Below are 57,671 nucleotides of genomic sequence, written 5' to 3' on the forward strand. Positions count from 1 at the left end.
TGGTGAGGTTATTATATAATAATATTAGTGGCTTTTTGTCACTTTCCAGAACGTTCCCCGTTTCCTTTATAGTCTTCCAAAGGCTACGGTCAACGCAAGAACTATAAAAAAGATATTTACGCCGAGCTCCCGGTACTCTTTACGCCGAATATGAAACAGCATTCCAAGCAGTGTAACAACAGCCAAAGCGATTGCGGCGATCGGCGTAAGCACCGGAGTGATGTTCAGCGCCCAAGGCAAAACAAGGCCCAGCGCTCCGAGTAGCTCCGCGATTCCGATCAAAATAACTAGACTTTTTGGCACATCATTGACCCAGGCCCAGGTCTTTTTTGACGACTCGATACGAATGGTTTTCATCCATCCTGAATATACGAAACCTAGCGCCAATATAAGTTGTACGATCCATAACGTTACATTCATCTTTTCTTATCCCCTCACTTGCTCGATTTCAATATCTGCCTCTATACTAAAGTGAGAAGGCCCAATCTGGAAGTAGGCACTTAAACCTAACCAGGTAACCAAAAGTATACCCGGGTATGGTCAGAAAGTGAGGAATAAGAATGACGGTATATTGCAAATTCGGAACGGCCTTGGATATTCTTACGGGTAAATGGAAATCTTTGATTCTTCTACGACTGCTGAGCAACGGTACAATGCGGTTCAGCGAATTACAAAAAGCCATTCCAGATATTTCGAAAAAAATGCTGACCCAGCAGTTAAAAGAACTGGAGTATCACGATATTGTGCATCGCGAAGTATATGCTCAAATTCCGCCTAAGGTCGAATACTCGATTACGGAGTACGGACAGCTCATGAAACCTGTGCTCCAGACAATGAGCGACTGGGGAGCCGGCCATATGCAGCATATGGAGAAGCTGTACAGCGAAGAAGACGAAAAAGGAGCACACCCATCCGAACCTCGGAAAATCGATTCCTTGGGGTGATAGGGTGACAAGGGAGAGTTAGTTTTGAATAAACAAAAAATTGTGATTATTGGTGCAGGGATTGTTGGGGCGTGTATGGCCTATCATCTAGCCAAACGAAATCAAGATGTAACTGTTATTGAGCGGCACTCAGCCGCGGCGCGTGAAGTCACAGAAAAATCATTTGCCTGGATACATACGACGCATAGAGTGGCTCCTGAATACTGGCATTTGTACGATGCAGCTGTGGAAGAATATCACACACTTCAGCAAGAGTTGTCCGAACTGAAAATTCATTGGCATGGCGCGCTAACTTGGGACACTCCGCCTCTAAGGGAGCAACACTTTCAAAAATTAAACCGGGAGCAGCTTGAGGCATTGGAGCCCAATCTGAAGGAATATCCGGATGAAGCCATGTTTGTCAGCGAAGAAGGTGCGGTGGACCCTATAGCGGTAACGGAGCTGTTGTTGAGCAAAGCGCAAGAGTACGGAGCAAAGATTCAGTTCGACACCAACGTTACACAGCTGAAGCAAGAGGGTTCCCATCTGGTTGGTGTTCATACATCCAAGGGTTTTGTGGAGTCGGATGTTGTGGTATTGGCTGCAGGAACAGGTACACCCGAACTTTGTAACCCGTTAGGTTGTCACGTGCCGGTAACTTCGTCACCTTCGATTCTGATTCGGATGAAAACTGCTAATAAACGGATACACACATTAATCTCCAATGCGCAATTTGAAGCGCGTCAACTGACAGATTATACGCTACTGGCTGCGGAAGATTATATCGACGAGTCGGAGGCAAATGGACCACAGGCGGTCGGTAAGCGAGCTTACGACACATTGCGTCGCAGTCTCAAGCACGGTAATCAACTGGAACTGGAGAGCATAAAAGTTGGATGGAGACCCATGCCTGAAGACGGTTATCCGATTGTTGGCTTCCATGATCACATGAATGGACTTTATCTGACGCTAATGCATTCTGCAATTACGCTGGCGCCACTGATTGCGCATCTGGCTGCAAGTGAAATTATTGATGGTAAATCAAGAAATGAATTAGACCCTTGCCGCCTCTCACGGTTTTAGATTCACCACACAACGAAAAGGACATCGCTCAAGTGGCAATGTCCTTTTCGTTGTGTATATTTGTTGGAGTCTTCTACATTTCCCCAGTAGCCACCGGATTATCCTCATAACTGTATTCGCAGCTGCTGGGGATTGGCAATTCCATGCTAGCTATTCCTCTACCTGTGAATCTCGCTAGCGGATTTGGCACCTTGACTTTCAAGCCACGGGATCAGTTCAGCTGAAAAATTGCGTTTTGCTGTGTCCAGTGGAGTCATTTCATCCCAGCTGGCTATCCAGTTCAGTTCGGCGCCTTGGTCAAGCAGGTATTCGGCTGCTTCTCTTTGACCTCCATGGCAAGCACACCAGAAGGCAACGGTTACTGCAACGGGCGGAGAAGGGGAGGTGCTTGTTCCCCAAGGATAACGTTCCGGGAGTTTGGCTCCTTTAAAATGTTCTTGTATGGCGTGAATATCTCCAAGGGCGGCGGCATGCCAAAGGGCAAAGATCGCACCGCGCTCAACCAAGCGCCGTGCTGCATTCCATTGTGCAAAAGCAATAGCATCGTCCAGCGGCGTGCCACCGGCGATCACCGCGCCAGGCGCTTCAATGTTTGCTCCAGCATCAAGAAGGGCATCAAGTACTTGAACGTCATTGGAGCTTGCAGCCCAATGCAAAGGTGTTTCAATATTTGGACCGACAAAAGGAGCGTTCACTTCCGCACCAAACTTGGTCAATACTCGCACGGTATCCGCTCCATTAGGGAAGTGCCCCGGCCAATCCGTCACCACATGTAGCAGCGTTCGATAGATACTAGAGCCTGAATCTATGTTGTCAGGCTTTCTTTCCAATATTCTTATGTTTGCCAATCCCGGATTCTCTGCCAGCTGCTGCTCTAACGTTGGAATATCTCCAGTGTGAATGGCTTGAATAACGCTCACTGCAAGTTTTTCATCTTCGTAAATAAATTCCATGCGCCAATCTCCTTCCAGGCTTATATCCATATTCATGAAAGCATTTGAACTGCACATCTGGCATGATACTCTGCAAGCCCTTTAGCGAATTGCTGATCGGGGAATTGTCTGTGAAGCAGTTTCAGTCCTCCTGATATCAAGGACAAATGATGGCAAAATCGATAAAATGTCATCCGCTCCGGGTCGAGATCGTTATTTTTTAAGTAATGATAGAAGTCTCCAAATCGAAACTCCAGAAAGCTATGCTCATGTTCGAGATCGAAGAATCCTGCGCCCTCAATATCAATAAGGCATGGTTGCATAGCATGATCTATCCATATATGATCTGGACCTAACTCTCCATGAATGAAACTATAGAGATCTCTGGGTTGAATTGCTGCTTCCAATTCGCAAAGTTTCTCAAGCAACCTTTCGTCATTTTTCCTTATATCTGTCATGTGTTTGGATGCATAGGATAAGGCTGTTTCGGCATCCAACCGTTGAACTTGGTAGCAAGGCCCAGCTTTTTTACTGTTATCGTTGGCGTTTCCATAAACGTTTCTTTGGATGTTATGCATATTAGACAACATATCCCTGATCCGTTGAAACAACTCATCCCGATCTTTGTCATTTTTATGCTGGAAATACGCTTCGGCTTTCTGTCCATCCACATACTCAACAAGAGCAAAATCATAAGAGTGCCGGTCTCTATCGTTATTTAGATCATACAAGATTGGTGTTCGAATTCCATGTTGAGCGAGAAAGCGAGTATTCAAAGAGAAAAGTTCGCTGCCATAGGAACTGTGGAAAGTGGGTTCATTCAAGATCTCTTCCTGAAAATAGTTGCTGGAAATATCCCAAACGTACAGCATACAAGTGAAACCATTCGTGCAGTCAATTTTGTAAATGACTTTTTGTGCGCCTCCATGAATTCTTGCGCTCTGCGTTATATGGTAACCGGCACCAAATACATTGTGCAGATAATCCTGTAATTCTTCACGAGTAAGATGGTTGTTGGAAGTCATTGATCTATGCTCCGTTTCATCTGTATTTTGCCGGCCAGCAACCTAAATATATAGAATATTTTCCCAAAAATATAGACTGTTTCTTTTCGATCTGTTAAAGTGTTGATTAAGGTCTGTATATTCATACGTATATCAAAGCAAGGGGTCGGGTACTCACGTTAGTGGGTGATCCGGCCCCTATTTTGCATGCAAGTTGACTCTCTGTTGACTATATATGACCAATGATTTTAAGGAGCTGGGAAGCCATCTTACATTTCAATGAACATCTTTTATTATGGAACAAGGCATCTATTAAAATAATGGATATTCGCCATATAACTATGCAAAGGAAGGAGGGGCTTCACTCCTACCGATTCCCTGCGAACTGTTTCTTATACACGGTGCGTGGCAATGCTGTTATCCAGTTGGATAGAAAAGATCATCAGGTCTCGCGATTCCATGTTTTGCATGGTGGGAAGGGCTGTTGTCTGAACATTTTGCCTGTTGAAGAGGTCCTTGAATATTATATGATTTATTACAAAGCCATCATCCCGCTACCTGAGCGTCAGGATATTTTGGCTTTGATGGAGCACCGTAATCCCTTCAAGCTTCAATACGGCTTTGTACCTGATCAGCCTGTTTCCTTGTTGAGCAAAGTACAATACATGATGACAGCTTGGGAAGAGCATGAGGCACTGGAACAGTTCCATGTTAAGTCATTATTTTATCAATTTGTATACGAGTTGTTATGGCAAATCCACAATGGGCGCGTGCCAACAATAAAGCCAGACCTGGTAGCACAAATGAAATACTATATGCAGGAACACTATGCTGAATCCATTACAATGGACTTGTTAGCAGAGCTTATGGACAGCAGTCCACGTCATTTATCAAGGCTATTCAAACGCCAGACTGGTTATAGTCCGATTGATTTTGTCATTCAAATCCGAATGAACAAAGCGAAGGAACTGCTGCTTGCTACAGATGCTACTTTACAGGAAATTGCCAAGGCTGTTGGTTATCCGGATGGTTATTATCTTGCTAAAATATTTAAAAAATATATGGGGATTGCACCTATTCGTTATCGTAAGCAGCATGAAAGTCCTAATGTACCATCGACTGTGGCACGATTAGGCATTGTACAGGATCTAACTTCCTTATATATTGATAATGATTATCATAATCACCATATATTTGAGGAGGAATTATTGATGTACAGAAGTAGAAAGACACCCTTAGCTATCACATTATTACTTTGTTTAACCCTATTGCTTAGTGCTTGTTCAACTGGTGGGGCAGGAAGTCCTGCAGCCAATGAAGGTTCTCAGAAGCCAACGAATCAGGTATCGGCCAACAACGCTAACAATACAGATACACAATCTCAAATGAAGACCGTAACCACCATAAAAGGTGATATTGAAGTACCGGTTAATCCACAACGAGTGGTTGTCCTGTATCTAATGGGTGATTTGCTTGCTTTAGGCGTAAATCCTGTGGGGATTTCTTCTATAGAAGAAGGAGCGGCTTTTGCGAGCGAACTGGAAGGTGCCACTTCATTAGGAGCATTTAAGCCGGACCCGGAAGCAGTAACTGCGCTTAATCCCGATCTCATTATTGTTACCAATGAAGAAATATATGAAGGACTTAAAATGATTGCCCCTACAGTATATATTCCTTATGACCTGCCAGTAGAAGAACGTATGAATTTGCTTGGAGAAATTCTGGGTAAAGAGGGACAAGCTCAGGAAATGTTAGATAACCTTCACAAAAAGGTTGAGCAAAGCAAGGAAAAACTTGAACAAGCAGGTATCTTGGATAAAACCGTCACAATTATGGAAAGTAACAAAGGTTCCATGGCTGTAATGACAGGCTTGGGTTATGGCCGGGGGTCGCAGATTATTTATCAGTATTTAGGGATGAAAGCACCTGAAGTCTTGCAACGTGAAATTGAAAATGCAAGAAACGATGCAACAAGCAAAGACGTTTCTTATGAAGTATTACCTGAATATGTGGGTGATTATATATTCCGTTCTTCCTTTGAAGGAATGGTTGATCTGTCAGACAATTCAATTTGGAATAACATCCCCGCAGTCAAAGAAGGACGTCTGATTGATATGAGCTTTGGTTTATTTTTCTACAATGATATTTATTCGTTAGACAAACAGCTTGATTTTATTGTGGATAACTTGCTTAAAACCGCGGAGTAATTGGAGGGGCCGCTTAACCTGTATAATTGATTGAAAGGCACTTTATTTGGAAAGGAGACATCATTCTTTGAACTATTATTTTCTGGAATCTCAATATCCACGTAGAGGGTTTATTAGTGGCGGAACAACCTTCACTCCCCAATTAGATATGAATTATTTGGCGATAGACAATCCGTTGCCCGAGGGGACAACAGCAGAGGTTGAGCTACTGTCTACGGTACGCAACCTGAACGTAGATTATTTTGAGACGATCACAGGAACGAGACACGTATCAGATCGTTTTAAAACGCTGTTGGAGGAAACGAAAACAAATACACAGTTTATTCCGACAACGGTGTGTTACCACGACGGTCGTGTGGTTGAAAAAACCTATTGGACTGCACATCAGCTCGATCGTTTGGATGTTTTTGATTATGAACGTTCGGAATATGGGCGCAAAGCGGTCATTGCTGCATCTGTACAACAGCCTCCACGTAAGATCGTCAAAGTTGTATCTCAAATCTGCCTTCATGAAGAGCGAATTGGCGAGCATGAATTTTTTATGCTGGATTATATAAATATCTTCAAACCCATTGTTTCAAAAGATTTTTACGAAGTATGCCGAAAACATAGGCTGAATCTGAACGTTACAGAGGTCGGAAATGTAAGCATCTAAAATGCTACATGGATATAATGGAAGCACAAAGAAGCCCACGCAAAACGTGGGCTCTTAGTCTTTATTTTTCCCCAGTAGCCACCGGACTTTCTTGTGTATTTTGCTTGGCGCGGGTCAGCTGACTTAGCTCCCTGATCTATGCATCAAGTTTTCCTTTAACGTATAATCCAATTGATATAGTCTTGTATCATTTCTTTGCTTCGTGTTCTATTTATCTTATCCGGCTCTAGATACAAATTGAGAGCCATCCCATTCATAAAGGCATACAGTTTTTCTTGTTCCTTCTCTTCATCGGTTGTACGCAGAAGACCTTCATTTTTCAAGTACATGATGCAGTTCTTGATTGCGTTTTGCAGGTCCTCATAATTGGCGTCGAACCCTTTTTGCGTTTTTCCATAGCTTACAAATGCAAACCAAACCTCCATTTCCAATAATGTTTGTTCATCCGTCGGGACTAGTTCGAGCAAGTATTCAACAATTCTTTCTTGAGGCGCCAGTTCTCTTGCATTCAGATTTTTTATTCGAGTAAGTACCTTTTCCTTAACTAACTCCATTGTAAACGCTAATAGACTCTCTTGTTTTGAAAAGTAATGTCTTAAAGCGCCTTGTGATAATCCGGCCTCCTTCGCAATCGTTCTTGACGTTGCATGATGAATGCCTTTCTCACTAATGATTTTCCAAGTAGCTTCAGCGATAATATTCTTCATCTTCTCATGGTCCACGATTTTTGGCATACACACAGAATATCATATTATTTAACTCAACTGAAATAAATAGACGATGAAGAAGGGATGTGCTAGAATTTATTTAACTCAACTGAATTAAAAAAGAATGGGGCAAACGCAACATGCCACTCAAAGGAGTGCAATTGGAATGAATCAGCAATTCAAAGTAATGCTTCCAGCATGGGGAAAGGCAATCGGCTTATTATGTATGATCATTATATTTGCTGCTGTATTGTGGTTAGTGTGGACCGGAAATTTGAATATAAGGTACACGGCTGATCATGAGGAAGTGATTCCAATATGGCATAGTATGTTACCGGCATTCCTTGGTATTTTTCTAATCCATATGATTCCTTATCAAAGTCATGATTCCTCAATTTTCCAACAAATGGAGAAACAGCACTTGGTCGTTCAATCGATTGTATTATTGCTGTCAGGCGTTTTATTTACGGTTTCTCTGATAACGATAGACCAGCAAGGATTACATTTCCAGCTATATTATTTGGCGTTCAAGTTAACGACATTAATGTTCACTCCGTTGATTTTATTTCTGATTTATCGCAAAATGGCTGGCGGGCATCAAGACATTATATCGGCAAAGCCTCGCTCTCGCGGACACGTCATCGTACCACTAATCGTTATTTTGGTCTGGGGTTATCTAAAGTTCTATTCCCCAATTGCACAACCAGAAGGAGCAATCGTAGCAACCGATATGACAGAATTACTTCTCTTGATGTTGATCGGTTTTATGATCAATAGCGTATTGGAGGAAGTTTTTTATCGGGTATGGCTACAAACCCGATTGGAGGCATTGCTTGGAAGATGGCCCGCCATACTACTAGTTTCAATACTATGGTCCATTTGGCATGTCGCCATTCAAGGAAATGGTCAGTGGGATATTGATGTGGCAACAGTAATTGCAAATCATGGGGTTACAGGTCTGTTTCTTGGTTATTTATGGGCCCGCTATCGTAAAATATGGGTGATTATCTTGATACATGGACTCATGAATGCTTCTCCTCATTTTCTTTTGCAGATCCTGTTTCATTGAGCGAGAAAGGATTTGGTTGGATCAGTCTTCCCATGAAACATGCCTCTATCTCGCCCATATTCCCGAGTGACGCTCAGGCACTAGAAAATACACCGCCCCAGGCATCAGCCTGCATGGCGGTGTATTTGTCTTTGAGATACTGTAGACCGGTGCTCCGTACCTACTCTTCCCCGGTAGCCACCGGATTTTCCTCATAACTAATTCAGTCAATACAGCTTCCGGAATACAACTTCACGTTTGAGCATCCCGCTTCTTCCAGCGCAATCACGTGCAGACAGGTGATTATGCCTGAACCGGAGTGTAGTAGTATTCCAGCGGCGGTATCGGATACATTAAAGATATACATAATTTCCATGTAACTTAATTTCGTTTGTTCAAATCTCTGAAGGAGAATCCTCAAGTTACTAGAAGTATTTTAGTTTTACATGTCTTTCATATGACAAGTATGTTGACGTATTATTTGTTTTTATAAGTTTATTCTTGATACTTATCTCTATTGTGTTATGTTTGTTTACAAAAAAATATTGTTGTAAATGTATTTATATGTTAGTGTTTATTTGTGTTAGAAAATATTACATAGTATAGAGGGGGAGCGTAATGTTTATTAACCGAACGATTAGGAGATTTGGAGTTTCAGTAGGGATTATAGGTATGTTTACATTTGCTCTACCTTCAGTGGGTTTTAGTATGCCGCTGCAACCAACAACCATCGATAAGGTAGAAGGTGATTATTATGTAACGTCTGCGATTAAGAACATTCGCTGGGGATCACTGCCTAATCGAGACAGCTCTCCGATTCTTACTGTACCATCAGGAAGTGCTGTAACATTTGATACGGTATCGCATGAGGGAATGATAGAGGATCAAGGGAGAAATCCAGTGGAGTACTTCGGCAAATTCGGTATCTCACCCGATGGAGTGTTGGATGATGCGAAGGCAATTGCGGCTTCTGCGATTAAGCATGATTATGTAAAAGACGGACCTCATATTATCACTGGGCCAGTAGCGGTTGAGGGAGCAGAGCCAGGAGATGTTCTTAAAGTAGAAGTCCTTTCGTTGCAGACTCGAGTTCCATATGGTGTCATTTCTAACCGCCATGGTAAAGGTGCCCTTCCTAACGAATTTCCAGAAAATACAGGCCCGCAAGAGGGAGCTAGCGCAACAAAACCGGAACTATATAATAATGTATCTATATTTACGCCTATTGAAGAAATCAACGGCAATTGGTATGGGGTATTACCAACAAAAGCTGGCAAAAATGTACGTTTCCCAATTAACCCGTTTCTAGGTGTTATGGGGGTTGCACCAAATACCAGTGAAGTTGTAAGTTCTATCCCACCTATTGAAACAGGAGGGAATATGGATATTAATGAGTTGGGTGTTGGTGCAACTATTTATTATCCGATTCAAGTTAAAGGCGGGTTATTCTATACTGGAGATCCACACTTTGCTCAAGGAGATGGGGAAGTAGCGTTAACTGCATTGGAAGCTTCCTTAAGGGGGACAGTTCGTTTAACGGTGTTAAAGAAAGGTGATCCATCACTACCACACAGTGGAGAATTTACGCAACCCTTTGCTGAAACAGAAGATTATTGGATTCCAATTGGACTGGATCCTGATTTGGATGAAGCAATGAAAGAATCAGTACGTGAATCGATTCAATTCTTATCTGATAAGCTTGATATGGATAGAAGTGTAGCATATGCGTACCTATCGGCCGCAACGGATTATGAAGTATCTCAGGTCGTAGACCGAACTAAAGGGGTTCATGGACTCATTCGAAAAACCGATTTCCTTGAACATGTTGACGTTGCAATGAACGTAGGTGGTACGTTAATCAAACCGGTTGTCCATAACAATGAGTTCTACGTACCGATTCGAACAATTTCGGAGCTATTGGGCGGTACAGTAGTGTGGGATAATAAGACGCGTACAACGCAAATCAAATTAGGTGCGAAAAATATAAGTGCGCAAATTGGTTCAGATGTGTATTCAATTAACGATAAACTAGTGTTCAATAGTAACGTACCAAAGCTTTTAAATGGCGAAACCGTAGTTCCGGTTTCTGTTATTAATGAAATACTAGGTGCTTATGTCAACTGGACGACGATCGACAAGACGTTAACAGCTAATGTATCGTTAAGTAAAAAGCAATAATAGATTTCATTATTCAACCGTGGTGGACAGATATCCATCACGGTTTTTTCCGTTATCATGAATCAAAAAAAGCTACCACTTGATGTCTACTTCTGTGTGCTTTTAAATACTTAAAGGGTTGTATTGTTGACTCGATGTTGACTCCGAACATAGAAAAATACATCGCCGGGGCAGATAAGCCACCTAGCGATGTATTCAACATCGATACACTGCTATACGTCTTTGTGCGCTTCCTCATCGCCTATAGCCACCGGATTTTCCTCATAACTGATCCAGTCACTCCAGCTTCCGGAATACAACTTCACATTTGTATATCCCGCTTCTTCCAGTGCAATCACGTTAGGGCAGGCCGAGACGCCAGAACCGCAATACACGATAATCGCACCATCCTTGTCCAGCTTACTGAAACGCTCTTCTAACACCACAGTATCTGTCCAACGTCCATCCCAATCCAACACATCTTTCCAAAAATAATTCACCGCACCCGGAATATGTCCGGCCTTTGCATCAATCGTTCCTCCAGATCCGCATAACGGCGAGCATCACGGGAGTCAATTAGCACGGCACTGCCACTTGCCGAAGCCTGCTGAACATCCTGGGCACTTGCCAGCAAGGCTGGCTGCACATTCACCTCAAAGGAAGATGGGATCTGAACCGGTACATCCGTAGTCACCGGGAATTTGGCGTTTTTCCCAGCAGAGAAACCTTCGTCCATGATATACACTTGTTCATGACCGATATAGCGAAGCGGCCACCATAGCCGTGAAGCGTTCATGCCACCTTGATCATCGTAGGCAATAATGCGTGCATTCGAGCCGATGCTGGCTTTGGAGAGGCGACTTGCCAGTGCAGTCGGATCTGGAAGTGGATGACGTCCTCCGTGCGCAGATGCGGGAACGGACAGATCTTTTTCCAGATCAAGATAAACGGCACCTGGAATATGTCCAGCCTCGTAAGCTTGCCGTCCGGCATCCGGTTCATACATTCTGGCGAGCTGCCAGCGCATGGATACAATATTTTTCATGATAACATATCGCCTTATATGTAATGGGTTAAGCTTAACATCCACTTTTCCAGCAGATAAAACATCAATAATTTAAGTAATATTCCTTAAATTATATATTTCGACATTAGATTCATAATAATGAAATTAATTATAGTAAATAACTACTATTCCTTTTATTTTTATTAAATGGTATAAATATCTAAGGGAAAATTTCCCTTAATTATTTACATATAAAGAGGTGAGATGACTATGAAAATCAACGTGAAGAAAGTAGAAGTATTAGTACCACTGATCAACCACCACAACTAATTTAATTAGCAGTAAAGAGTGGGAGGTGAATGACTATGAAAATCAACGTGAAGAAAGTAGAAGTATTGGTACCATTGATCAACCACCATAACTAATAAGTAATGTATTACTAATAACAGGGCCGCTGCATTGCAGCGGCCCTGTTGATAAAGGAGAAATAATTTTATGCGTCCAAAATTTAAAAATGTAATGAATCCAATAGTAAGATCAGGCGATAATATTAGATTAGGATTTGAGAGAGAAGTATTTGAAATTGAAGATAAGGATGGAGTTATTCTCCGATTTATAATGATGTTAAATGGAGAAAATACTCTAGAAGATCTGATATCAAAATGTGATCTTTCAACAAGAGAGATAATGGATGGGCTTGAAGCGCTTGATAGTATTGGAGTTATTGAGGATTTTGATGCCAGTGTAGAAGGACTAACATTATCTGAATTAGACAGATACAGAGCTAATTTAACTTTTTTTTCTAACTTCAGTGATTTAAAACAAGGGAAATATAGATACCAATCTAAGTTGAAACAATCAAAAGTAGTAGTTTTAGGATTAGGGGGTGCAAGTCTCACCGCTGCTTCATTAGTCGGTTTAGGTGTTGGCCAAGTAATAGGGGTAGATTATGATACAGTAGAACTAAGTAATTTAAACCGGCAATTTCTTTACACGGAGGACAGTGTAGGAAGTTTCAAATCCCTTGAAACAGAGAAGAGGCTTAAACAAATAAATAAAGATATTATAGTAAATGTTCACAACTTAAAGGTAACCTCTCCAGATGATATATTAGATATTATTAGCGGGAGTGATTTGGTTATAAACGGAATAGATTCACCGGGGATTGTTGCAAGTAGGTGGGTAAATGCAGCATGTGTTTATCATAAAGTACCGATTGTTCAAGGCGGAATAAGTAATACAAAAATTATTTGGGAAACTATATTACCCGATTGTGGGTGCTACGATTGTTTTTTAATAAGAAGTTTGAGGGTAGACAAGCACTTTGAACATCAATTGAGGGCTCTGTACGAAACTAGATATGAAGAAACTAACTCTGCAGTAGCACCTCATGTTGCCTTACTATCGGGTTTTTTGTCGGCTGAGGTATTAAAATTGCTAACAAATTATACAAAAAGTATGCTTCCGTCGACAACTCATGTGTACGATACAGCTATAATGGATATCCTAAAATCCGAAAGTTGGTCAAAACTTGATGAATGTCCAACCTGTGGTATTGATGGAAAATGTACGGATCCGATTAGTCTTGAAAGATTGATTGATATTGCAAACAGTGAGGTACATATATGATTTCTGTCAATTTAACATCGAAGGTCTCTGCTAATCATTTGACGGTACAAAAAGACGGAGAGGAGTATACAATTGGTGACCCTGAACAAAGTATTTATATTCGAATTCCCATCGAAGGTGTTCTAACTATAGAACTAATGGATGGGATAAATACACTGGATGAAATATCGGATTTATTAAAAAAGAATCACGATGTTGAGGTAGATATTATTGATTTTGTGGAAACTTTATTAGAGTTAAACCTGATTCATAAATTTAATGATGAAGTCTTGGTTGCTCTTAAGGCAAGTAACAATGAAGGCGGAATTAGAGAAAAGGTTGGTAGATTCTTCTTTAACAAATTTGCAGTTCTCATTTATTTAACTTCTTTTATTGCATCTGTAATTATTTTTACGTACAACCCTGAATTTCTTCCGTCTTATCAAGATTATTTTATTTTTAATGAGTCAGTTGGTTTGAGTTTGCTTATTCTATTTTTAATATCATGGAGTTTAACGATTTTGCATGAATCTGCCCATTATTTTGCAGCAGTATCACTCGGGGTACCAGTCAATTTTAAAATAAGTATAAGATGGTTTTGGATGGTTATTGAAGCCAACATGAACTCTTTGTGGTCGATTGAAAGGAAAAAAAGATATTTACCATTTCTAGCGGGTATGGCATGGGACTCAGTGATTCTTTTGCTTGCACTCGTGTTCCAGTACATCTATCAACAGGATTTAATAATTGTAGGATACATGAGACTGATAGTCCTCATACAAATATATAAGTTTTTATGGCATCTTCTCATTTTCTTCAGAACTGATCTTTATTATGTTTTAATCACTATTACAAATTCTTCGAATCTGTTGGGACAAGCAGTTCTTTATTTGAAAAAAATTTATAGTAAAAGTGCTCGTATAGAATGGAGTAAATTAAAACAGAATGAACAAGCTATCTCAAGAGTATTTTCATTTATTTATTTAGTAGGGATATTTTCGGCAATATTGCTCTTTTCATTCTTTTCTATTCCAGGTTTTTTGATAGCGGTATCTAAAGCTATTACTAATCTAGCAAATAATTCTTGGCAGTCCTTATATTTTTGGGATGGGACAATTGTGATAGTTTTGGCTTTCTTCAATCTGGCTCTATGGATTGTAGGTGCTTACAACCGTTCTAAAGAGTTAAAAAGAGCAACTTGAACTAAAAATACATGAAAGCAGGTGTAAACATTAATACTCATGTCTTAATCTACGACGGGTTTGTAAATTTTGAAATAATGCTAGCAACTTATTTAATGAAAACTCAGGGGGAAATTATAACTGTGGGTTTAAATTCCGAAATGGTCAATTCTTATGAGGGCTTTATTGTTAAACCCCATAAAGATATAAAAGAAATTGATTGTGACGAAGTAGAAATACTGCTTATTCCAGGAGGAGATATTGGCGCAATAGAAGGGAATCATAAGCTAACATCACTTATCAAGAGACTAGACATTAACGGGAAATATATTGGTGCCATTTGCTCAGGAGTTGAACTTGTTAAACAAGCAGGGGTTTTAGAAGGAAAGGGATTTACTGGAAATGGAATAAACAATGACGAAACGTATACAGTTAGTCAGAACATAATAACTGCAAAAGCTAACGGATATGTAGATTTTGCGATCGAGCTAGGCAAAATGTTAAATATTTATTCCGACGAAGATGATTATAATGAAACAATCAGATTTTTTAAATATTTTGAGAATAATTAGTTATATGAAATGAGTTCAATCATTGTTATCTATGTAATGACCACCCTGAACTCTCAACTCAGTTATTAATGGAGTTTCACCATGTACATTTAATTGCAGTGGGTCTGCACGATAGTCAAGAAGTACACCTACTTCATCAATCTTATCAAGTTGCCAACAAAGGTGTAGCAGACTGATCCCTTCAAAGTCGCACAAATTTCGATTCAGACCGTTGTTTAACATCAATAAAAGTGTCTGTACATCTCCAAGAGCCACGCATTTTTTAGAGTATCATTGTTTTGGCAGGCTTCAAGAAAACTTTGTTGTATTAACAACTGAATCAGTCCTTTTATTTCCATTGAAAATCGGACGAGATATCAGTGTCAATTATTTAACTGTGCTAAGAGAAATATTGTACTTTCTGATCAAGCCCTATATCCTTTTGGTCTTGTTAATTCATTGCCATGAATACTCTTATTCGCCGGTGTAATCACTTTCCTTGAACGAATGTTGATCTCTTGTTGACTTTTAAGAACCAATACACCGCCCCAGGCATCAGCCTGCATGGCGGTGTATTTGTCCTTTGAGATCCTGTAGACTTGTACTCCGAACCTACTCTTCCCCGGTAGCGACCGGATTCCCCTCATAACTAATCCAGTCGCTCCAACTTCCGGAATACAATTTCACATTCGAGAATCCCGCTTCTTCCAGCGCAATCACGTTAGGGCAGGCCGAGACGCCAGAGCCGCAATACACGATAATCGCACCATCCTTGTCCAGCTTACTGAAACGCTCTTCTAACACCCCAGTATCTGTCCAACGTCCATCCCAATCCAACACATCTTTCCAAAAATAATTCACCGCACCCGGAATATGTCCGGCCTTGGCATCAATCGGTTCCTCCAGACCCGCATAGCGGCGAGCATCACGGGAGTCAATTAGCAAGGCACTGCCATTTGCAGAGGCTTGTTGCACATCCTCAACACTTGCCAGCATAGCTGGCTGCACATTCACCTCAAAGGAAGATGGGATCTGAACCGGCACATCCGTAGTCACCGGATATTTGGCGTTTTTCCAAGCGGAGAAACCTTCGTCCATGATATAGACCTGTTCATGACCGATGTAGCGCAGCAGCCACCAAAGACGAGATGCATTCATCCCGCCTTGATCGTCATAAGCAACAATACGACTATTGGAGCCGATGCCAGCTTTGGAGAGACGACTTGCGAGCACAGCTGGATCAGGAAGCGGATGACGTCCTCCGTGCGCAGACACAGGAGAAGACAGATCTTTTTCCAAATCGAGATAGACAGCTCCTGGAATATGTCCAGCTTCATAGGCTTGTCTTCCAGCCTCTGGCTGACCGAGCAAGAATCGGCAATCTGCAATAACTACATCCGGTTCATACATTCTGGCGAGCAGCCAGCGCATGGATACAATATTTTTCATCAAAATACACCGCCTTATGAGAGTGGTAGAGTCGTTTATAACTATGCATTACGAATGAATACGTTATACCGTAGTAGGCTCAACAGGCCCTTTTCCCGCAACAGAGGCTTCTGCTGAAGCAATCTGAGGTTTGGTTTTGCCATATCGAATGAAGATCCATACCCCGAATATAATGACCACCCCGGCAGACATTTGTAAAGCACTGAGGGATTCGCCGAGCAGCATCCAGGCTAGTAATGAAGAGAATACGGGTTCCCCAAGTACGCCCATGGATACCGTCGTGGCATTCATATATTGAAGCAGCCAGTTGAAGAGATAATGTCCGAAGATCGTTGGCACAATGGCGAGCAACAGGAAGATTCCCCACTCTGACGCAGCGTAACCTCCGAACGGATGGCCCATGATCAGATTATATACCGCCAGCGTGCAAGCAGCTACGAAGAACACCCAGAAGTTATACGAAAATGCACTAAGTCCCGCTCGCAAAAATTGACCCAGCAGCATATGAACGGCGACTGCGATTGTGCCAAGTAAAGACAGGACATCACCTTGCAGGGCAGTACCTGCCAACTGGAAATCTCCTGCGCCAATGACGATTGATCCAAGCAGGGCGATGCCCATGCCGATGATCATCATGCGGTTAATTTTGGCTTTGAACAGCCATACCGAACCGGCAAGAATCAGTATTGGCTCCAGCGCGAGAATAACTGTGGAACTAGCAACACTGGTGAGCCGCAGCGAACCCATCCAGAGCAGAAAATGAAGGGCCAGCATCACACCGGATGCAAGCAGCAAGCCCCACTGCTGTAAGCTCAGACGCATCATCTCATGTCTGTATTTCCAGACAAAAGGCAACATTAGCAGATTGGTCAGAAATAGACGGTACATGGCAATGACCGCAACATCTGCGGTAGACCAGCGTACAAAGATCGAAGAGAAAGAAATGGCGATAATGCCGACAAAGAATAACAGATAGATGGATCTGCCGGCACGGTTCAAGCTTGTCATGGGTGTAGCTCCTTCTTGAAGTCTGATAGCGTAAATCACTTCATTATACAGGAGAAGACAACCGCAGGAAAGATAAAGAGAACGAAGAGATAAGTAGATTGTAACCGGGCTTGTAACTATTCTGTCATTCTCCCGATCCATTTTTCTATTAATCTTCTATATAGAGACATGAAACGAGATAATATACCAATAATCGGGAAAAAATGAAAGTAAGGAAGTGGCATGACAGTGAGAGTTCAACAAGAGAGAGCGGGAGAGCGTGGCAGTATTCCGCCTAGCACAAGTCGCACGAAAACACATAAGCGAAGAAAAATCCGGTATGGAAGGGTAATCATAGCTCTAATGCTCTTGGTACTGTTCGTTACCGGTATTACATATGTATTCTTTGGCATGACGCATTGGATCAAAAGCGTTGTGGCGCCGCCTCCGATTACTGTAATCGAACAGCCGGCCAAGCTCGGCATGATACAAGTTACTCCGGATGCGAAGGAGGAGCCGGCACGGTTCCAGGGCCAGGTTCGCAAATTGGCATACATAACGTTTGATGATGGGCCAACTGAATATACAGAACAACTGCTGGATATATTGAAGCAGCATGAGGCGAAGGCTACCTTTTTCATGATCGGACGTCAGTTGAATCAGCATCCAGAAGCAGTGAAACGGCTGTTGAAAGAAGGCAGTTATCCTGGACTCCACAGCATGACGCATAACTATAAAAAGCTGTATAAGAGCGGCAGTTCTGCAAATTTTGTGAAAGAATTCAAGAAGGAGCAGAAGATGGTGCAAGACCTGATTGGTTTTACGCCTCATCTGATTCGTGCACCTTATGGCAGCAGTCCACAGATCGGTGAAAAGTTCAGAGGGGACATTGCTGCGGCCGGGTTCAAACTGTGGGACTGGACGACAGATTCACTCGATTGGAATCTTCCCGGTCAGCCGGACAAGATTGTGGCCCGGGTGAGCAAAAGTGTACATCGGGATAAGGAAGTGATTCTGATGCATGAGCGGGAGCAGACGGTTCAGGCTTTACCACGCATTCTGAAGTTACTCGAAGATCGGGGTTACGAGTTCGAAGTATACGATCCGGATGCACACTGGGTAGCCAATTTTAGCGGAGATACCCGCTTGTAATATAACAACAAGATGATGAAAGAGAGGAAGGACTTGGGTGCTAACGAGTAAAAAAGTGGCGCTTGCGGCAGTTAGTGTATTGCTAATTCTGCTGGTGAGTGGTTGTGGAGATCCGCAGGAGCCTGCGGCAAATCAGATAAACCAATTGGTGCTCAGCGGTCAGGAGATCGATCAGAGTTTGAAGACGCTGACCAGTCATGAGCAGGAAGATATGAAGTTATACAAGTCTATTTTAGACAAAGGCAAGAACAAAAACAGTGATCTCGAAGCACTGCTGGATCAGGCAGCAGACCATATCCATGAACGAAGAACGTTGTTGAAACAGGCGGAAGAGGCCATGAAACAGACCAACGAGAAGACGGTGGCCTTGCGCAGTTCCCTTAAGGATCTATCATTTGAAAAAGAAGAAACGTTGGCACAGGCTGAAAAGGTGCTGGATCAATATGAAGCTAGAGCACGTGCGTTGGAAAATTTTGTTGCTTCGTATCAGTTGAGTCTGAGTGCCGATGAGCAGTTGTATGATCTGATGAGAGAAAGTACAGAACCTAATCTGGTTAAGATTAAGCGAGCTATTCGGGTACGGAATAGCGAATATGCGAAGCTTGCTGAATTCCGAAAGCAATTTAACCTCCAGACCAAAGCGTTTAACGGAGCCAATGCCAAACTGGTACAGATGGATCAGGCCAGCTGAGTAGAGGATCTGAGCAACGATTCAGATATTTTGCATGATTGAGCTGCCTGTCTCCCGTGTAAGTACTAGTATACAGCCAAGCCAATGGATGAGAAGCAACATGGACAAGCATCATTGCGTATAAGCTAACGGAGGTGTTCATATGCGAAAAGGAAATACAATGAAAGTCAGTGCATCACTCCTGGTTTTACTTATGGGATTCTCGCTTGTGGCTTGTGGGAACAGTAATCCTGCTGCACAGCCGACAGTGAATAATACGGAAGAACAGTCACCAGCACCGGAGCAACAACCAAATGAAAGTGCTGCAATAGAAGCAGAAGGTATTCTGACTGGATGGGCTGATCCGCATACCGTTGAGATTCGAGTGAATGAGAAGCCGATGTCATTCCAGGTGAGTGAAGATCTGCAGAAGTCTCTGGATGATATCGATGACGAAGATTCCGTTCGTTTCAAATATGTAGAGAAAACGATTGATGCAACAACGAAACAGTTGGTACTTACAGAGATTGCAAAGATTGAATCGAGTGATGACAATAACGGTTCCAATGCAGGCGGTACAGTAACGTCCGATCGTCCGAAGACATCAGAGCTGGAAGTGACGGTAGAAGGAATGACCGAGAAACGTCCAGTGACATTGGCACAAGCGAAAGGTTATTCACTTTATGTGTTTGAACCGATGGCTTTTGACGCCGAAGACCATGAATTAACAATGAAGATTGATCCGGATTATGAGGTAGAGATTGAGAAGCTGCCGGCGAATTACAATCTGGATGCGCTGAAGATGGATGCCAAGGAAGAGTTGTCCGAGACCGGAGAAGTGAAGCAGTTAACGGCTGAACAACTCAGCAACGGCCCGATGAAGGATGCAAGATTATACATGATGTCCCAGAATGATAAGAAAACAGAGTACTTTATTGTCAAAGAACTGGACGGCAATGGTTTCATTTTCCACATCCAAGCACCTATTGGTGAACCTTCGGAAGGTTTCCTGCCCATGGCATATGCATCCCTCAATTCCATTATGAATGAGTAGAAAAGGGATGAGCTACAAGGCTGAGCCAAACGATGTATTAAATTAAAAAGATTCCCCAAACAGCGTGTTTCCTTGAGAGAGGAGATGCGCTGTTTTATTAACGTTACTACAATATAGATAGAATGTACCGTGCCGTGCCACGCCGTGCATAGACAAATAGCCGGAAGGAGCGATGCTACTGCATAGGTTCCTCCCGGCTTCTTGGCCGTGCTTCTATTCAGTTTGCAGGATCGAACCCATGCCCTGATCCGTTAATCAGGTTAGTATAGTCGATTCCTTGCGCCCTCTGAGTTCTTGATAACGGGCGATTACATTCTGATGAACGGGATGTTCGTCGGGAATTCCCATGTGTTCACGGATGAAGGCGGAGACGCCATCTTCGCGAATCATGTGTTGTAGCTTCATGGCTTCCTCGTCGCGTTTGTCATTAAACAGCATTGCGGCCGCCATAGCAGAAGTTAAATGAGGAATTTCAATTCCGAATTCACTGGCCTGCATCGCTGGGCGAACAAGCCGATCATGAGGCGAAAGCTTGCGAAGGGGGGAACGTCCGACCCGGGTGACCTGATCCGTCAGGTTGGGATTGGCGAAGCGTTCCAGTATGGTATCGATATATTTGTTATGCTTCTGAGCGTTGAATCCGTGCTTCTGGATAAGCATCTGACCGGTCTCTTCCATAACATGGCGCACTTTGGCCCGCAGGGTGGAATTACTCATCACCTGTCGGATCGTCTTGAATCCTTCGAGATAGCCGAAGTATGCGGCGACACAATGGCCTGTATTGACCGTAAACATTTTACGCTCGATATAAGGTTCAAGCGAATCCACATAGTGGACGCCATCTATTTTCTTAAATCCATCCAGAAGTGCTGGACGATGAACGACCCATTCGTAAAAAGGTTCAACAGTGACCTGCAGCGGGTCTTTGTGGTTTTGAGCCGGAACAATCCGGTCCACAGCTGCATTGGGGAAAGAAACATAACGTTCGGCTTTTTTGCGAGTTTGTTCATCCAAAAATGGATAAATGCGTTTCTTCAGCCTGGTGCTACCACCGATGGCATTTTCGCAAGCGATAATATGCAGTGGAGCCTGATTATTGTTTTTCATGCGAAGTTGAATGCCTTTGGCGATCGGTTCGGCGATATCTCCGAGTGCAGATACCCCCACCGCGGTTGTGATCACATCGGCTGAAGCAATCTCTTCAGCAACCAAATTCTGCTCACTCACATTGATAGCCGTCACGTTGTTGACAATCGTGGTGTCCTGATCTCTATTGGCAAGTGTAATCGGATATTCCTGCCTCTCTTGAAGCATGGAGATTTTCTTCGGGTTACGTGCGACAAAGCAGACTTCGTAGTCGGAAGCGGACAACATATGACCGATAAAACCGCGGCCTATATTGCCCGCACCAAAATGTACAGCTTTCATGTGTGAACTCCCCCTTTAAGGATTGAATCGCGAAATTCGTGCAGACCTTAGACGGTAGTGACGAGTGGCTTCGAAATCAAATCATTAAATGTAAGGTCGGTCAAGCAAGATAACCGTTGGTGAGGCATATCGAATTCCAGTGTTCCTGTGATGGTATTCGAGATGACTACGCAGTGCATACCAGCCGCAGCAGCTGCACGCGCGCCGTTAGGTGAATCCTCAATCGCTACGGCTTCGTCTGCAGTTACTCCAAGGGCTTCAAGCGCTTGAATATAGAGTTCCGGGTCAGGCTTCACATTTGCAACATCATCTGCCGTACGAATGACTTCAAAATAATCTTTCAGTTTCAGTTGTTCCAGATGTTGTTCAACCCACTCCCGTTTGGAGCTGGATGCTACAGCCAGTTTCAGTCCAGCTTCACGTGCTTGTTCAAGATATTCCTGAATACCAGGACGCACCTTTTCTTTGTTCATCAATGCAGCGTGCTGCAACTGAACGGATTCCCTGAACGCTTCCCGATCGATCGGAAGATTCAAATCTGTGATGAGGTACTCATACGGATTAAATGTTTTCAGACTGGTACCGATGCATTGTGAATACATCTCCAGGGTTAAATCTACGCCGTGTTCCTTGTAAGCATCACGAAAAGCAATATACCATGCTGTCTCTGTATCAATAATCGTTCCGTCGAAATCAAACACCAGTGCCTTAATCATAAATTTGTTCCTCCTGTTTCAGAATTAGTTTGGGGATAAAACAAAAAATGAAAATTTTCTGCAAATTCATTCCCTGTATTCATTAACCTGCGGGATATTAGTTGACGCAACAAACCGAAAATGAATATTAATTTGGGAAAAAATATGCGTTTGAAGCTAATAAAACCGTAACATAGGACAAACCGAAGGGTCAAGCGCGTCATGATTGTTTACATTGAAAATTTTCACATGTATGATTTGTTTTCAGAAAATGATGAACGTTGCAAACCGTTAACCCTTTTGCATGTAAGCGGTGTACTGAATAAACTGTTTTTACAGCTCGAAAAAATAAAACTTTTTTTATGAAAATTGGATAGTCTGGCCGTTCAACAGCTCTCGACACTTTTATAATAGAAGAAATGGAGCTGAATTTATTGGATTTTATTAGCTTTACGCCAGATCAGGCCCTGTGGGAGAATGGAAGAAAGATTCTGAAAGTATATGGAGTAAGGGAGGAAGACAAGCATGTTGCAAAAGGACCGTTTCAATGGTTGCTTCATCGGGCTTGCAGCGGGTGATGCGTTGGGAACTACCGTGGAATTCAGCAGCCCGGGCACATTTGAACCCGTAACGGATATCGTGGGTGGAGGTGTATTTGGGCTGGAGGCAGGGCAGTGGACAGATGATACATCCATGGCTCTGTGTCTGGCAGAAAGTTTGGTACGTAAAGCAGACTTTGATCCTGCGGATCAGATGCGCAGATACACCAATTGGTACAAGGTCGGGTATATGAGCAGCACAGGCGATTGCTTCGATATCGGCGGGGCCACACGAAGTGCCTTGGAGAGGTTTGAGATAACTGGAGAAGCCTACAGCGGATCAACTGACCCGATGACGGCGGGCAATGGCTCTATCATGAGGCTCGCACCTGTCGCGATGGCTTATGCTAATCGACCAAACGAGGCGGTTCGTTATGCCGGGCTGAGCTCCCGGACAACACATGCTGCAACAGAAAGCGTGGAAGCATGTGAAGTGCTAGCCGCCATAATTGTTGCCGGTCTGCGCGGAGCGGACAAGAGCGTCATGCTGATGCCGGAGACATGCAGACAGTGGAGGGAAGAACCTACTTTTTCGCCTGCAATTGAAGAGGTTGTGATGGGTTCCTATCAGAGCAAAGAACCGCCGGAAATTAAGGGCAGTGGTTATGTGGTTCGTTCACTTGAAGCAGCACTATGGGCGTTTCATAAGTCGTCAAGCTTTGAAGAAGGCGCGTTGTTAGCTGTTAATCTGGGTGATGATGCGGACACTACAGGTGCGGTGTATGGGCAGATCGCAGGTGCTTATTATGGATTGAGTGGTATTCCGGCACACTGGCGGGACAAGCTGGCTATGCGTGAAACGTTCGAACAACTAACAGATGCCTTGTGGTTGAAGGCGACAGAAAATCGTTGATTAGAGACAGGAGAAGAGAACATCTATGAGCACCACAGGACACACAACAGAACCACAGGCTTCGCAGTCAGGTAAACGAGGGGCGTTTCCATTATCCCTGTTATGCCTGACGATAGGGGCTTTTGCGATTGGTATGACTGAATTTATTATTATGGGCCTGCTGCCCAATGTGGCAACAGATCTGAATGTAAGTATTCCGCAGGCGGGACAACTCATTACGGGATATGCGCTTGGTGTAGCGGTAGGTGCGCCGATATTGACCGTATTTACACACAAGATTCCGCAGAAAAAACTGCTGGTACTGCTGATGTGCATTTTCATTATCGGGAACGCATTGTCCGTTATTGCTCCCACCTATGGGTTGTTAATCTCAGCACGGATATTAACGGCATTTGCCCATGGCACGTTCCTCGGTGTAGGTTCAATCATGGCGACGCGGCTTGTTGCGCCCGAGAGAAGGGCAGGAGCGGTATCGGTTGTTCTCGCGGGGCTAACGATTGCCAACATTATTGGCGTTCCGTTTGGTACGTTTATCGGGCAACAGCTTGGATGGCGGTCATCTTTCGGGGCGATTACGATCTTGGGCATCATTTCGTTGATTGGTATCATTCGTTTCATTCCCGTCCTCCCGCAAGGAGCACCAGCAAACCTCGGACAGCAATTTCGGAATCTGGTTCGTCCACAAGTGTTGCTGGTTCTGCTTATTGGGGCGTTGGGGTGCGGAAGTTTGTTTACAGTCTTCACCTATATTACGCCGATGCTTGTGGATATTAGCGGCTTTGCAGAGCAAAGTGTGACCTGGATTCTGGTGTTGTTTGGCTTCGGTGTAACCTTGGGCAATTTGGTTGGCGGCCGTCTGGCAGACTGGAAGCTGATGCCTTCGTTAATCGTCAACTTTGGGATCTTAGCTGTTCTGTTAGCTGCACTTACGATTACACTAGAGAATCCTTATCTCGCGGTAATCACCATATTCTTCTGGGGTGTAGCCGCGTTTGGTATTATGCCGGGACTTCAGATTCGGATTATGAATATGACCCGCGAAGCGCCGCTGCTGGCGACAACCTCAAGTCATTCGGCATTTAACCTGGGAAATGCCGCTGGTGCCTATATGGGTGGGTATGCAATTACACATACAGGACTTATCTCAGTGCCTTTGTATGCTGCAGTAATTGCTGCACTGGGTTTGCTGGGTTTGTTCATCAGTCTGTTGATGAAAGACAGACTGGCTTCACCCGAGGGTGCAGAGGTAGTTAATCCAGTATCCGTACACTAAACAGATGTCAAGAAAGCCTCAGCCATCCTGTGTAACCAAGGGCTGAGGCTTTTTGGGTATGCTGTTTTAATAGATTTCAAGCTCATTGATTCGCACATAGGTTGGCTGATGGGAAGGACCTTTACTCGCTACGACACGGATCTTGGAGGTACTGACTGCTGAAAATGTGTGTGAACGCGTTAACTCTTGATTGCCTGTAATCTGTACAAGATTCACCCAATTTGAGCCATTCCAGTATTGCAGATCATAATTGGCAAGCGGGTATCCCTGGGTGGTGTACAGATCAATTCGCTGGATTGAACTCGATGCCGGCAAATCAATGACGACATATTGGGGAAGTGAGGAATTACGGTTATTGGCCCAGCTATAACTTTCCCCCAAGGCCGTGTTACGATCTCCGTCATTGATTCGGGCTGCTGAATACCCGGGATAGGTGGAAGTTACCGTTATGGCAGCATTTCGTGCCAGGTTCTGTCCGGTTCCCGGATTGGTAGGGGTTTTCACCAGATTCACCAAATTCCAGCGCAGCTCGAAGAGTTTGAAGGACTTATTAAATACAGCTCCTTCTCCTTTGACGAGAGCATCAATCTTTAGAGACATGGTACTGGGTACATTATTGCTGCTTGTCCATTTCCCTGTGCCTTCAATGCCGGCAAAAACACTTACCTCAAGTATTTTTTTGCCGGCAATTTTCAGACCGACTTCCGCTTTGGCTCCTGCCCAAGCAGTGATCTGTCCTTCAATTTTATGGGTTACCGTAAGATATCTGTTCACACTGCTGTAAGGCTGGATCTTCACGGGAATAAAGACACGTGTTTTCCCTTTGACTCCCGCGGTAACCGTGTATCCCTGATCGACCTGAAATTCAAAGGTGACGTTGCCGTCAATACCAATGACCAGAAAAACGCCGACAGATACGGCTCCAAGATTGCCAGCACCAATGTTGAAGCCCATGATTGGAACTTTGACTTCTTTTTTGAACTTGGCATCACCTTTGATATAGATGTTGGCTTTTTCACCAGCGGTAAATTTCAGATCATATTTTCCCCAAAATCCGTATTTCCCCGTAACTTTGGGTGCAATCAAGGTGAGCTTGCCACCTGCTTCAACGAACACTTTGTTACCGTTTGCATTTTGTTGATTTACAAGTACCTTCTTGAAATCACAGACAAACTCATTGCCGGATTTTTTGCAATTGGCAAAATCACCTGCTCCAGCAGCACGAATCACATCATTCAGATCCGTTGAATTAATATCAGTTAATTCCGTGGAGTTTATTTCATTCAGATCCATATCATTTGTATCATTCATGTCCATGGAGTTCACATCATTCAGATCCATGGGTGCGATATCCGTGGAAGCGATATCCATTGTTTCTGCATCCGCAACAGTGTCCATATTTGCATCTAAATCATTTTGAATCGTGTTGTCGATGTTGAACTGTCGCATTTCAGCATCGTCAGTTATATCGGTCTCTAACAAGGAAGGGGTTTCCTGAACAAGCCATTCCTTGCTATCCAATACCATCTCAGGATCAGGCATGACGATATTACGCTCTTCGAACGAGACCTCCTGCTCGGGAATATCATAGTAATCGAACAATTCCTCCACACCCGGAGTGGTGTAATCTACCCGCATACCACCAGAGCTTCTATTGACGCTTGTAACTTTGATAGCCCGGGCAGAGGACTGATCGAGAAAGATCTGACCAGGAGCTAGGTTATTACCGATCTGGGCAGCCTCTTGGGTGCTAAGTTCTATAGAACCTTTCTCTTCCACCGTTTCAAAGACGGCATTTACCACGGGAAGTCTCTTCACCATGGAAGCAGGCATGGGTTGGGTTGGTTTTAACTGATAATCGACTTGCTCGAATTGACCTGAAGAAGAAATGGGGTTGCTAACAGCCAGTCCATCTTCGGAGACGTTAAATGAGATTCGAAAATATGCTTCTGAAACTGGAGCATTCACATTGGTCTTGCCTGCCCAGATCCAGCGTGCACTGGTCTCCTCAGGCATGCCACTAATCTGTTTCCAAGGATCACTGCCATACCGTCCGAAGTCAGTAGCACGTGACCATGACGAATCATCGAATTTGGGTTGCTCCCAACCTTCGATATATCGTTCAGATACTTTCCAGTTGAAATCCGTAACCAGATTCTCATCTCCGTAGCTAAGGTCTGCCAGCAGTCCCGCATAGAGGCCTATATCCTTCGCTTGAACTGCAATCACATTGATGCCAGATTGAATGGGCACAGGGAACGTATAGGCTTTGGCCCAGTCGGTGCCTTTTCCCGTCTGTCTGCCGTTTATAAAAAGTGTGAACTCATCATCTGCGGTTATAGATATTTTTCCTTCATTGTTAGATGCAGCATAGACATTGGATGGCCATAATCCTACAAGTAAAGGCAGCAATAATGTAATAACCAGGAATGAAGCCCATGCTTTTTTGATCGACAAGCGTACATTGAACATCATCATTTTCCTCCCAGAAAATAAAGTAGTTGCAAAAGATATTGGCGGCCGAAACGTTGAAACTTTTTCGTAAGCATATCTCAGAAGAAAAATATTATGAATCTATTGAAATTGTTCATAGACACCCCCCTATGGAAGCTATAATAAGGTAAAATATTCAATTTAACAACATTATTTTACAATTTTAAATTATGATTCGAGAATAAAGAAGAAAGAAGAAAACTCTGATGCTCTAAGATCATTGAATTGAATCGCTAGAAATGAAAATATTGTTGCAAAAAATGGATAAATAAGTTTAAATATACTATATAAGTAATTCTATGTCGGAAAAACAGAGTGAAATCTACAGGTTCAGTGTTTTCTGAAGGGAAGGGAGGTGATCTAACCTGTTTATTGTAAGGGCTTTCAATTTTGGGTTGAGAGGAAGCTTGCTTCACCGCGTTAGAAAAAAGTTGAACTTCAGCATCAAGCGTAATCCAGTGAAACTTCGAGAAACGCATACTTAAGTTTGACAAAATTGAGAGGAGAAATTGAGATGAAAAAACGTATTACAATCCTTTTAAGTCTTTCGATGATCGTTGCCATGATTGCCCCAACAATGGCTTTTGCTACGGATTCCAGTGAGGTTGGTGCTCAGAACACAGCGTATGAATCTATGAATGTATCCAGCAATGACGCTAACAATGCTCTGGCTAATACTCCGGTGGTGCCGGCACCACCGGGTTTTGATGGCTATCGAAACAATATTCCGCACGGAAATACCAATCTGATATCCTATTACTCCACAACGGTGGGCAATACACGGAAAGCGACGGTGTATACACCGCCAGGATATTCTCCGAATAAAAAGTATAACGTCTTGTATCTCCTGCACGGCATCGGCGGGGATGAGCATGAGTGGGTCAATGCAATGAAACCCAAGAACATTTTGGACAACCTGTATTCGGAAGGCAAGCTGTCCCAGATGATCGTTGTCATGCCGAATGGCCGTGCCATGAAGGACGACCGTCCAGTCGGTGACATTTTTGCTCCGGACAAAGTGGCTGCGTTTGAACGGTTTGAGCAAGACCTGCTCAAGGATCTGATTCCTCATATCGAGGCCAATTATCCGGTATACAAAGACAAGAATAGCCGTGCGTTGGCCGGTCTGTCCATGGGTGGTGGGCAGTCGCTTAACTTCGGATTGAAAAATCTGAATACCTTCGCTTGGGTAGGGGCCTTCTCGGCTGCACCGAATACGCAATCTGTATCACAGCTGGTTTCCAACCCGGGACAAGTAGCCAGCCAACTCAAATTGTTGTGGATCTCCTGTGGATCAAGTGACGGTCTGTTATGGGTCAGCCAGAACTTCAAAAACGGCTTGAGCAGCATGAATATTCCGCATACCTTTTATCTGGATGTAGGTGGACACGAACCATCTGTCTGGAACAGCGGCCTGTATCAGTTCTCACAACGAATCTTCAAATAATTTAATTTGAATTAGCTTCTTGAAGCAATCGACAGGAGAAACAGGAATTCATATCGATATGCAGCCTCAGTTCTGTTCTGCACAGGGCTGGGGCTTTATGTTGGTTAGTGTGCGAATATGACATGATGAATGAGAGAGAATATGTTAGCATGAAGGAAGCAGATCCACATGGAGCGGGTAGTTAATTACATAGGTAGATACATGAAGGAGAGAAATAGGATGTTCTATTACAAAGGTGCATTCCGGGAAACGGACAATGTGATTTATTTCAAAAGCGATGTTTCATTAGCCCAGAATGATGTTGTCCTATTTGGTGAAAAGAAGTATTTTATCGAAAGTGTGGAAAAAGAATTTCTCCTGCTTCAGCGGGTGGGCTCCATAGTTTCTGTGAGTCTGTGAAATCTTCGCAAGATCATCCCCTTTTTCAAGTGTACGTGCACTTCTGGGCCTCTGCCTACATACAATAGATCGACCCTGTTCCCACATGTGCTCAGGCCAGATCGTTGTAAAACTGCAGGAGGTGTCATCTGTGCCCGGATTGTTTACCGCAATTGCTCTATTCATTAAAGAGTTAACGTTACTCGTCTCGTATGTCAAAAATAATGCCTTCCCCCAGCCACTGGCTGAGGGTGATGAAGCCAAACATTTGCGCCTTATGGCTGAAGGCAATGCTCACTCTCGCAATCTGCTCATTGAACACAATCTGCGCCTCGTCGCGCATATCGTCAAGAAGTTCGACAATACGGGTGAAGATCAGGAAGACCTGATTTCCATCGGAACCATTGGTTTGATCAAAGCGATCGAAAGTTTTCAACAAGGCAAAGGTACAAAGCTTGCCACATTTGCGGCGAGGTGTATTGAAAACGAAATTTTGATGCATCTCCGTTCCCTGAAGAAAACACGCAAAGACGTATCCCTGCACGACCCCATTGGTACGGACAAAGAAGGCAATGAAATTACATTAATCGATATCCTTGGCACAGAAGCTGATGATGTTGTAGATCGAGTACAGCTTAAGATTGAAAAAAGCAAAATTTATCGCAATCTAGATATCCTTGATGACCGGGAGAAGGAAGTTGTAATTGGTCGATTTGGCCTGGAAGCAGGCGGGGAGGAACGAACTCAACGCGAAATTGCGAAGGAACTGGGCATCTCACGTTCTTATGTATCAAGGATTGAGAAGCGAGCGTTAATGAAGTTGTACCACGAGTTTTATAAGCAAAAGTAGTTGTTGGATAGACCAGAGGGCGCCTTTATCGGGAGCCCTTTTTACTGTGAAGATACTTAAATTGGATCTAAATAGTATTAATTATTTGGGGTTATGACCTAAATAAAGGAATTTTCATTCCTGATGAAGAATATCTTATACACAGACCAATTTAATATTTAAGGAGTACATCATAATGAAGCAGCTTTTTCGGAAAACTCCACTGTGGTTTTTGTTAATCTGGATCGTAGGATTTATGATGATTGTTTTCAACTCGTTTCAATCGTATTCGAGTGTTATTAACTTTATTGCGTTATTGATGATTAGTGTTGCTAATGCTATTCGAATTTGGCGAACCGAACGTTCATTAGCGATTACCTTTTTAGTCGTTGCTGCTCTATGCTTGGCTTTTATTTTAAAATACTTCTATAGATATGTATTATCAGCATAACGTGGCATGAGAATAACAAAGGAATGTACATAGGCTGATGATAGTATGGATCGGATGCAACTTAAGATTAATAAAAGCCAAGGGCATGAAATAGGAGCATATGAAGTGGTCACCTCTTACAAAGGTGGCCTCTTTGCTGTGCAAAAAAATATATAAAAGAGGATATGTATTCTGGACAGATTATTTTATATGATGAGTAATAATATTTTGCATCGTAGAGAGCATGTACAGAAAGAGAGTAGTGGTTGATCATGCAGCAAGAAACGTTAACAAGGGGATTAAAGAACCGACATGTGCAGTTGTTGGCGATCGGAGGTGCGATCGGTACAGGTCTGTTTCTTGGAGCAGGCAAAACGATCCAACTGACAGGGCCGTCCATCTTGCTGGCCTACATCATTACGGGGGTTGTATTATTCCGTGATCATGCGTGCATTGGGGGAGCTGCTGTTAAGCAACTTGCAGTATCATTCCTTTTTCGATGCTTCTAAGTGTTCCATCTTTGCCTCCAGTGTCCATTCACGTTTCAACGGTTGACCTGAATTGGTTCTGTATATATCCTTCTACGTCTGCTTCATGATACGAGGCAGGCCAACGTTTTCCACAAGAACGGTTACGCTCTGAACTAATTTATTTGACATCTAAACGCTTTTGGGAATTTCATTTGGATCCTAAATATTCCATTTTATTTAAATGCATCGGTGTATGTAACCGGCTAAGCATTGAAGCCTAACATAATCATATTAACCCTAATATTACCATATAGAACTAGTGTATCTCTGGTGTTAGAATGAGGATTATATTTATTTTTAATTTTGTTAAAATGTTGGTTCTAATCGAATAAATGGAATAACCCTTTAAAGGAGTGAATTCGTGAATAAAAAAGAGCTTCCTATACAATATCCATTAGTATCTAATTACCCACAGCATGCCTATTATTTTTCGATAATATCAAATAATGAGAATTGTTTTCCGTGGATTTATAGTAATTATTTAAATATGTGTTTGATGCAATCTGGGGAAGATTGTTTTTTAGACTATTATGCACAATCCCCTGAACATCATTTTCACCCTTGCTTTACACATACTCAACGGATGTTAAGATCGACGGTATTGAAATTCATGCCAAATATAGTTGAATTCTTAAAAGAACAAATCCAACAAGACAATTACATATGGCTTCATGTAAATGAATATTACATTCCAGGTTCGCCAGCGTATCAAAAGTTCTCATTTCCACATGCCATATTTATATATGGATTTGATGATCTTGAGAGACGATTTAATATTTCTGGTTTTTTAGAAAACAGAAAGTATACAACTGCCTTCGTTTCGTATTCAGATCTAGATAAGTCATTTCATGATTTTGGAAAAAAACATATTGATAATGATGTTACTCAACATGTTAACTATATGCACTTGCTAAAATTACATCCGAAACATCATCAAGGATTGCCATATCTATTTGATATGAAATTTGTTGCAGAACAAATCAAAGATTATTATGAATCAAAAAATCTATCCTTAAATTATCAATCCTTTTATAGTCATAAATCATATTCAGAGTGGACTTACGGAATAGACATTTTACCTAAGTTAACAGAATATTATTCTTCACACTTGGAGCACAGCGCTCAGTTCGATGTGAGACCACTGTACACGCTATATGATTATAAAAAACTCATGGTATCAAGAATTAAATATATAGAAGAAAACAAACTTTATGATCTTAACCCTGTGTTCTTGGAGGGATTCATTAAGATTAGGGATAAAAGTCAGAATATACTCAATCTATATATAAAATATGCATTAACACAAGATAAGCAAGTCCCTCCTAAATTGATAAGTCTCTTTAATGAATTGTATCTTAATGAACAAGTGCTTCTAGAACAATTGCTTAATGATTTCTCTAAGAACTCTCTATTGTGAAATTACTTGACCTTTATAAGCTATTCAAATGATTAGCGTGTTTTTGTATCAGCGATATGTTGAAGATATCTCTGTATGGTCCGAATGTTTAACGTCCAATCTTTAATTGGTCATAGCTCTGTTAAGTAGCGAATAAAAAAGTGTTCTATTAAACGGCGACTTTTTCCCGGAATTTAATCGGGGAAAGTCGCTGAGTTTGTCTTGAAAACGTTCCTCGTTATAAAACTAAATATAATTCATAATTTGGATCCTTGCTTGCTCCATATGTTGAGGTTTTTCCGATTAGTACTCCTCGGTTTTTAAATGGTAAAAGAACGATTCAATAAAAGTGTTGTAGAATCAATTTTCACGGCAAGAAAGGCTTCCTGTCATCTTTTTTCTTCAACAGGTTTAGCATAGGGGCGGATGATTACTGAAGTCCCTGATCTAAATGGAGAAAATATGGTCGCTTTTAACGGCTTCACCGAATCCTTCAAGAGTTTCAAGTCATTCTGTTCCGAAAGTGTTCCGAAGACACAATCTCATTGTTATCGTGATACGTACGAAGTCGGGGAATCCTTAGAAGCTTGCTTCCATATCCGCTCGCGCACTGTTCGCTTCTCTCTACAGGCAGTGTTCTTAGCTCGCTTAATCTACAGTGAGATTTCAGTAATTCTACACAGTCATACTACGCGGCCCACGTGCATATTTCTCGTATGGACCGGCACCGGGCTTATAAATCCGGCTTCCCTCTCCGTGCTAGTTCGGATTGAGCTTTTTTTAGATATTCTACCTGTCCTTTTAGATAAACATTTTCTTCTTCGGCACTGCTAAAATTTTTCTTTGTACAAGCGTCCCGGGTAACCCTTAAAACACACACTCCGTTTTAGCTTTTGCGTCCCCATGAGATATCTGGCTGGCATTTTTAAACTTCCCTATGATCCGGCTTTATGCCTAACCTTCCTCACTCGCAGAAGAATAGCCTCTTTCTTCGTTTCTTCAATGTATCGATTAGAAGCCTATCTTTTCTTTGCAAGCATAGCAAATATATCCTCCATTTTTCAGTATTTAGATCATTCCAACATGCTTTTTTCATCCCCTACCTTGAGGCGGTGAGACCAACACCGTTCAATTTCACAAATCTTTTGTTTATCGTAGGGCACTGCTGCAATGGGAGGCGATGTGTACTGAGCTGGTCCGCCGCAGTGTGGTTGTAAGCCAGATCAAGGTCGCGCCCGAAAAGGCAGGGTCATGACTGGCATTGGGATTATGATCGTTGGAACTGTACTTGTGATCCGGGCTCTTATTTTGTCGGACGGCGGGATTATACTCATCCTTCTCTCACAAATAACTTAAGATTATAAAAGCCAAGAGCATGAAATACGGGTGTATCAAGTGGTCGCCTCTTACAAAGGTGGCCTCTTTGCTGTGCAAAAAAATATATAAAAGAGGGATATGTATTCTGGGCAGATTATTATATGATGAGTAATAATATTTTGCATCGTAGAGAGCATTTGCAGAAAGAGAGTGGTGGTTGATCATGCAGCAAGAAACGTTAACAAGGGGATTAAAGAACAGGCATGTACAGTTGATGGCGATCGGAGGTGCGATCGGTACAGGTCTGTTTCTCGGGGCAGGCAAAACGATCCAGCTGACAGGGCCATCCATCTTGCTGGCCTACATCATTACGGGTGTTGTGTTGTTCCTGATCATGCGTGCATTGGGGGAACTGCTGTTAAGCAACTTGCAGTATCATTCCTTTATCGATTTTGTGCGTGATTACCTGGGAAATATGGCGGCATTTATTACAGGCTGGACCTATTGGTTCTGCTGGATATCCATTGCCATGGCTGATATTACGGCCGTTGGTTTGTATACGCAGTTTTGGTTTCCGAATGTACCTCAGTGGATGCCAGGGTTAATTGCGTTAGTCATTTTGCTAATCATGAACTTGGCAACGGTCAAGTTGTTTGGGGAGATGGAATTCTGGTTTGCCCTGATTAAAGTCGTGGCCATTCTGGCACTCATTGTTGTAGGTTTATATATGATATTCAAAGGTTTTACCACGGATCAGGGTCCAGCGAGCTTCACCAATCTGTGGAGTCATGGGGGATGGTTCCCGAATGGACTGCATGGATTCATCATATCGTTCCAGATGGTGGTGTTCGCCTTTGTAGGCATGGAACTGGTGGGACTCACAGCAGGGGAAACGGAGAACCCGGAGAAGGTTATTCCGAGAGCAATTAACCAGATTCCGATCCGGGTACTGCTCTTCTATGTTGGCGCACTGCTGATTATTATGAGTATTTATCCGTGGAACGCCATTGTGCCTACTGAAAGTCCGTTTGTACAAGTGTTTGCCGCTGTGGGTATTGCAGCAGCTGCGGGCATTGTGAACTTTGTGGTACTGACTTCCGCAGCGTCAGCGTGTAACAGTGCCATTTTCAGTACAAGCCGTATGGTGTTCTCCATGGCAAAGGATCACAACGCACCCGAATCGTTTGCACGACTGAATAACAGGAAGGTTCCTTCCAACGCGCTGTTTTTCTCCACGATTGTTATTTTGATCGCGATTCTGCTGAACTATATCATGCCAGAAGGCGTATTTACGCTGATCACGAGTGTGTCGACCGTGTGTTTCATCTTTGTCTGGGCCATCATGGTGATCTGTCATCTCAGATATCGTCGTACTCAGCCGGAACTGGCGAGTCGTAGCCGCTTCAAACTGCCACTATATCCGTTTTCGAACTACTTAATCCTGGCGTTTCTGGCGTTTGTGCTAGTGGTATTGGCATTGGCCGAAGATACGCGTGTTGCACTGTTTGTCACGCCAGTGTGGTTTATTCTTGTTGCGGAGATCTACCTTCTCAAAAAGAAAAATTTGAGTAATAACAGACAGTAGTCTTACCATCGTTGCCAAATAAAGCAGCCCAATGATATTGGGCGGTTATTCGTATTTATATTCTTGCAGCCTCTTTGCCTTCACGAATGCCTGCGTAGACGGCATCACAGATATCGGTGGTATACTGGCCCGACATCCCTTCAAGTGCCGTTTTGGTGAATGCTGCAACACTAAGTTCTTCTTTTGGATCAACAAACCAGGAATGACCGTAAGTTCCACCCATCCGCCACGTACCCGGGGATTCCGGTGTACCGGCTGCGACAGGATCTTTAAGTACGGTAAAACCAAGGCAAAACCCTCTGCCTGGCCAGTATGGCATCACGAGATCACCGATTTGATTGGTAGACATCTCAGCCGCAACGGCTTCTGTAAGGAGAGGCTGTCCTCCTTGTCGCAATGCTTCAAGTAAAGTAAGAAAATCTCCGGTAGTTCCAACCATACCCGCTCCGCCCGACAAGTAAGCAGAAGTACGATTCGCACGATTGGGTGACAGTCGGAAGCCAGCAGTACCCTCAATAAAAGGAATCAGCTCCAACTCCTTATGAAGGAGACGCGGTTCTTCAGAACCATTAGCGTATGCGGCTGTTAATCGTTCCGAATCCACCGCAACAAAGTCAGTGTCGGTCATGTGGAGTGGATGAGTAACCAGCGTCTGAACGGCTTCTCGTAGTGACATCCCAGTTACCTTTTCGATAACGGCACCAAGTACATCAGTCGCAATGGAATATCTCCACATGTTGCCTGGCTCATACAGAAGAGGAGCAGAAGCCAGCCTCTGCAGATTCTCCTCCAGACTCATTTCAGACCAATCCATTCCGTCCGTTACTCCTGCAAGCTCATAGGTTCCCTGATCTTCTTGGAAGAAACGGTATGTCAAGCCTGCGGTGTGTGTCATCAACTGATGTACTGATATTAAAGCGTCCTGACCATTGGCAAGTTTGGGCCGGAATGCAGGAAGCCAGCGTGTCACCGGATCATGTAGACTCAGCTTTCCTTGTGAGATTAATGCCAGAGCTGCTGTCGAGACAATAGGTTTGGTTACGGAAGCAAGTCGAAACAGAGCGTTTTCCGACATGGTGCGTTTTTGCTCCCTGTCTGCGAAACCAGCAGCCCGGCTATATACCAGTTCCCCTCCTAATGCAACCTGTACAACTGTTCCTACGATTCTTTTTTCGCTTAGAGCGCGGTCAATGGCTTCATCCACATAATTATGCAATGTCGTCATGTCTTTTTTTCTCATGCTTATCTTCCTCTCACCAACTGATGTATTTGATTTCTCGTGATAACTGTGTTTTATTATATAAATGATTGATCTTGTATTACATGGTTTGTTAAAGGCATTATAATGAATTGGCGAATATACTTAAGGTAATTTCTGAATATATCTTATGTATTTAAAGGGGTGGATCACATGGACGAAATAGATCAGCATATTCTGTATCACTTGGAGAATCAGGCGAGATTATCCATGACCGAACTAGGCAAATTGGTGGGGTTATCTCAGCCCGCTGTTACTGAACGAGTCAAACGAATGGAAGAAAAGGGAATCATCGAGGAATATCGAACCGTAATCTCCCCATCCAAATTGGGCAAGCAGAGCACAGCCTATGTTCTTTTTCGTACGCGGGATTGTTATCCTTTCCTGGATTTCTGTCGTGCGTCACCTGAAGTTGTGGAATGTTATCGGATAAGCGGAGAGTACAATTACTTGCTGAAAATTCTCGCAGATACCATTCAGGGACTCGAGGAGTTTCAGAACAAGTGTGATCCGTACGGTACTTACATGACTTTAATCACCATGTCTTCTCCAATTGCACATAAGAATCTAGTGGAAGGACCAAATCTGTTGGCACAGGCAGAATAAGATTCTGGTCTTTAAAATGAAAAACAGAAGAGGAGTCCACATCAAGTGAACTCCTCTTTCCTCCTGCATGTAACTCATGCAAAATGCCTTCCTGTTAATTTGCTCTGGTAAATCCATATTTATAAGCACGCATAGCTACAAGCAACGCAGGAATAAGCAAGATAAACAGCGCCCCAGAAAGGTATCCTGCTCCAAATAGCTCAAGAAGGATGCCCCCGATGATGCCTCCTCCGCCAATCGCCAGATTCCATGCTGTAACCAGCATCGATTGGGCGACATCTGTACTTTTGCCTCCGGCTTGAGCAATGGCAGTTTGTAGTAGCGTGGCAGCCCCACCAAACGTAATTCCCCAGATCATGATGCCAAGGATAATAATCATAGGTTGATGAGTACCGATTCCCATCACGACAGACGCGAGAGCGAATGCTGCCAAGCTAATGATTACTAATCTCCTCAAAAATCGGTCAATGAGCATTCCGGTTAACCAAATTCCAACAATGGAAGTAATACCGAAAATGAGCAAAATCAAGTCTACTCTGTTAGCAAATACGGTCTGGGCTAGGTAGGGAGAAATATAGGTGTAAAGGATATTATGGGCAAGCATCCAGGCCAGAACAACAAACAGAATAGGCCTAACTCCCGGAATTAAAAACACCTTATGCAGCGGAAGACGTTCACCAGCTGGCTCTCCGGCAAAATCCGGCATTTTCCAGAGAACCCATACGATTAAAGCTACGGTTAGAAGAGATACCATCCCGAAGATGAGGCGCCAGCCGACATAAGAACTGAGAAAACTACCGATTGGGACACCCAGGGCTAATGCTACCGGAGTGCCGACCATAGCCACAGCCATGGCTTTACCTTTTAACGAATCCGGAACCATCCGACGAGCATAACCTGCTGTCATTCCCCATAACACACCCGCAGAGACTCCCGCCATGAAACGAGCAGCAAGTGTAAGGATATAATCTGACGATAAGGCGGTAACGGTGTTAAAGACAAGAAAGCCGCTAATGCATACTAATAGTAGAGGTCGGCGTCTCCATCCGCGTGTAGCAGTAGTCAAGGGAATGGCAGCAACAAGTGATCCAATGGCATAAAGAGTCACCAACTGTCCGGTGAGGGCCTCTGTGATCCCCAAGTCTTTTGCAATCTGCGGCAACAGTCCCGCAGGCAGGCTTTCAGTGAGGATGCAAATAAATCCCGCCATGGCTAATGCAAGAAGCCCAGCCCACGGAAGGCGTTTTGAAGATATGGAAGGAATCTCCCCTTGGTTTGAGAGGGATGTGTGAGCGGTCATGAATAAAACCTCATTTCTTATATTTTAATCCTATCCAGAACTATGCATATAAGCTTATCTAAAAAAAATAAACTTTTGCATACAGGATTAAAGGTAAGAAGGGGGTCTTAACATGGTATTTATTTATTTTGTGAGTTTTTCCGTTAATTCAAAGGGGAGATGTCTGTTCACCCATCCAAGGATGATATCGACAGTTTCCATGTACCGTTGGCCTACCAGCAAACCCGTATGGGTTGTATCCCACAGTCCGGCATATTCAGCATCCAGCTGTTTGGCAGTTAACTTGCCTCTCTGATCTTCGTCTTCACATGAAACAGCCTTAATCACCAAGCTGGGGCAATGGATCAGGTCGCCATTAATGGATATTCCATCAGCTCCACAAAGAACTGAAAAGGTAGCAAATGCCTTCGCGGACTCCGTTTGCAGATATTTACGCTGAAAAGCAATGTCTTCTGCCGTCTCATCTATACTGGTTAGTTCATCACGGACAGGTGCAGGCATGATAATTCCAGGTGTGATACGATTGCTTTCCGGGTAGGGAATTAGCTCATGCACTTCCTTGCTCAGACTGGCGTCGATCACAACCAGGCCTGCCAGAGTAACGGTTTCTGCAATCTTTTGACTGAGAATCCCACCCATGCTAAAGCCAATGAGGACGGGAGGCTCGTTGAACTTGACTAACACTTCACGAATATCCTCTAAATAATCGTCAAACGTAATCATCGTCATATCCATGACCCGACTCTTGTAGTGACTTCTCAGGTTCATGACATAACAGGTCCAACCGTGCTGGACAAAGTGGGGGATATATTTGCTCCACATCCAGCTGCCTGTGTATGCACCGTGAACGAACAGTAGTGGGGGCTTCTTGGTCGTTGTTTTTTCGTCAAGAGGCGGGGTTCCTGCGAATATCTCCAAGTGTAAATCATGTTCTCCGATCTTCTTTACCTCATGTTCCGGTAACAATTGAGTGTAGTCCATCATACCAAAAACCTCCTCTAAACTATTAGTTTGATATCAAACTATTTCTCCAAAAAAAATTAGAAGTTGCTATGGATTTTCATTAAAATTCGCAGCAGTTCTTTTTTCTCCGCTTCCGTAACGTCCGCATAGAACACGTCCAGCATGCGCTGCGATATCTCTTCGAACACAGGCTTTAATTGTTCGCCTTTGGCAGTCAAAGCCACATGAACAACTCGTGAATCTGTTGCATCACGCTCCTTGAGGACGTATCCTGTTCGCACCAATTTGTCCACAAGTGCAGTCACCGTGGATTTATCCTTGCCAATTTTTTTGGCGATTTCAGCCATGGTCATCCTGTGATTGTTGTACAGGGCATAGATGATATCCCCATGGGACGTGGCGAGATCCTGGATTCCCTGCTCAGCCATCTCGGCCAGGATAAAGCGGTTGACCTTCTCTTTAATTTTGGATATGAGTGAAATAGCGTCTCTTGTTTTCATACGTGTAATATAGTTTGTTATCAAACTAATGTCAAGCTTTGATCCATCGTTTATTGCATGCGCGGTATAAAAAAGAGCAGTGAGAATGTCTTCTCCTGCTCATTGGCTCAAGTCATTAATTGATTGGATTAGCTTTCATTTCCTGTCCCATTTTCTCAATGCCATCCAGAATTTGATATCCATAACCCCAGAACTGGCTGAAATCTGTGACATAGATCTGTTTGTTCTTGATTGCGTTCATACTTTGCAGGGCAGGGTTGGCATACAGATTTTGAATCAGTTTATCGATATCCGGTGAACCGGCGTAGGCAGACAAGAGCAGGTAGTCGGGATTCGCTGTGATCAGTTGCTCAACACTTACCTCACCTTGCACTCCATCAAACGTATTTTTCAGCTTCAACAGGCTAAGTGCATCAAGCTGATACGTATCGTTCTGCATGCTGCTTACCGTAATGGTGTCTTCCGTAGCGGGAACGATATAGGCAAAAGTATGATCAGGCTGATCGGCTACACTTGCCTTAATGGCTGCAACACGAGTCTTCAGATTTTCCGTGAATGTTGCGGCATTCTCTTGAACGTCGAAGATCTTTCCAAGTTGTGCAATATCGCTATAGAGGCTTTCGAGTGTGCCTTTGTGATTCGTCGTTTGCAGGAACGTGCGGATATTCAAGTCATTCAATCCATCGACGGTACCCACGCCCCAGTCTGCATCAGCGAACAGGTCGCCCCGTCCGAGAACCAGATCCGGGCTTGCACCTACAACCAGCTCTTTACCTACATAATCCTTGGACAATACCGGGATTTTGGCGAAATCATCAGCCACATCCGGTGTAACGGAACCGTATAGAGCAGCAACACCGACCATTTTATCGGTCAGACCTAATTTGATGAGCATCTCAGCCGCAGACTGGGTATTCGCAACAACACGTTCAGGTGCTTTATCGAATACCTGCACTTTGGGTTTCCACTCGCCACCCTCACCCGAGATCGTGAAATTCTCAATGGTGAGCGGGTACGTCGTTTTATTTGTATTCTCAGCAGGAGCTGAAGTTTCTGTCGTGTTAGTAGGTGAAGTTGTTTCTTCGGCAGGGGAAGAAGTTGAAGCGTTCGAACAGGCTGCAAGTAGCAGTAACAGGAGACTTAGAGCAGCGATGCCAATGGTTCTGGATGTGAATTTCATTAAATGACGAACCCCTTTTCTATGTGTTTTAAATTGACAAAGATAATCATTCTCAATTATAATCCGAGAAAACACATTGTAAATAGCTAAATTTAATTTGTTCTACATTTTACGCGAATTGATGGGGGAAGAGATGGCACAGACGGTTCAGGTTCAGACACAGCGTATGGGGAAAAGAGAGTCTCTGATTCATAGTAAATCCGGGTTTGCTTTACTGATTGCAGCTTTAATCATGATTACGCTTATATCCGTAGGTATTGCAGTTTCCATTGGACAGGTACAAATTCCACTGGCGGAGTCATATCGTATTCTTTTATACAAATTAACGGGATTTCAGTGGGGGACAACACCCATTGAGGCAGGTTCCTTTACCGATATCATTTGGCAGATTCGTTTCCCGCGTGTGCTGATGGCGATGTTTATCGGCGCAGGCTTGGCCTTGTGCGGTGCTGTTATGCAGGCTGCTGTGCAGAATCCACTGGCTGATCCTTACATACTGGGTATATCCTCAGGCGCTTCACTTGGAGCAACCTTTGCAATTCTTATTGGATTCGGTGCGATTGGGTGGCTAGGTCAGACGGGGGTGGCTTTCTGGGCCTTTGCCGGTGCGGTGGGTGCGTCATTACTAGTCCTGACTTTGGCAGGGATTCGGGGGAAAATGACGTCGGTCAAGCTGGTGCTTGCGGGAATGGTGATTAACGCGTTATGCAGCGCTTTTTCGAACTTTATTATTTATTTTGCTAACAATGCTGAAGGCATCAAAACGGTGACATTCTGGACCATGGGTAGCCTAGCGGCTTCCGGATGGAATAAACTTCCACTCGTAGGTATCGTCGTGCTTGTGGCGATTCTATTTTTCCTTTTACAGTCCAGAGTTCTCAATACGATGTTATTGGGGGATGAAGCAGCCGTTACACTGGGCATTAATCTGAGTGTGTACCGCAGGGTGTACATGCTGTTAACCGCTTTGGTGACAGGTGTTATGGTGGCGAGCTGTGGCATGATTGGTTTTGTTGGACTCATTATTCCGCATATTGTCAGAGGTCTCGTGGGTTCCGACCATCGTAAAGTGATGCCTGTATCCGTGCTGTTTGGAGCCATTTTCCTCATCTGGACGGATGTTATTGCACGATCCCTCATATCCAGCGTGGAGTTGCCAATCGGTATTATTACGGCCATGATTGGTGCACCAATGTTTATGTATATGCTGGTCAAAAAAGGCTACGGTTTTGGAGGAAATTAAACATGAAGCTGAACGTAGAAAATGTATCCATCTCTGTGCTGAACACGGACATCATCAAGGATATTTCATTACAGGTGAACGGTAAACAGTTCGTTGGACTGATCGGACCCAATGGTTGTGGCAAGTCAACGCTGCTCAAGAGCATCTATAAAGTGATCAAACCGCAGCAAGGTAAGGTTTTTCTGGATAATACCGATATTCTCAAATCCAGTCCAAAGCTTGTTTCCAGACACATGGGCGTTGTTGGCCAGTTTAATGAATTGAGTTTTGATTTTACAGTACGTGAGATGGTCATGATGGGCCGTACCCCGCACAAAAAAATGCTGGAGACGGATAATGAACGGGATCACGAAATCGTGGAGCAGGCTCTGGAAAAAGTACATCTGACTGGACATGCAGACCGCAATTACGTGTCTCTGTCTGGTGGGGAGAAACAGCGTGTCGTATTGGCGCGTGTCTTGGCACAGCAACCCCAATTCCTGATCCTGGACGAGCCAACGAACCATTTGGACATCAAATACCAACTTCAGATTCTAAATATTGTCCGTGGACTCGGCATTGGCATATTGGCAGCGCTGCATGATCTCGAACTCGCCGCAGCATATTGCGATTATCTCTATGTGGTGAAAAAGGGTCAGATTGTGGTCCATGGTAAACCGGCTGATATTCTGACTCGCGAGATGATTGGTGAGGTGTTCGATGTCGATTGTGAAATCTATACAAATCCGGTTACGGGCGGCTTAGGCATTGCTTACCTGAGTACACGTTGATTGGGACTATATCTTCGTTTGGAGACCTGGAGCAATCTTTCGAAATAATCAATTGAAATGAACATAGACCGTACCTGTTGGAGCGATGTTATTGCATGCTCGCAGGGCCGGTCTTTTGTTTTTAGGTGGGGTAGGGATTAACTATTGAAGCTTAGGATCAACGGGATGAGCATGAGCACCTTTGCTGACTTCTTGAAAAATATCTGAGGAATTATCGCTATGCGTTGAAGACTTGCTGCTGTTGTCTTGTTGGGGGTGTTCTCCCGTTGCTGGACTACTACCTGTAATCGCATAACTTCGTAGGATCTCTTCCAGATCTCCAATCGTTACAGGACGAGCATGTCGTTTCAGGACATAACCAAGTTGACCATTGGGTTCCACCGTCGCCGTCTCCAGATCATCTACACTTGTAATTCCGTGCTGTCGCATATGCATCTCAAGCTGATCCATCGTATAACGCATACGTTTCAGATTCGGGATAATGACCTTTCCGTCCTCTACCACGATTTTGGAACTGCCACTCATTAACCGTTCAAAAATATTAAATTTCAATTGCAGTTGTTCCACTACAAGCAATGTCAAAATGAAGACCGATGCTGATCCAATCGCTTTGCCAAGCTCATGATTTGCGATGGGTTGTACAATCGTTGTTCCGATGGAGATCATGATGACCGTTGTGGCGACACTCATCTGTGAGATCGACTTGCGTCCTGCAATTCGCAGCAGAATCATGCCGATAAGTACAAGTAAAACGGATTTCCATATCCAGTCCATACGTATATTCCTTTCTATTCCAGTATGCGCTTTGTTTCTTAGGCTGTTCTGGAGTTGGAGGAATTATGCAGATGGCTAAATCCATAGCTTTCATTCCGCCCACCAGATCGTTTACAATAGGGTATTGATGAAGTGAACAAAGGAGCGGGTCACAGTGGCAAAACAGAAATATTATGTTGTCTGGGAAGGCAAGAAGCCGGGTGTGTATAACACATGGGCAGATTGCAAAGCGCAGACGGATCATTATACTGGAGCAAAATATAAATCCTATGAGTCCAAAGTAGCCGCAGAAGAAGCGTATCGTGCTGGCTGGAAAGGGAACTGGGGTTCAAGTGCAGGCGGAGCGTCGAAGAAAAATTCAGCTGGTAGCGGAAGAAGTGCTGGCATGGAAACGTCAGAGGAAGTGGATTACGACAGCGTCTCTGTTGATGTGGGCACACGTGGTAACCCCGGACCTGTAGAATACAAAGGAGTAGACACCCGCACCGGTGAGGTTATTTTCTCCGTCGGACCGATCTCCAAAGGCACGAACAATCTGGGCGAATTTTTAGCCATTGTACATGCCCTCGCACATCTTAAGAAAGAAGCCAGTACCAAAACGGTGTATACCGACTCGGTCAATGCCATGAAATGGCTAAAGCAGAAAAAAGTAGCCACAACGTTGCCAAGAGACAACTCCACGGAAGAGATCTGGTTGATGATTGATCGTGCGGAGCAGTGGCTCCAGACGAATACGTACAGCAATAAAGTGCTAAAATGGCAGACCAAGCAGTGGGGCGAAATCAAGGCAGATTACGGCCGGAAGTAGGTATTTATCCGTATTAATTTCATAATACCTTTCGCTGCTTCAATCAAGGCTAGATATAGATAAATACGGTTTAATTTGTCTATATCTAGTTACAAAAATACATTTTTAGTGAGTTATGAAATTGATTTTTCCAAAGGATGCCTCCTTAATTTCTGGTCTATTAGAATCGTTATTTACAATTTCCAGTTTCCGCTCTATAATCATCTGAATATGATTAGTTAAACATATGGAGGAGCCTGTCATCTGCAGGCCCTCTTTATCTTTTTGGTCCATTGATTAGCAAGTCCATTCAATAGAATGGGGTATTTGAGTATATATTGCAGGAGGCAGACATGAGTTCCATTTATAGAAGTGAAGAAGGCAAGAGCAGCATACTTGAAGAGTATGAGATTTATTTGAACGAGTTGGGTGAGGAATTTACTCGGGAGTATGTAGAGACGCGTTTTGGAAAGACACATGTTTTACTGACGGGTCCTCTAGATGGCAAGCCGTTATTTATTCTCCAAGGCGGTAATTGTGTGAATCCGATGACGTTGTCCTGGTTCTCTTCTTTATTTAAAGAATACCGGATTATTGCTCCTGATACGATTGGTCATCCTGGTTATAGTGAGGAAGCGAGTATCTCGACACGGTTTGATAGTTTGGCATTATGGGTATCGGATCTGCTGGATCACTATGATATCGAAAAGAGTGCATTTATCGGCCCATCGTTTGGAGGAGGCATTATTCTCAGACTGGCTACCTATATTCCGGAACGCATCTCGTGTGCTGTATTGGTTGCTCCTGCGGGTCTTGCGGTCAATTCCAAAATTAAAACAGCTCAGGATATCACGTTGCCACTCGTCAAGTATCGTATGACGTCTTCACCATCTTCTTTGCAAAAAATTACGGACAACATGTCGTGCAACTGCATGAAAGAAATGGATAAAAACATTATCGGCAAACTTTTTAAATACGTCAGCATAGATCAGGATCTGCCCAAGCTTACGGAGCGGGAAGAACTGGTGAATTATACGTCACCAACCTTGTTATTGGTAGGAGAGAAGGATGTCTTTTTCCCAGCTGATAAGTGTATTGAGCGAGCTCAAAAGATTATTACGAATGTAGAAGCCATCAAGTATGATACAGGACATTTCCCTTCACAGGACGTATTGGTTCAGATGAACGAGGAAATCGGGCGTTTTTTACAGAATAATTATTAATAAAAACTGTTAATGAAGGATGAGAAATGTTTTTCTCCAGTTTAATAAAGTAATTACATCCATCTGTCGATACTCTATATAAGAGAATGCTTTTCTTCTATAGAATAGTGTGGATAGGGATTAGCAGTAGAACGAAGAAGGCTTGATATCATTAATATTTAAATATTTCGCGTGAAGGTGTTTCAAATTGCATCATTTGGTTTATATGTATAGTTGGCGATGAATTGCTGACTGGTTAAACCAAGTGATGCATTTACGCGGAAAGTCTTCCGATCGACAAGGTTGAAAAGAGGTCTGTTATGAGAAAAGACAATTGTAAAATGACATTGCAGCGCAATGTGATTATAAATGATACATATCAGGTAAGACAGGTATTGGCCAGCAGTGAGTTGGCTATTGTATATGCAGGGCGAGATCGTAACACAGGTGCCAAAGTAGCCATTAAGGAATTTTTCCCACAGAGAATGGCTGAACGGCAGGCAGACAAGCGAGGGGTGTTCTGCTCTTCACGAGGATACGGTGGGCAATATCAGGAGTTACTGGCTGCATTTCTGCTCGAAGGTGAACTATTATCGAAACTGGATCATCCCCATATTGTATCGTATATGGATCATTTTGAAGCGAATGGTACGGGGTATCTGGTTATGGAATACTGCACGGGAATCACATTGACCGAGTATTTGAATGAACATAATCATGCTCTTGATGCTGTTTTCATAACGGAGACGCTGCTTCCACTGGTGGATACATTGGATTACATACATAAGCAAGGCATTCTTCACCGGGATGTGAAACCTTCCAACATTATGGTTATGGAGGATGGTACACCCAAACTTCTGGACTTTGGCTCAGCTACCCGTTGGCCTATGCAATCCGGAGAGAAACAGGTGATATTTACATCGGCAGGTTATTCTCCGCTGGAGTTTTATTCGGAGAAATCTAGTCAAGGACCGATGTCGGACATCTATAGTTTGGCAGCTCTGCTCCATTATTGGACATGTGGGCAACCCCCTATGGACGTGAAACAGCGGTTGTTCCAGGATGAATTGCCATCTGTTCGCTCACATAATGAGTATGTGAATCCTTGGCTCGCTCGTGTTATTCATTGGGGGTTGACGGTTCGTTCTGAGAAACGCTGTGCTTCCTTAGCTTGGGTCAGAAGCTCGCTGCGAGTTCAAGCCTGGGTATGGAAAGTGCGCAAGCCAGGTACAGTGGAATGGTCTTTAGCCGAGAATCAACATACGCAGGTCTATGAAGTGGAGCCGAAGAAGCAACATGAGACGGCGTAAGCAGTCATGACCTATGTTGCTAAAGTAGATACGCTTAAATGAAAGCATAACCGTTAAATAGGTGTAAAATAGAAACAAGCCAGTTCTTACCCGTACATATGGGGCGAACTGGCTTGTTTCTATTATATTTTCAGAGAGAACATACATCAGCGTGCTTCATTTCCACGTAGTTAACACGTAGTTTACTGTGGATCTCCCTTTTGTCCTACATAGATATTGGTACTTGGTTTGATGGCTTTGTAACGAATTTCGATCTCCGTAACACCATCCTCAAACGTGATATACAACTTTTCATTGTACTCCATAGCTTCCGTGTGTCTGCGTTTCACTGGCGTTCGGCCTCGGACAACCGTACAATTCGTATCGTGCCGTACCAATAACGTTTCTTTTTTACCCGCTTCCAGCCAGATTCGTCCCGCTTCTAGTACTTTGACCCCGATGTCCATGCGATCAAACAGTTCACTGAGACTTACTTTTCGGCGTTCCAATGAAGTGAGAGGCCAATTGGTCACTGGTATATCCTCGCCGTTCGCTGTCGCTAGAAAGTATCCTTCCAGTCTTCCCCGGAATACGGGTTTTGGCTTCATTACGAACCAATACAGTGCGAAAATACCACCAGCAAGAAGCAGGCCAAATCCTGTATATAGCAGTACCTTTTCACGTAAAGAATGAATTTGCAACGAAATGTCTGTAGTTATACTTGCTCCCTCAGAATCCGTTGCTGTCACCTTGATCGTTGAACTTCCGGTGTGTAGAGAAGACCATCGCAACAGGTTGCCTTCAATGATGGCATCTCCAAGTTTGCGCTCACTTCCACCGTCTGCAAGGACATACGTTAATGGATCATTATTGGCATCCTTAAAGTAGTTGTTCAGGTCGACATCTGTATTGCTGTCATCTTTGGATAACACCATGGATTCGCCGGTGGCTACGGGTGCTTGATTCGTAATGTCTACTTCAACCGGAGTAATTTCCCGATAAAAGTCCGGACCGTCGATTCGTAGTCCCCATGTGTACAAATCCGACTTGGGAAAAGTGTATTTTCCCGTAAATCCGCTACCTGTATTGGTCAAAGGGATACGTTCTGTTTTTCCATCAGATGGAGTTACAATGAGTTCCGCTTCCAGTCCCTTGTACACATCCAAGTCCTTAATGGGTTTAGGGTCCACAGCCTGATCGTAGAGTGATGCCTCAAATGTGATGCTCTTCCCCTTGACGGGCTGCTCCGTTGCCATATTTGCGACCGCAGAGACGTTGTAGTTCCCTAATAGGTTAATCTTCACCAGATCACCGCTACGGCCTTTGAATTTCAGTTTAAACTGTCCTTTGACCGGACGAATGATCTTCATCAGAGCATATTTATCAGACCGTATGAAGCTGACATTGCTCGATTGATAATAGAGCTGAGCTTCCGAGACAGCATGATCAGATAGCATGATAATGTTGGCATCCGCCATGCTGGAGTTAGGAATATCCACGGTTACTTCCTGCATTGCTCCTGTTGCAGTTACAGCCGCTACAGATACAAGAACGGATTGAATCTGATCTGCAAAAATCCGATTGAAGATTTCAGGCAGATCGTCCGCACTTCCGGTGATAAAGGAAGAACCACCCGTTTCTTTGGCGATACGCTCCAGTTCTGCCGGGTTAACGGTACCGTCGCGGTTTAGTCCCACAGTATAGATGGGATAACCAGCTTGTTGTGCCATCTCAATAACTTTGTCCACATCTTTGGAGGAGTCAGCAGGTGTTCTGCTCGTCGATCCTCGCAAATCCGTTTCTCCGTCAGAGAGCAAAATCATAAATGGTTTACGTTTGTCCGTCTGCGATTGTTCGAGCAGGCTAGCCCCTCGGCGTAAGCCAAGTCCGAGATCTGTATATCCCGAACGTTTTAAGCCATCCACACGGCTACGAAGATTATTGCGAGCTCCAGAGGATGAAATCTCCATCAGTGGTACGGATGAAGTGATCTTGTCATTATAAGCTACGAATCCCAATCGGGTCTTAGGTCCACTACTCATATCCATAAACATATGTATAACTTCTTCGGCAATGCGATCTTTGTCGGTCTCATTCATGGAGTAGCTAACATCCAGGACAAACATGGCATCGAGGCCTTCATACGTCTGGGTCTTGACGGATGATTCAGCGTATATGCTCCCCATGTCCCATGCTGGAATTAAAAAGCTGATTACCAAGATAGAAAAAAATGTTTTTTTGAATTTTGTTAATATCATACGATGCTTTGAATCTCCTTTCTGTTTTGGGCACTGCAATTGTTTTTAGAGGTCAAACTGATTTTTGTTGAAAAACTTTTGTTTCTACTCGACAAAACCCCGTTATGCGTAGTTTTGATAAGCGAAGAATATTGCAACACCGCATACGTTAAGGCGATTTCCTCTTGATTAGGGGGAAAACTCCACTAGTTTTAAATCATTGAACATCATCCAGATTATAGGATATTCTTTATCATCGGCATGATTCGATGGGAAGTGAAGCGGAAATCGGAAATTAGTTCTATAGGTATATCGAAGTCACAAAAATGAGCTTTTAGACCTATATAGGGTAATATTGACAAAACATATCACTGATGATTAAGATGAATTCCATAAATCTCCAAAGCAAACGGCATAATCTGGTACATAAGTTCCAGTCATATGTTGACAGCTCGTTCTATTGGACTTGTGATCGCCTGAGAAGATGATTCTCTTAGATCATGACCAAAGACTGATAGAGCGTGCGGAGTGTCAAAAATTGATGGAGGGGGGGAAGCATTCGCCCGAATGAACCATCATTAGGGGGATGTTGCCTGAATGGATATTATTAATCAAACGAACCGAACGATGCTTTTCGAAGAGATCAATCCTGAGAAAATGGATTTGATTACGATTGTCGGTGACGTAAAAGGGATCGACAGTCTGAATGATGACAAGATCAAGGAGATCAATGAACACCTGCTTGTACGAAGCTTCGATGAGTTTTTGGACAAGTTTTCTCCCAGTGTGTATTCCTTTTTCAATGCGGTAAACCAGAAAGTCATGTATACGCTCAAAAAGCCCGAAGGGATTCCGGATGAAGCAATCTCTGAGATCAAAATTGATCATAGCAATGACTTCCTGAGAATGCTCTTTACCCTGATTGATACCAAACGTAGTCAGGGGATTACGAATGTAGATTTCAAGTTTGAAAATTTGCTGGATATGATTTCACCGAAAAAGGTTATGGATGACATTCGGCAGGTACGAAAAGAAATTCATTACATGTACGGCCAGCATGAGAAGCTGGATGACGGGGACCCGAAGAAGTTGGATATCGGGGATAAACTTAATGTCATGTTTGAAGATGCTAGCCGGAACTATAACAATGTTATGGCAATGCTGCCACTGGCCATCGAAGATATCAAAACCCGCTTGTTGCTGGGCCGTGCTCAAGAAGAAACTTCTTCCGAAGCGATTCAGGTAGGACAACTCACAATTGGTGAGAGCGGAGAATTGAAAATTATCGAAGCTCCAAAGAGTGATAACAACGAGTTGATGCTCCTGGATGAGTCGACAAGCACAGATTTGACTCAGGTGTTTGCCGAAGATTATGATTCACTCTCCGAGGCACCTTCACCGTATGTACAGGATCTGGTCGTTCGTACATTCTGCCCACTGCCTGCAGTTCAGACGGATGTTGATACGGCAGTTGAAGTACAGAATTACAATACATACCTGGAATTTTACAAGAACGCCAAGGATGACTTTGTAAAAACCGTAAAACCGCTGGTAGAGAAAATTTTGGGTGTCAAAATGTTCTTTGATCAATATGCGACCAAAAACAAAGGCATGCTTCCTTCCATGCTGATTGCCAATGCCAAGCTGGATATGCTTGTTAAGAGCAGTAATATTCCGCGGCTGGAGACCTATCTCAACACAGTCAATGCGAAGAATGATTTTACCGACACTATTTGGTTCGGAATTGTTCCTTCCGTTGAACTGGAGAATACGGGACAAGTTCAAGTCAGTCGAGCCCGTTTCCGTGGTAACGAGAAAGTGGTTAAACAAGACGGAAACAGTATGGAATCCCTGTCCATGCTTCTGCAAGTCGTTAAAGACTACAAAGTACAAGTATTCTTTAGCTTTGAATCTGGAGAAGAGACTACATTCAGCAGCATGGCTACTGCGGGCATCGATAAATATATTGATAAATGCGCGGTATTAACTCGCAAAGACTACAGCGAATTCGCCATTCCAAGTGCTCCGAATTTCACCATCATTCCGAAAGAGAAATCGGGTGTCGTTATCGACAGTCGTATGCTCCAGACGGAGAATGGTGTGGAGCTTTCCAAGGAGAAAGAAGACATTCTGAAGCTGTGGATTGAAGGTGTGTATGTCGGTGCGTCTTATGTATCTGCCGGAATTGTGGCTGCATATCAGTGCCCCGAGTATCTACGAGGCGCATTCAAAACCGTGAACCGGGATTATCCAGGTGTGCGTTTTGATATTGAGGCAGGCGATAACAGTCTGCGTGTAGTGACTACGATGACCAAAGAAATTTCCGGATTCACGAACACCATCAAGGATTCGATTAACCGCAAAAACTTTGGATTTATTTTCTCATCGGAGAATGCCCAAATCCAGGATAGCGACATCAAGCGGATCACGGTATACAAAGCGAGAAGCATGGCGATGTCCGAAGATGGTTTTGATTCCTTGTATAAGACACTCGTAAGTACTTACATTGAGCGCTTGCTCCGTTTCCAGACGGGTGATTTCAAGCATGAAAATATCGTCAAATTCTTCAGCAACAATCCGAGCAGTCAGAAGAGCCGGTGGCTGGGAACCCGAGGGTCGATCAATTCGATCATTCAAGAAGGTGACGACATGAGCTTTATCATCGATGAGAAGAGCAATATGTGCCACATTGACCTGGTATTCAACGGCAACGTGAAGAACCTGGAGGTCATGATTACTAAAGGCACCAGCGCGATGAAGGTGTAAGAAACTGGAGTGGGTACAAGTTTTAGAAATGTCTATAATTCTTCAAACAACGAATTATAGACATTGATTTTGGTGTTAGAGGCGGCCTTTATTGGCTGACCTTATACATATATTTCGGTACCTCTCCTCAAATGGAGAGCATGCCGGGCACATTGTTTTTTAATCTTAAGGAGGTTTTTATTAATGGGTTTTGTATTGAAAGTAGAAGGCGCAGAAACAATCGAATTGGGAATGGATAATATCCGCACAGTAGTGTATGACACAGATACACCGGATGATTCCAACGCTAGATCCACAGATGTAGGTGCAACACTTCGCATCAGTGGCAAAATTATTACAGCAACAGACGGTGACAATGCAGATGACACGATGAAACTTGCTCTGTGGTCCCTCGTTCCAGCTGAAAAAGCAGATTGCTACCGTAAAGTGACCCTTGAAGTGGTTGCGGCGGATCAAGTGGTACGCAAAATTTACATGCCTAACGCGTTCGTTGTGGATTACACAGAACGTTTCGGAGATACCGAAGGCGTAGGTGAATTCAGCCTGTTCATCAAACAGAAAAAAGACAAAACGGAATTCACTAAAATTGAAGGCGGCTTCCCTGTATAAAGGGAGAAGCTGATGTTCCGGGTCAGTTATGGCTGGCCCAGAATAATTCTGTCAAGTTAAGGGGCCTTGGTGCCCCTTAATCTTTATTTACGCCCGAATACGGCAGGGAGGCAGGTACGAATACCATGAATGATTATTATGCCGTGCTTGGTGTGGAACGTGAAGCTTCTCCGGAGCAGATCAAGAAGGCTTATCGTCAATTGGCAAAGAAATTTCACCCGGATGTTAATGGGGGAGATGCGCAGGCAGAAATGCGTTTCAAGCAAGTCCATGAGGCCTACAGTACACTCGGAAATCCCGAGTTAAGGGCTGCATACAATCAACAACCTCGATCTACAGGGAACCCAGGAGGGGCAAATGGAGCAACATCCAGTACTGCACGAGAAAAGAGTGGACAAGCCCAAAATGGACCTATGAATACCGAGAAGGTATGGTCTGATCCATCACGAATGCAGGAACAATTTCAACAATTTTTTGGCTATCGCCCCAAAGGCAAGGACAGCTCAAACAGTGGCAAAGCCGATCCCAACAAAGGAATGGATATGTCCGCCATGTTTGACCGATATTTCGGAGTTCGAAAAAAGTAAGCCGGTGGCCTGTAATGGATCGTGCCGGTTCAGGCGGAGGTTATGGAAGTGAAACGAGGAAGATCGGTAATGACGATAGGGGTTGACGCATGCGTCGCCATGATTTCGTTAGCCGTGCTGTATTACATATTCATCATTAACCGGGACATGAGTGCCCAGTGGATAACTGGAATTATTGTGGTCCTCTCCGGGGGAGCATACTTGTTTTTTAAATACTTACCTGCCAGCAAGAGGGAAAAGAAGAAGTTGTCTTCACGTGTTGTGAAACTCGTACTGTTGGACGATGACGGTACAAGTGTGAAGGAATGGTACATTCAGGGTGAGACAAGTGTATTGATCGGAAAAAGTTCGAAGAACAGTGAGGCGGACATTGATTTGTCCGATACTCCATATGCTTCCCTCATCAGTCCGCAACATGCTGTGCTGAACAAAGCCTCGGGCCAATGGTTTATCGAGGATATTGACTCCGCCAGCGGCGTGGGCGTACGTAAGGGAAATCAAAGCAGATCATCCAAATTGGAAATCGAAGAACCCAGCCTGATTGAGGCAGGAGACTTAATTTATATTGCCAATACCCGAATTTTGGTGAAATAACGTTGGCATACCATCATACAAGCTTACGGGGGAATGAAAAGAAATGAGTCTGACAAGATGTGGAAACGGACATATGTTCAGCACGAGACGGCACGGAAACACCTGTCCATATTGTAATCTGGCCGTCGAGTCACCGCCTTCCGGCAATAGTGAAGCAGGGGGAGCAATCCCACGCGCGCCTCGCACGGCAGAGGATGACAGAACGATGCCATACCTGGGAGAAACGACAGGAATTGAACCGGTAACGGGATGGATGGTGTGTATCGAAGGTCCACAGATGGGCCAGGATTATCGGATTATGGCTGAAAAGAACTTTATTGGACGTTCGGAAGAGATGCATGTTCGAATCCTTGGGGATAACACGATTTCAAGGCGCAATCATGCGGTGATTGTATATGATCCCAAAAAACGGAATTTCTATTTGCTGCCCGGCGATGCTTCCGGCCTTGCCTACCATAACAACGAAGCGGTCTATTCTCCGGTGGAACTGGCTGCCTACGACGTCATTCAATTGGGACGCAGTAAATTTATTTTCATCCCATTATGTGGTGTGCATTTTGAATGGGAGCAACAGTGAATACCTTCATGATCTTGTGGAACGACAAGGAGCTAACGCCTTATTGGGTTCTGGCAGCAGGCTGTTTGTCGATCTGGTTGTTGTTATTCGTCCGAAGCCGGATTCCGGTAAGGCAACGTGACGATAGGCCGGTTGGCGTTCAGATCGGGAATGGACAGACCATTGGTGCTCGCAGTGAACAGGATGATTATTTTGCCTGTGCCGTGGAGCCTTATGGTGTGCTTGCGGTACTTGCCGATGGAATTAGCGGATTATCTGGTGGGAAAGTAGCCAGTACCACTGCGGTAGAAACATTTATCCGTGAGTTTGAAGAGTTGGAGCGGTTTCCTGATCCGGAAGAGTTTTGGGATGCTTCTTCCCATGCAGCAAACCAGGCGATTCTTCGTAACTTGCTTGGCGTTCCGGGTGGAACAACGTTGGTATCGGCCATGATCAAGGGCAGAGAGTTATATTGGGGCGCGGTAGGAGACAGTATTTTGGCCGTATTTCGTAAAGGAGAGCTGCTTGCTATCAATCATAAACATACACTGGAAACCCAACTGGAAGAACAGTATATGTCTGGAGAAATATCGGAGCAGGAGGCGTTGGATAATCCGCAGCGCAAAAGGCTGGTCAACTATTTGGGGTACGACCATTTTAAACAAATGGAAATCGCGGACGAGCCGTTTGCACTGCAGCCGGCGGACAAGATTGTGTTATGCAGTGACGGGGTATACAACTCTCTTACTGAGATGGAACTGGAAACTATACTTGCGAAAGACATGTCGCCATTTGATGCAGCTCAGACCATCATTGATTTGATTGAAGAAAAACAGCTCGTGCATCAGGATAATGCCACGATTATCATTTTGGAGCAAGGATGGTAACGGATCAGGCAACGCACAGGGAAGGGAAATGGGGAGACGGATGAGGAAGGAGAACAGTGAATTCAAGACGGCTTTTGTCTCGGAAGCGGGATCTTTCCTGAAAAATCGGGATTTCTACGGCTGCGTTGAGCTGGAAGATTGGGCCTGTTATGTCATTGCAGATGGCCTGGATACAGATACGGAAGTGAATAGCGCACAGATCACAGTGCAGACCATTCTGGAATCCTTTTTGGAAAAGCCAACCATGTCCAAACGCAGACTAACGGAGTATATCAAGATTGCCCATGAATGGTTGCAGTATGAAAGCCGCCGAGTCAGGCTCAAAGCGGGATTCGTCATTGTTGTGACAGATTATACACGTATGGTGTGGGCATCTGCCGGACACAGCCGGTTGTATCATTTTCGTGGAAATCGGCTTGCACTAAAAAGCAAAGATCATAGCGTTGCTGCTCAGTTGGCAGCCGAAGGCCAGATTGCAGAAGATCGTGTGGATCAGCATGATGAACGCGGCAATCTGAACGAATACGCGGGCAAACCTGGCATGATCAGACCGTATGTATCGGATAAGATCAAGCTGGCCGATGGCGATGTGCTTGTGCTCTGCACCCCTGGATTATGGGAAGGGGTTCAGGATGCCGAGATGATCGATGCGGTTGAAGGCGCCAATGACCCGCAGACACTGGCGGATACGCTTGAAGAAGTAATGCTTAGCAAGCAGCGTGCCCGTATCGAGAATTATAGTGCGGCAGCCATATATGTGAACAAGATTTTTCATGAAGAGCCCAAGAACCGTAAGAAATGGATTAAGCGGATTGCCATCATGCTGGTCATGCTCCTGATTTTTGGTGGAGCCGGCATATTCTACGCTGTAAAAAGTGCAGCCAAAAAAGCTGAATTGGTCGTAGATATGCTGCAATATGAACAGACCGCAGACCAGTACGTCAAGGAACAAGAGTATACCAAGGCGGTCTCGGACTACAGCCTTGCACGCAATAATTCCATCAAAATCAAGGACCCGATACATAAAAAGCTGTTGACCGCGAAGATGGCTGCTGCTCAGACGCTGGTTGATGGGGAAGCTCACCTGAAAGAAGGCGACATTACCAAAGCAACCGCGAGTTACACCAAAGCATTGGAATTGTCTGAATCCTATACCATGTTCAACCGGGAAGTTATTCAGGAGCGACTGGAGCAGATGACCACTTTCCAGCAAGTGCAAGACTGGATCACCGAGGGCGATCTGAAACTCCAGAACGGAGATTACAGTGGAGCAATCATTTTGTATAAACGGGCCAGAACGGCCGCTACGGAGACAGCTTACAAAGATGCGTTGAAGGAGATTGCTACGCAACTGGAGACGGCCGAGACCAAACGTGCAGATATCAAGCGACAATCCCGGCAGCTTCAGGCAGATACGCTGGAACAGAAGGGTGACCGCTTCAATGAAGCCGGAGACTACAGCGGAGCCATGGATGCCTATGCTTCGGCACAGGGAATTTATCAAGAGATCGATATGCTGGAACGTGTGCTGGCCATGGAGCGGAAAATAAACAAACTGGATGAGAAATTAAACCCACCGGTACCGGCGGCTGATCTTACGCAGGATACGGCAGGATCAGACTCACCAAATACCTCGGGCATAACCTCGGATATGACCGGGAGTACAGGAAGTGTGAATACAGGCAATACAGTAGGGAACGGTTCTTCCACTGCTAATGGCACCTCGGCTGGAAATGGCAATGCGGATGCTTCCGGCTCAGGTACTTCTCCTGGAAAAACGACAAGTAATGCTGGCAGCAATTCTGCCTCCAAGGCTGACGGAAGCACCGATACCACGGAGGCTGACGTGAACGAACAGGAATCATCGGAAGGAGGAGATTCATGATGAAAGACATGATTCGTGACCGTCTTAACAAGATGGAGGATCTCGAACAAC

The 57,671-nt window shown here is 43.9% G+C and carries 49 protein-coding genes and 2 pseudogenes (1 of these 51 running past the window's edge); 34 read left to right on the forward strand and 17 right to left on the reverse strand.

What is annotated here, in order from left to right:
• Nucleotides 1–66: 66 nt before the first annotated feature.
• Nucleotides 67–420 carry a DoxX family protein gene (locus MHI01_RS27040; protein ID WP_340984563.1) on the reverse strand — a complete coding sequence of 118 codons (354 nt, stop codon included), beginning with the start codon at nt 418–420 and terminating at the stop codon, nt 67–69.
• Between the two features lie 140 nt (nt 421–560).
• On the opposite strand from MHI01_RS27040, the gene MHI01_RS27045 reads away from it, so the two are divergent.
• On the forward strand, nt 561–944 hold the full coding sequence (locus tag MHI01_RS27045) for a winged helix-turn-helix transcriptional regulator (RefSeq protein ID WP_076254337.1): 384 nt from the start codon (nt 561–563) through the stop codon (nt 942–944).
• A gap of 24 nt (nt 945–968) precedes the next feature.
• Nucleotides 969–2,006 (forward strand): NAD(P)/FAD-dependent oxidoreductase, encoded by a 1,038-nt coding sequence (locus MHI01_RS27050; protein WP_340984564.1) that lies wholly within the window; start codon nt 969–971, stop codon nt 2,004–2,006.
• Between the two features lie 158 nt (nt 2,007–2,164).
• Here MHI01_RS27050 and MHI01_RS27055 read toward each other — a convergent pair whose 3' ends face one another.
• Nucleotides 2,165–2,926 carry an ankyrin repeat domain-containing protein gene (locus MHI01_RS27055; RefSeq protein ID WP_340984565.1) on the reverse strand — a complete coding sequence of 254 codons (762 nt, stop codon included), beginning with the start codon at nt 2,924–2,926 and terminating at the stop codon, nt 2,165–2,167.
• 65 nt (nt 2,927–2,991) lie between these two features.
• Complete coding sequence (locus MHI01_RS27060; RefSeq protein WP_340984566.1) at nt 2,992–3,963, reverse strand: phosphotransferase; 972 nt, start codon at nt 3,961–3,963, stop codon at nt 2,992–2,994.
• A 221-nt stretch (nt 3,964–4,184) separates the two neighbouring features.
• Between MHI01_RS27060 and MHI01_RS27065 the strand changes: the two genes are divergently transcribed.
• Nucleotides 4,185–6,149 carry an AraC family transcriptional regulator gene (locus MHI01_RS27065; protein ID WP_340984567.1) on the forward strand — a complete coding sequence of 655 codons (1,965 nt, stop codon included), beginning with the start codon at nt 4,185–4,187 and terminating at the stop codon, nt 6,147–6,149.
• A gap of 67 nt (nt 6,150–6,216) precedes the next feature.
• Complete coding sequence (locus tag MHI01_RS27070; protein ID WP_339283758.1) at nt 6,217–6,804, forward strand: imm11 family protein; 588 nt, start codon at nt 6,217–6,219, stop codon at nt 6,802–6,804.
• A gap of 155 nt (nt 6,805–6,959) precedes the next feature.
• On the opposite strand, the gene MHI01_RS27075 is transcribed toward MHI01_RS27070, so the two are convergent.
• Nucleotides 6,960–7,538, reverse strand: a complete 579-nt coding sequence (locus MHI01_RS27075; RefSeq protein WP_127544902.1) for a TetR/AcrR family transcriptional regulator — start codon at nt 7,536–7,538, stop codon at nt 6,960–6,962.
• A 139-nt stretch (nt 7,539–7,677) separates the two neighbouring features.
• On the opposite strand from MHI01_RS27075, the gene MHI01_RS27080 reads away from it, so the two are divergent.
• On the forward strand, nt 7,678–8,580 hold the full coding sequence (locus tag MHI01_RS27080; protein WP_340984568.1) for a CPBP family intramembrane glutamic endopeptidase: 903 nt from the start codon (nt 7,678–7,680) through the stop codon (nt 8,578–8,580).
• 597 nt (nt 8,581–9,177) lie between these two features.
• A complete protein-coding gene (locus MHI01_RS27085; RefSeq protein ID WP_340984569.1) occupies nt 9,178–10,737 on the forward strand; it encodes an acetamidase/formamidase family protein in 1,560 nt (519 codons plus the stop codon).
• Nucleotides 10,738–10,949: 212 nt separating this feature from the next.
• Here the strand turns inward: MHI01_RS27085 and MHI01_RS27090 are convergent.
• Nucleotides 10,950–11,761: pseudogene (locus MHI01_RS27090) on the reverse strand (sulfurtransferase).
• 456 nt (nt 11,762–12,217) lie between these two features.
• On the opposite strand from MHI01_RS27090, the gene MHI01_RS27095 reads away from it, so the two are divergent.
• Genes MHI01_RS27095 through MHI01_RS27105 form a run of 3 tightly spaced genes read left to right on the forward strand, consistent with a single transcriptional unit; the run spans nt 12,218 to nt 15,083 of the window.
• Nucleotides 12,218–13,351 carry a HesA/MoeB/ThiF family protein gene (locus MHI01_RS27095; protein ID WP_340984570.1) on the forward strand — a complete coding sequence of 378 codons (1,134 nt, stop codon included), beginning with the start codon at nt 12,218–12,220 and terminating at the stop codon, nt 13,349–13,351.
• A complete protein-coding gene (locus MHI01_RS27100) occupies nt 13,348–14,532 on the forward strand; it encodes a hypothetical protein (RefSeq protein WP_340984571.1) in 1,185 nt (394 codons plus the stop codon). Before MHI01_RS27095 ends, MHI01_RS27100 begins: the two co-directional genes overlap by 4 nt.
• Nucleotides 14,533–14,543: 11 nt before the next feature.
• The gene (locus MHI01_RS27105; RefSeq protein ID WP_340984573.1) at nt 14,544–15,083 is read left to right on the forward strand and encodes a DJ-1/PfpI family protein; all 540 of its coding nucleotides are present in this window, start codon (nt 14,544–14,546) and stop codon (nt 15,081–15,083) included.
• 591 nt (nt 15,084–15,674) lie between these two features.
• Here the strand turns inward: MHI01_RS27105 and MHI01_RS27110 are convergent.
• Nucleotides 15,675–16,511, reverse strand: a complete 837-nt coding sequence (locus MHI01_RS27110) for a sulfurtransferase (protein ID WP_340984574.1) — start codon at nt 16,509–16,511, stop codon at nt 15,675–15,677.
• 63 nt (nt 16,512–16,574) lie between these two features.
• Entirely contained in the window at nt 16,575–17,519 is a 945-nt protein-coding gene (locus MHI01_RS27115) for a DMT family transporter (RefSeq protein WP_340984575.1), read from the reverse strand.
• Nucleotides 17,520–17,747: 228 nt separating this feature from the next.
• Between MHI01_RS27115 and MHI01_RS27120 the strand changes: the two genes are divergently transcribed.
• From MHI01_RS27120 to MHI01_RS27130, 3 genes are all read left to right on the forward strand, one after another.
• Complete coding sequence (locus MHI01_RS27120; protein WP_256721299.1) at nt 17,748–18,650, forward strand: polysaccharide deacetylase family protein; 903 nt, start codon at nt 17,748–17,750, stop codon at nt 18,648–18,650.
• A 37-nt stretch (nt 18,651–18,687) separates the two neighbouring features.
• A complete protein-coding gene (locus tag MHI01_RS27125; protein ID WP_076254355.1) occupies nt 18,688–19,341 on the forward strand; it encodes a YkyA family protein in 654 nt (217 codons plus the stop codon).
• A 142-nt stretch (nt 19,342–19,483) separates the two neighbouring features.
• Nucleotides 19,484–20,374, forward strand: a complete 891-nt coding sequence (locus MHI01_RS27130) for a hypothetical protein (RefSeq protein WP_074095979.1) — start codon at nt 19,484–19,486, stop codon at nt 20,372–20,374.
• Between the two features lie 255 nt (nt 20,375–20,629).
• Here MHI01_RS27130 and MHI01_RS27135 read toward each other — a convergent pair whose 3' ends face one another.
• A complete protein-coding gene (locus tag MHI01_RS27135) occupies nt 20,630–21,802 on the reverse strand; it encodes a mannitol-1-phosphate 5-dehydrogenase (protein ID WP_340984576.1) in 1,173 nt (390 codons plus the stop codon).
• Nucleotides 21,803–21,849: 47 nt separating this feature from the next.
• Nucleotides 21,850–22,518 carry an HAD family hydrolase gene (locus MHI01_RS27140; RefSeq protein ID WP_036668502.1) on the reverse strand — a complete coding sequence of 223 codons (669 nt, stop codon included), beginning with the start codon at nt 22,516–22,518 and terminating at the stop codon, nt 21,850–21,852.
• A gap of 504 nt (nt 22,519–23,022) precedes the next feature.
• Here MHI01_RS27140 and MHI01_RS27145 point away from each other — a divergent pair.
• Nucleotides 23,023–23,949 (forward strand): ADP-ribosylglycohydrolase family protein, encoded by a 927-nt coding sequence (locus tag MHI01_RS27145; protein ID WP_340984577.1) that lies wholly within the window; start codon nt 23,023–23,025, stop codon nt 23,947–23,949.
• A 25-nt stretch (nt 23,950–23,974) separates the two neighbouring features.
• Nucleotides 23,975–25,222 carry an MFS transporter gene (locus MHI01_RS27150; RefSeq protein ID WP_340984578.1) on the forward strand — a complete coding sequence of 416 codons (1,248 nt, stop codon included), beginning with the start codon at nt 23,975–23,977 and terminating at the stop codon, nt 25,220–25,222.
• Nucleotides 25,223–25,288: 66 nt separating this feature from the next.
• Here the strand turns inward: MHI01_RS27150 and MHI01_RS27155 are convergent, their stop codons facing one another.
• A complete protein-coding gene (locus MHI01_RS27155; RefSeq protein ID WP_340984579.1) occupies nt 25,289–27,694 on the reverse strand; it encodes a galactose-binding domain-containing protein in 2,406 nt (801 codons plus the stop codon).
• 655 nt (nt 27,695–28,349) lie between these two features.
• On the opposite strand from MHI01_RS27155, the gene MHI01_RS27160 reads away from it, so the two are divergent.
• The 6 genes and pseudogenes from MHI01_RS27160 to MHI01_RS27185 all read left to right on the forward strand — a co-directional run bounded on the left by MHI01_RS27160 (nt 28,350) and on the right by MHI01_RS27185 (nt 35,627).
• Entirely contained in the window at nt 28,350–29,162 is an 813-nt protein-coding gene (locus tag MHI01_RS27160; protein WP_405159413.1) for an alpha/beta hydrolase, read from the forward strand.
• A gap of 219 nt (nt 29,163–29,381) precedes the next feature.
• Complete coding sequence (locus MHI01_RS27165) at nt 29,382–29,561, forward strand: hypothetical protein (protein ID WP_036615241.1); 180 nt, start codon at nt 29,382–29,384, stop codon at nt 29,559–29,561.
• Between the two features lie 130 nt (nt 29,562–29,691).
• On the forward strand, nt 29,692–30,390 hold the full coding sequence (gene sigK / locus MHI01_RS27170) for an RNA polymerase sporulation sigma factor SigK (protein ID WP_017687130.1): 699 nt from the start codon (nt 29,692–29,694) through the stop codon (nt 30,388–30,390).
• Nucleotides 30,391–31,071: 681 nt separating this feature from the next.
• Nucleotides 31,072–31,300: pseudogene (locus MHI01_RS27175) on the forward strand (amino acid permease); the annotation flags it as partial.
• Between the two features lie 390 nt (nt 31,301–31,690).
• Nucleotides 31,691–32,746: a hypothetical protein gene (locus MHI01_RS27180; protein ID WP_340984581.1), complete on the forward strand. Its 1,056-nt coding sequence runs from the start codon at nt 31,691–31,693 to the stop codon at nt 32,744–32,746.
• A 1,519-nt stretch (nt 32,747–34,265) separates the two neighbouring features.
• Nucleotides 34,266–35,627 (forward strand): amino acid permease, encoded by a 1,362-nt coding sequence (locus MHI01_RS27185; protein WP_340984582.1) that lies wholly within the window; start codon nt 34,266–34,268, stop codon nt 35,625–35,627.
• 55 nt (nt 35,628–35,682) lie between these two features.
• Here MHI01_RS27185 and MHI01_RS27190 read toward each other — a convergent pair whose 3' ends face one another.
• Nucleotides 35,683–36,867 carry a serine hydrolase domain-containing protein gene (locus MHI01_RS27190; RefSeq protein ID WP_340984583.1) on the reverse strand — a complete coding sequence of 395 codons (1,185 nt, stop codon included), beginning with the start codon at nt 36,865–36,867 and terminating at the stop codon, nt 35,683–35,685.
• 171 nt (nt 36,868–37,038) lie between these two features.
• Between MHI01_RS27190 and MHI01_RS27195 the strand changes: the two genes are divergently transcribed.
• Entirely contained in the window at nt 37,039–37,491 is a 453-nt protein-coding gene (locus MHI01_RS27195; protein ID WP_340984584.1) for an Lrp/AsnC family transcriptional regulator, read from the forward strand.
• A gap of 94 nt (nt 37,492–37,585) precedes the next feature.
• Here the strand turns inward: MHI01_RS27195 and MHI01_RS27200 are convergent, their stop codons facing one another.
• The 4 genes from MHI01_RS27200 to MHI01_RS27215 all read right to left on the reverse strand — a co-directional run bounded on the left by MHI01_RS27200 (nt 37,586) and on the right by MHI01_RS27215 (nt 41,434).
• Nucleotides 37,586–38,791 (reverse strand): MFS transporter, encoded by a 1,206-nt coding sequence (locus MHI01_RS27200; protein WP_340984585.1) that lies wholly within the window; start codon nt 38,789–38,791, stop codon nt 37,586–37,588.
• A 123-nt stretch (nt 38,792–38,914) separates the two neighbouring features.
• A complete protein-coding gene (locus tag MHI01_RS27205; RefSeq protein ID WP_340984586.1) occupies nt 38,915–39,775 on the reverse strand; it encodes an alpha/beta hydrolase in 861 nt (286 codons plus the stop codon).
• A 56-nt stretch (nt 39,776–39,831) separates the two neighbouring features.
• Nucleotides 39,832–40,254 (reverse strand): MarR family winged helix-turn-helix transcriptional regulator, encoded by a 423-nt coding sequence (locus MHI01_RS27210; RefSeq protein ID WP_282320631.1) that lies wholly within the window; start codon nt 40,252–40,254, stop codon nt 39,832–39,834.
• Between the two features lie 115 nt (nt 40,255–40,369).
• Nucleotides 40,370–41,434 carry an ABC transporter substrate-binding protein gene (locus tag MHI01_RS27215; RefSeq protein WP_340984587.1) on the reverse strand — a complete coding sequence of 355 codons (1,065 nt, stop codon included), beginning with the start codon at nt 41,432–41,434 and terminating at the stop codon, nt 40,370–40,372.
• A 166-nt stretch (nt 41,435–41,600) separates the two neighbouring features.
• Between MHI01_RS27215 and MHI01_RS27220 the strand changes: the two genes are divergently transcribed.
• Nucleotides 41,601–42,677 (forward strand): FecCD family ABC transporter permease, encoded by a 1,077-nt coding sequence (locus MHI01_RS27220; RefSeq protein WP_340984916.1) that lies wholly within the window; start codon nt 41,601–41,603, stop codon nt 42,675–42,677.
• A gap of 2 nt (nt 42,678–42,679) precedes the next feature.
• Complete coding sequence (locus MHI01_RS27225; RefSeq protein WP_127545022.1) at nt 42,680–43,447, forward strand: ABC transporter ATP-binding protein; 768 nt, start codon at nt 42,680–42,682, stop codon at nt 43,445–43,447.
• A gap of 141 nt (nt 43,448–43,588) precedes the next feature.
• On the opposite strand, the gene MHI01_RS27230 is transcribed toward MHI01_RS27225, so the two are convergent.
• Entirely contained in the window at nt 43,589–44,221 is a 633-nt protein-coding gene (locus MHI01_RS27230; RefSeq protein ID WP_282320634.1) for a DUF421 domain-containing protein, read from the reverse strand.
• Nucleotides 44,222–44,375: 154 nt separating this feature from the next.
• Between MHI01_RS27230 and rnhA the strand changes: the two genes are divergently transcribed.
• From rnhA to MHI01_RS27245, 3 genes are all read left to right on the forward strand, one after another.
• On the forward strand, nt 44,376–45,029 hold the full coding sequence (gene rnhA, locus MHI01_RS27235) for a ribonuclease H (protein WP_340984588.1): 654 nt from the start codon (nt 44,376–44,378) through the stop codon (nt 45,027–45,029).
• Nucleotides 45,030–45,361: 332 nt separating this feature from the next.
• Nucleotides 45,362–46,231, forward strand: a complete 870-nt coding sequence (locus MHI01_RS27240) for an alpha/beta fold hydrolase (protein ID WP_036615225.1) — start codon at nt 45,362–45,364, stop codon at nt 46,229–46,231.
• Between the two features lie 299 nt (nt 46,232–46,530).
• The gene (locus MHI01_RS27245; RefSeq protein ID WP_340984590.1) at nt 46,531–47,520 is read left to right on the forward strand and encodes a serine/threonine protein kinase; all 990 of its coding nucleotides are present in this window, start codon (nt 46,531–46,533) and stop codon (nt 47,518–47,520) included.
• Between the two features lie 182 nt (nt 47,521–47,702).
• Here the strand turns inward: MHI01_RS27245 and MHI01_RS27250 are convergent, their stop codons facing one another.
• Nucleotides 47,703–49,685 (reverse strand): vWA domain-containing protein, encoded by a 1,983-nt coding sequence (locus MHI01_RS27250; RefSeq protein WP_164783142.1) that lies wholly within the window; start codon nt 49,683–49,685, stop codon nt 47,703–47,705.
• Between the two features lie 648 nt (nt 49,686–50,333).
• Here MHI01_RS27250 and MHI01_RS27255 point away from each other — a divergent pair.
• From MHI01_RS27255 to MHI01_RS27290, 8 genes are all read left to right on the forward strand, one after another.
• Complete coding sequence (locus tag MHI01_RS27255) at nt 50,334–52,502, forward strand: transcriptional regulator (RefSeq protein ID WP_091013787.1); 2,169 nt, start codon at nt 50,334–50,336, stop codon at nt 52,500–52,502.
• A 183-nt stretch (nt 52,503–52,685) separates the two neighbouring features.
• The gene (locus MHI01_RS27260; protein ID WP_056695746.1) at nt 52,686–53,111 is read left to right on the forward strand and encodes a hypothetical protein; all 426 of its coding nucleotides are present in this window, start codon (nt 52,686–52,688) and stop codon (nt 53,109–53,111) included.
• A 125-nt stretch (nt 53,112–53,236) separates the two neighbouring features.
• Nucleotides 53,237–53,698 carry a J domain-containing protein gene (locus tag MHI01_RS27265; RefSeq protein ID WP_282320641.1) on the forward strand — a complete coding sequence of 154 codons (462 nt, stop codon included), beginning with the start codon at nt 53,237–53,239 and terminating at the stop codon, nt 53,696–53,698.
• A 42-nt stretch (nt 53,699–53,740) separates the two neighbouring features.
• The gene (locus tag MHI01_RS27270) at nt 53,741–54,292 is read left to right on the forward strand and encodes an FHA domain-containing protein (RefSeq protein WP_127545040.1); all 552 of its coding nucleotides are present in this window, start codon (nt 53,741–53,743) and stop codon (nt 54,290–54,292) included.
• Between the two features lie 43 nt (nt 54,293–54,335).
• Nucleotides 54,336–54,869, forward strand: coding sequence for an FHA domain-containing protein (locus tag MHI01_RS27275; RefSeq protein ID WP_091013796.1), 534 nt, complete (start codon nt 54,336–54,338; stop codon nt 54,867–54,869).
• Complete coding sequence (locus MHI01_RS27280) at nt 54,854–55,735, forward strand: PP2C family protein-serine/threonine phosphatase (protein WP_228469530.1); 882 nt, start codon at nt 54,854–54,856, stop codon at nt 55,733–55,735. The genes MHI01_RS27275 and MHI01_RS27280 overlap by 16 nt, the downstream gene beginning before the upstream one ends.
• Nucleotides 55,736–55,775: 40 nt before the next feature.
• Complete coding sequence (locus tag MHI01_RS27285; RefSeq protein WP_253502197.1) at nt 55,776–57,620, forward strand: SpoIIE family protein phosphatase; 1,845 nt, start codon at nt 55,776–55,778, stop codon at nt 57,618–57,620.
• A protein-coding gene (locus MHI01_RS27290) for a normocyte-binding protein (RefSeq protein WP_221824770.1) crosses the window boundary here: on the forward strand, nt 57,620–57,671 show its start. 1,241 nt of this gene lie beyond the right edge of the window; the window shows 52 of its 1,293 coding nt (coding positions 1–52); its start codon is at nt 57,620–57,622; its stop codon lies off the right edge, out of view. The genes MHI01_RS27285 and MHI01_RS27290 overlap by 1 nt, the downstream gene beginning before the upstream one ends.

It is taken from the genome of Paenibacillus sp. FSL M7-0656 (genome assembly GCF_038003225.1).
GTDB classification, from domain to species: domain Bacteria; phylum Bacillota; class Bacilli; order Paenibacillales; family Paenibacillaceae; genus Paenibacillus; species Paenibacillus amylolyticus.

What these genes read in the sequence shown, in the direction of transcription:
- MHI01_RS27075 (WP_127544902.1), bottom strand. Translation starts at nt 7,538, where the DNA reads ATGCCAAAAATCGTGGACCATGAGAAGATGAAGAATATTATCGCTGAA.
- MHI01_RS27195 (WP_340984584.1), top strand. Translation starts at nt 37,039, where the DNA reads ATGGACGAAATAGATCAGCATATTCTGTATCACTTGGAGAATCAGGCG.
- MHI01_RS27150 (WP_340984578.1), top strand. Translation starts at nt 23,975, where the DNA reads ATGAGCACCACAGGACACACAACAGAACCACAGGCTTCGCAGTCAGGT.
- MHI01_RS27045 (WP_076254337.1), top strand. Translation starts at nt 561, where the DNA reads ATGACGGTATATTGCAAATTCGGAACGGCCTTGGATATTCTTACGGGT.
- MHI01_RS27080 (WP_340984568.1), top strand. Translation starts at nt 7,678, where the DNA reads ATGAATCAGCAATTCAAAGTAATGCTTCCAGCATGGGGAAAGGCAATC.
- MHI01_RS27220 (WP_340984916.1), top strand. Translation starts at nt 41,601, where the DNA reads ATGGGGAAAAGAGAGTCTCTGATTCATAGTAAATCCGGGTTTGCTTTA.
- MHI01_RS27275 (WP_091013796.1), top strand. Translation starts at nt 54,336, where the DNA reads ATGAGTCTGACAAGATGTGGAAACGGACATATGTTCAGCACGAGACGG.
- MHI01_RS27215 (WP_340984587.1), bottom strand. Translation starts at nt 41,434, where the DNA reads ATGAAATTCACATCCAGAACCATTGGCATCGCTGCTCTAAGTCTCCTG.
- MHI01_RS27205 (WP_340984586.1), bottom strand. Translation starts at nt 39,775, where the DNA reads ATGATGGACTACACTCAATTGTTACCGGAACATGAGGTAAAGAAGATC.
- MHI01_RS27225 (WP_127545022.1), top strand. Translation starts at nt 42,680, where the DNA reads ATGAAGCTGAACGTAGAAAATGTATCCATCTCTGTGCTGAACACGGAC.
- MHI01_RS27135 (WP_340984576.1), bottom strand. Translation starts at nt 21,802, where the DNA reads ATGAAAGCTGTACATTTTGGTGCGGGCAATATAGGCCGCGGTTTTATC.
- MHI01_RS27095 (WP_340984570.1), top strand. Translation starts at nt 12,218, where the DNA reads ATGCGTCCAAAATTTAAAAATGTAATGAATCCAATAGTAAGATCAGGC.
- MHI01_RS27105 (WP_340984573.1), top strand. Translation starts at nt 14,544, where the DNA reads ATGAAAGCAGGTGTAAACATTAATACTCATGTCTTAATCTACGACGGG.
- MHI01_RS27060 (WP_340984566.1), bottom strand. Translation starts at nt 3,963, where the DNA reads ATGACTTCCAACAACCATCTTACTCGTGAAGAATTACAGGATTATCTG.
- MHI01_RS27110 (WP_340984574.1), bottom strand. Translation starts at nt 16,511, where the DNA reads ATGAAAAATATTGTATCCATGCGCTGGCTGCTCGCCAGAATGTATGAA.
- MHI01_RS27065 (WP_340984567.1), top strand. Translation starts at nt 4,185, where the DNA reads ATGATTTTAAGGAGCTGGGAAGCCATCTTACATTTCAATGAACATCTT.
- MHI01_RS27190 (WP_340984583.1), bottom strand. Translation starts at nt 36,867, where the DNA reads ATGAGAAAAAAAGACATGACGACATTGCATAATTATGTGGATGAAGCC.
- MHI01_RS27165 (WP_036615241.1), top strand. Translation starts at nt 29,382, where the DNA reads ATGTTCTATTACAAAGGTGCATTCCGGGAAACGGACAATGTGATTTAT.
- MHI01_RS27270 (WP_127545040.1), top strand. Translation starts at nt 53,741, where the DNA reads ATGGAAGTGAAACGAGGAAGATCGGTAATGACGATAGGGGTTGACGCA.
- MHI01_RS27260 (WP_056695746.1), top strand. Translation starts at nt 52,686, where the DNA reads ATGGGTTTTGTATTGAAAGTAGAAGGCGCAGAAACAATCGAATTGGGA.
- MHI01_RS27130 (WP_074095979.1), top strand. Translation starts at nt 19,484, where the DNA reads ATGCGAAAAGGAAATACAATGAAAGTCAGTGCATCACTCCTGGTTTTA.
- MHI01_RS27245 (WP_340984590.1), top strand. Translation starts at nt 46,531, where the DNA reads ATGAGAAAAGACAATTGTAAAATGACATTGCAGCGCAATGTGATTATA.
- MHI01_RS27210 (WP_282320631.1), bottom strand. Translation starts at nt 40,254, where the DNA reads ATGAAAACAAGAGACGCTATTTCACTCATATCCAAAATTAAAGAGAAG.
- MHI01_RS27100 (WP_340984571.1), top strand. Translation starts at nt 13,348, where the DNA reads ATGATTTCTGTCAATTTAACATCGAAGGTCTCTGCTAATCATTTGACG.
- MHI01_RS27160 (WP_405159413.1), top strand. Translation starts at nt 28,350, where the DNA reads ATGAATGTATCCAGCAATGACGCTAACAATGCTCTGGCTAATACTCCG.
- MHI01_RS27280 (WP_228469530.1), top strand. Translation starts at nt 54,854, where the DNA reads ATGGGAGCAACAGTGAATACCTTCATGATCTTGTGGAACGACAAGGAG.
- MHI01_RS27255 (WP_091013787.1), top strand. Translation starts at nt 50,334, where the DNA reads ATGGATATTATTAATCAAACGAACCGAACGATGCTTTTCGAAGAGATC.
- MHI01_RS27085 (WP_340984569.1), top strand. Translation starts at nt 9,178, where the DNA reads ATGTTTATTAACCGAACGATTAGGAGATTTGGAGTTTCAGTAGGGATT.
- MHI01_RS27250 (WP_164783142.1), bottom strand. Translation starts at nt 49,685, where the DNA reads ATGGGGAGCATATACGCTGAATCATCCGTCAAGACCCAGACGTATGAA.
- MHI01_RS27285 (WP_253502197.1), top strand. Translation starts at nt 55,776, where the DNA reads ATGAGGAAGGAGAACAGTGAATTCAAGACGGCTTTTGTCTCGGAAGCG.
- MHI01_RS27145 (WP_340984577.1), top strand. Translation starts at nt 23,023, where the DNA reads ATGTTGCAAAAGGACCGTTTCAATGGTTGCTTCATCGGGCTTGCAGCG.
- MHI01_RS27040 (WP_340984563.1), bottom strand. Translation starts at nt 420, where the DNA reads ATGAATGTAACGTTATGGATCGTACAACTTATATTGGCGCTAGGTTTC.
- MHI01_RS27185 (WP_340984582.1), top strand. Translation starts at nt 34,266, where the DNA reads ATGCAGCAAGAAACGTTAACAAGGGGATTAAAGAACAGGCATGTACAG.
- MHI01_RS27230 (WP_282320634.1), bottom strand. Translation starts at nt 44,221, where the DNA reads ATGGACTGGATATGGAAATCCGTTTTACTTGTACTTATCGGCATGATT.
- MHI01_RS27140 (WP_036668502.1), bottom strand. Translation starts at nt 22,518, where the DNA reads ATGATTAAGGCACTGGTGTTTGATTTCGACGGAACGATTATTGATACA.
- MHI01_RS27115 (WP_340984575.1), bottom strand. Translation starts at nt 17,519, where the DNA reads ATGACAAGCTTGAACCGTGCCGGCAGATCCATCTATCTGTTATTCTTT.
- MHI01_RS27240 (WP_036615225.1), top strand. Translation starts at nt 45,362, where the DNA reads ATGAGTTCCATTTATAGAAGTGAAGAAGGCAAGAGCAGCATACTTGAA.
- MHI01_RS27265 (WP_282320641.1), top strand. Translation starts at nt 53,237, where the DNA reads ATGAATGATTATTATGCCGTGCTTGGTGTGGAACGTGAAGCTTCTCCG.
- MHI01_RS27200 (WP_340984585.1), bottom strand. Translation starts at nt 38,791, where the DNA reads ATGACCGCTCACACATCCCTCTCAAACCAAGGGGAGATTCCTTCCATA.
- MHI01_RS27155 (WP_340984579.1), bottom strand. Translation starts at nt 27,694, where the DNA reads ATGTTCAATGTACGCTTGTCGATCAAAAAAGCATGGGCTTCATTCCTG.